Source organism: Streptococcus parasanguinis (assembly GCF_001073155.1).
Lineage (GTDB): Bacteria > Bacillota > Bacilli > Lactobacillales > Streptococcaceae > Streptococcus > Streptococcus parasanguinis_D.
In genome coordinates this window covers 1-56,006 of sequence record NZ_JVEE01000017.1, presented here as the reverse complement: position 1 = coordinate 56,006, position 56,006 = coordinate 1, and the positions used below count along the sequence as shown (strand labels likewise).

General features: G+C 40.6%; 70 protein-coding genes and 2 tRNA genes. 69 read left to right on the top strand and 3 right to left on the bottom strand.

Translation table 11 applies throughout. The features are described from left to right. Window positions 1-196: 196 nt before the first annotated feature. The 55 genes from ADH92_RS02110 (at window position 197) to ADH92_RS10340 (ending at window position 36,044) form a co-directional block, all read left to right on the top strand. Entirely contained in the window at window positions 197-409 is a 213-nt protein-coding gene (locus ADH92_RS02110) for a helix-turn-helix domain-containing protein (protein WP_049483878.1), read from the top strand. After that, window positions 410-688, top strand: coding sequence for a MerR family transcriptional regulator (locus ADH92_RS02105; protein ID WP_049483877.1), 279 nt, complete (start codon window positions 410-412; stop codon window positions 686-688). 67 nt (window positions 689-755) lie between these two features. Then, a complete protein-coding gene (locus ADH92_RS02100; RefSeq protein WP_049496649.1) occupies window positions 756-1,088 on the top strand; it encodes a hypothetical protein in 333 nt (110 codons plus the stop codon). A 2-nt stretch (window positions 1,089-1,090) separates the two neighbouring features. Beyond that, on the top strand, window positions 1,091-1,267 hold the full coding sequence (locus tag ADH92_RS11180) for a hypothetical protein (RefSeq protein ID WP_155167829.1): 177 nt from the start codon (window positions 1,091-1,093) through the stop codon (window positions 1,265-1,267). Between the two features lie 10 nt (window positions 1,268-1,277). Beyond that, window positions 1,278-2,603 (top strand): replicative DNA helicase, encoded by a 1,326-nt coding sequence (gene dnaB, locus ADH92_RS02095; RefSeq protein WP_049496646.1) that lies wholly within the window; start codon window positions 1,278-1,280, stop codon window positions 2,601-2,603. 3 nt (window positions 2,604-2,606) lie between these two features. Continuing rightward, window positions 2,607-3,374: a conserved phage C-terminal domain-containing protein gene (locus ADH92_RS10355; protein ID WP_053092309.1), complete on the top strand. Its 768-nt coding sequence runs from the start codon at window positions 2,607-2,609 to the stop codon at window positions 3,372-3,374. Continuing rightward, window positions 3,374-4,159, top strand: coding sequence for an ATP-binding protein (locus ADH92_RS02085; protein ID WP_049496642.1), 786 nt, complete (start codon window positions 3,374-3,376; stop codon window positions 4,157-4,159). The genes ADH92_RS10355 and ADH92_RS02085 overlap by 1 nt, the downstream gene beginning before the upstream one ends. A 3-nt stretch (window positions 4,160-4,162) precedes the next feature. Further along, window positions 4,163-4,657, top strand: coding sequence for a MazG-like family protein (locus tag ADH92_RS02080; protein ID WP_049496640.1), 495 nt, complete (start codon window positions 4,163-4,165; stop codon window positions 4,655-4,657). Further along, window positions 4,654-4,926: a DUF3310 domain-containing protein gene (locus ADH92_RS02075; RefSeq protein ID WP_049496636.1), complete on the top strand. Its 273-nt coding sequence runs from the start codon at window positions 4,654-4,656 to the stop codon at window positions 4,924-4,926. Before ADH92_RS02080 ends, ADH92_RS02075 begins: the two co-directional genes overlap by 4 nt. 4 nt (window positions 4,927-4,930) lie before the next feature. Continuing rightward, on the top strand, window positions 4,931-5,332 hold the full coding sequence (locus ADH92_RS02070) for a helix-turn-helix domain-containing protein (RefSeq protein ID WP_049496633.1): 402 nt from the start codon (window positions 4,931-4,933) through the stop codon (window positions 5,330-5,332). Continuing rightward, entirely contained in the window at window positions 5,316-5,606 is a 291-nt protein-coding gene (locus tag ADH92_RS02065) for a hypothetical protein (RefSeq protein WP_160312904.1), read from the top strand. Before ADH92_RS02070 ends, ADH92_RS02065 begins: the two co-directional genes overlap by 17 nt. A 2-nt stretch (window positions 5,607-5,608) precedes the next feature. Next, window positions 5,609-6,019 (top strand): single-stranded DNA-binding protein, encoded by a 411-nt coding sequence (ssb, locus tag ADH92_RS02060; RefSeq protein WP_049496625.1) that lies wholly within the window; start codon window positions 5,609-5,611, stop codon window positions 6,017-6,019. A 10-nt stretch (window positions 6,020-6,029) separates the two neighbouring features. Further along, window positions 6,030-7,112 (top strand): DNA cytosine methyltransferase, encoded by a 1,083-nt coding sequence (locus ADH92_RS02055; RefSeq protein ID WP_049496622.1) that lies wholly within the window; start codon window positions 6,030-6,032, stop codon window positions 7,110-7,112. A 39-nt stretch (window positions 7,113-7,151) separates the two neighbouring features. Continuing rightward, window positions 7,152-7,289, top strand: a complete 138-nt coding sequence (locus ADH92_RS11235) for a hypothetical protein (protein ID WP_192832645.1) — start codon at window positions 7,152-7,154, stop codon at window positions 7,287-7,289. A gap of 19 nt (window positions 7,290-7,308) precedes the next feature. After that, window positions 7,309-7,449: a hypothetical protein gene (locus tag ADH92_RS11230; RefSeq protein WP_192832644.1), complete on the top strand. Its 141-nt coding sequence runs from the start codon at window positions 7,309-7,311 to the stop codon at window positions 7,447-7,449. Between the two features lie 12 nt (window positions 7,450-7,461). Beyond that, window positions 7,462-7,869, top strand: coding sequence for a YopX family protein (locus tag ADH92_RS10455; RefSeq protein WP_080978946.1), 408 nt, complete (start codon window positions 7,462-7,464; stop codon window positions 7,867-7,869). Further along, window positions 7,866-8,204, top strand: coding sequence for a hypothetical protein (locus ADH92_RS02045; protein WP_049496619.1), 339 nt, complete (start codon window positions 7,866-7,868; stop codon window positions 8,202-8,204). The genes ADH92_RS10455 and ADH92_RS02045 overlap by 4 nt, the downstream gene beginning before the upstream one ends. A gap of 144 nt (window positions 8,205-8,348) precedes the next feature. Then, the gene (locus ADH92_RS11225) at window positions 8,349-8,486 is read left to right on the top strand and encodes a hypothetical protein (RefSeq protein ID WP_192832643.1); all 138 of its coding nucleotides are present in this window, start codon (window positions 8,349-8,351) and stop codon (window positions 8,484-8,486) included. 127 nt (window positions 8,487-8,613) lie between these two features. After that, window positions 8,614-9,036, top strand: coding sequence for a hypothetical protein (locus ADH92_RS02040; RefSeq protein ID WP_049496616.1), 423 nt, complete (start codon window positions 8,614-8,616; stop codon window positions 9,034-9,036). Beyond that, window positions 9,036-9,554 (top strand): DUF1642 domain-containing protein, encoded by a 519-nt coding sequence (locus ADH92_RS02035; RefSeq protein WP_049496615.1) that lies wholly within the window; start codon window positions 9,036-9,038, stop codon window positions 9,552-9,554. Before ADH92_RS02040 ends, ADH92_RS02035 begins: the two co-directional genes overlap by 1 nt. Beyond that, entirely contained in the window at window positions 9,547-10,089 is a 543-nt protein-coding gene (locus tag ADH92_RS10350; protein WP_160312903.1) for an HNH endonuclease signature motif containing protein, read from the top strand. Before ADH92_RS02035 ends, ADH92_RS10350 begins: the two co-directional genes overlap by 8 nt. 51 nt (window positions 10,090-10,140) lie before the next feature. Beyond that, window positions 10,141-10,587, top strand: a complete 447-nt coding sequence (locus ADH92_RS02025) for a hypothetical protein (protein ID WP_049496611.1) — start codon at window positions 10,141-10,143, stop codon at window positions 10,585-10,587. Between the two features lie 3 nt (window positions 10,588-10,590). Beyond that, window positions 10,591-10,767, top strand: coding sequence for a hypothetical protein (locus tag ADH92_RS11220; RefSeq protein ID WP_192832642.1), 177 nt, complete (start codon window positions 10,591-10,593; stop codon window positions 10,765-10,767). A gap of 16 nt (window positions 10,768-10,783) precedes the next feature. Next, window positions 10,784-11,038, top strand: coding sequence for a hypothetical protein (locus ADH92_RS02020; protein WP_049496608.1), 255 nt, complete (start codon window positions 10,784-10,786; stop codon window positions 11,036-11,038). 316 nt (window positions 11,039-11,354) lie between these two features. Next, on the top strand, window positions 11,355-11,573 hold the full coding sequence (locus tag ADH92_RS02010) for a hypothetical protein (protein ID WP_049496604.1): 219 nt from the start codon (window positions 11,355-11,357) through the stop codon (window positions 11,571-11,573). 166 nt (window positions 11,574-11,739) lie between these two features. Further along, complete coding sequence (locus ADH92_RS02005) at window positions 11,740-12,189, top strand: hypothetical protein (protein ID WP_049496602.1); 450 nt, start codon at window positions 11,740-11,742, stop codon at window positions 12,187-12,189. 94 nt (window positions 12,190-12,283) lie between these two features. Next, window positions 12,284-12,356 (top strand) — tRNA-Met (locus ADH92_RS02000). A 57-nt stretch (window positions 12,357-12,413) separates the two neighbouring features. Continuing rightward, entirely contained in the window at window positions 12,414-12,956 is a 543-nt protein-coding gene (locus tag ADH92_RS01995) for a site-specific integrase (RefSeq protein WP_009732616.1), read from the top strand. Window positions 12,957-13,169: 213 nt separating this feature from the next. Further along, window positions 13,170-13,487, top strand: a complete 318-nt coding sequence (locus ADH92_RS01990; RefSeq protein WP_049496599.1) for an HNH endonuclease — start codon at window positions 13,170-13,172, stop codon at window positions 13,485-13,487. Between the two features lie 130 nt (window positions 13,488-13,617). Next, window positions 13,618-13,962, top strand: coding sequence for a hypothetical protein (locus ADH92_RS01985; RefSeq protein WP_009732618.1), 345 nt, complete (start codon window positions 13,618-13,620; stop codon window positions 13,960-13,962). After that, window positions 13,959-15,599 carry a terminase TerL endonuclease subunit gene (locus ADH92_RS01980; RefSeq protein ID WP_049496596.1) on the top strand — a complete coding sequence of 547 codons (1,641 nt, stop codon included), beginning with the start codon at window positions 13,959-13,961 and terminating at the stop codon, window positions 15,597-15,599. Before ADH92_RS01985 ends, ADH92_RS01980 begins: the two co-directional genes overlap by 4 nt. 13 nt (window positions 15,600-15,612) lie before the next feature. Then, complete coding sequence (locus ADH92_RS01975) at window positions 15,613-15,870, top strand: hypothetical protein (RefSeq protein WP_049496593.1); 258 nt, start codon at window positions 15,613-15,615, stop codon at window positions 15,868-15,870. 51 nt (window positions 15,871-15,921) lie between these two features. After that, window positions 15,922-17,073, top strand: a complete 1,152-nt coding sequence (locus ADH92_RS01970; protein ID WP_049496591.1) for a phage portal protein — start codon at window positions 15,922-15,924, stop codon at window positions 17,071-17,073. Continuing rightward, entirely contained in the window at window positions 17,054-17,824 is a 771-nt protein-coding gene (locus tag ADH92_RS01965; protein ID WP_049496587.1) for a head maturation protease, ClpP-related, read from the top strand. The genes ADH92_RS01970 and ADH92_RS01965 overlap by 20 nt, the downstream gene beginning before the upstream one ends. 15 nt (window positions 17,825-17,839) lie before the next feature. Continuing rightward, on the top strand, window positions 17,840-18,952 hold the full coding sequence (locus ADH92_RS01960; protein ID WP_049496584.1) for a phage major capsid protein: 1,113 nt from the start codon (window positions 17,840-17,842) through the stop codon (window positions 18,950-18,952). Between the two features lie 16 nt (window positions 18,953-18,968). Further along, window positions 18,969-19,259, top strand: coding sequence for a hypothetical protein (locus ADH92_RS01955; protein WP_049496581.1), 291 nt, complete (start codon window positions 18,969-18,971; stop codon window positions 19,257-19,259). Continuing rightward, window positions 19,253-19,438 carry a hypothetical protein gene (locus ADH92_RS01950; protein ID WP_049496578.1) on the top strand — a complete coding sequence of 62 codons (186 nt, stop codon included), beginning with the start codon at window positions 19,253-19,255 and terminating at the stop codon, window positions 19,436-19,438. Before ADH92_RS01955 ends, ADH92_RS01950 begins: the two co-directional genes overlap by 7 nt. Then, window positions 19,431-19,808: a hypothetical protein gene (locus ADH92_RS01945; RefSeq protein WP_049472237.1), complete on the top strand. Its 378-nt coding sequence runs from the start codon at window positions 19,431-19,433 to the stop codon at window positions 19,806-19,808. The genes ADH92_RS01950 and ADH92_RS01945 overlap by 8 nt, the downstream gene beginning before the upstream one ends. After that, entirely contained in the window at window positions 19,801-20,205 is a 405-nt protein-coding gene (locus tag ADH92_RS01940; RefSeq protein WP_049488161.1) for a hypothetical protein, read from the top strand. The genes ADH92_RS01945 and ADH92_RS01940 overlap by 8 nt, the downstream gene beginning before the upstream one ends. Then, entirely contained in the window at window positions 20,202-20,582 is a 381-nt protein-coding gene (locus tag ADH92_RS01935; RefSeq protein ID WP_031575424.1) for a hypothetical protein, read from the top strand. Before ADH92_RS01940 ends, ADH92_RS01935 begins: the two co-directional genes overlap by 4 nt. A 14-nt stretch (window positions 20,583-20,596) precedes the next feature. Continuing rightward, window positions 20,597-21,202 (top strand): major tail protein, encoded by a 606-nt coding sequence (locus tag ADH92_RS01930; protein WP_049496571.1) that lies wholly within the window; start codon window positions 20,597-20,599, stop codon window positions 21,200-21,202. A gap of 87 nt (window positions 21,203-21,289) precedes the next feature. Continuing rightward, window positions 21,290-21,928: a DUF4352 domain-containing protein gene (locus tag ADH92_RS01925; protein WP_049496568.1), complete on the top strand. Its 639-nt coding sequence runs from the start codon at window positions 21,290-21,292 to the stop codon at window positions 21,926-21,928. Between the two features lie 44 nt (window positions 21,929-21,972). Next, complete coding sequence (gene gpG, locus ADH92_RS01920; protein WP_049496566.1) at window positions 21,973-22,266, top strand: phage tail assembly chaperone G; 294 nt, start codon at window positions 21,973-21,975, stop codon at window positions 22,264-22,266. 65 nt (window positions 22,267-22,331) lie between these two features. Then, the gene (locus tag ADH92_RS11490) at window positions 22,332-22,457 is read left to right on the top strand and encodes a hypothetical protein (RefSeq protein WP_275043242.1); all 126 of its coding nucleotides are present in this window, start codon (window positions 22,332-22,334) and stop codon (window positions 22,455-22,457) included. A gap of 39 nt (window positions 22,458-22,496) precedes the next feature. Further along, window positions 22,497-26,825, top strand: a complete 4,329-nt coding sequence (locus ADH92_RS01915; protein ID WP_049496563.1) for a phage tail tape measure protein — start codon at window positions 22,497-22,499, stop codon at window positions 26,823-26,825. Further along, on the top strand, window positions 26,825-27,520 hold the full coding sequence (locus tag ADH92_RS01910; protein WP_049496559.1) for a phage tail family protein: 696 nt from the start codon (window positions 26,825-26,827) through the stop codon (window positions 27,518-27,520). The genes ADH92_RS01915 and ADH92_RS01910 overlap by 1 nt, the downstream gene beginning before the upstream one ends. Beyond that, window positions 27,517-31,377, top strand: a complete 3,861-nt coding sequence (locus ADH92_RS10345; protein WP_053092307.1) for a phage tail spike protein — start codon at window positions 27,517-27,519, stop codon at window positions 31,375-31,377. Before ADH92_RS01910 ends, ADH92_RS10345 begins: the two co-directional genes overlap by 4 nt. Before the next feature lie 12 nt (window positions 31,378-31,389). Then, window positions 31,390-31,611: a hypothetical protein gene (locus ADH92_RS01900; protein WP_049496556.1), complete on the top strand. Its 222-nt coding sequence runs from the start codon at window positions 31,390-31,392 to the stop codon at window positions 31,609-31,611. Further along, a complete protein-coding gene (locus ADH92_RS01895; protein WP_049496554.1) occupies window positions 31,611-32,300 on the top strand; it encodes a hypothetical protein in 690 nt (229 codons plus the stop codon). The genes ADH92_RS01900 and ADH92_RS01895 overlap by 1 nt, the downstream gene beginning before the upstream one ends. Before the next feature lie 19 nt (window positions 32,301-32,319). Continuing rightward, window positions 32,320-32,604, top strand: coding sequence for a DUF7365 family protein (locus ADH92_RS01890; protein WP_049472248.1), 285 nt, complete (start codon window positions 32,320-32,322; stop codon window positions 32,602-32,604). A gap of 12 nt (window positions 32,605-32,616) precedes the next feature. After that, entirely contained in the window at window positions 32,617-32,880 is a 264-nt protein-coding gene (locus ADH92_RS01885; protein WP_049496551.1) for a phage holin, read from the top strand. 78 nt (window positions 32,881-32,958) lie between these two features. After that, on the top strand, window positions 32,959-34,299 hold the full coding sequence (locus tag ADH92_RS10370) for a GH25 family lysozyme (protein ID WP_275043241.1): 1,341 nt from the start codon (window positions 32,959-32,961) through the stop codon (window positions 34,297-34,299). A gap of 21 nt (window positions 34,300-34,320) precedes the next feature. Next, window positions 34,321-34,785 (top strand): hypothetical protein, encoded by a 465-nt coding sequence (locus tag ADH92_RS01875; RefSeq protein WP_053092306.1) that lies wholly within the window; start codon window positions 34,321-34,323, stop codon window positions 34,783-34,785. 12 nt (window positions 34,786-34,797) lie between these two features. Beyond that, a complete protein-coding gene (locus ADH92_RS01870; RefSeq protein WP_049496546.1) occupies window positions 34,798-35,148 on the top strand; it encodes a hypothetical protein in 351 nt (116 codons plus the stop codon). Between the two features lie 11 nt (window positions 35,149-35,159). Beyond that, window positions 35,160-36,044 (top strand): hypothetical protein, encoded by an 885-nt coding sequence (locus ADH92_RS10340; protein ID WP_053092305.1) that lies wholly within the window; start codon window positions 35,160-35,162, stop codon window positions 36,042-36,044. A 164-nt stretch (window positions 36,045-36,208) separates the two neighbouring features. Here the strand turns inward: ADH92_RS10340 and ADH92_RS01860 are convergent, their stop codons facing one another. After that, on the bottom strand, window positions 36,209-36,400 hold the full coding sequence (locus ADH92_RS01860; RefSeq protein ID WP_009732644.1) for a hypothetical protein: 192 nt from the start codon (window positions 36,398-36,400) through the stop codon (window positions 36,209-36,211). Between the two features lie 588 nt (window positions 36,401-36,988). Between ADH92_RS01860 and ADH92_RS01855 the strand changes: the two genes are divergently transcribed. The 8 genes from ADH92_RS01855 (at window position 36,989) to ADH92_RS01820 (ending at window position 45,893) form a co-directional block, all read left to right on the top strand. After that, window positions 36,989-37,076: transfer RNA gene (locus ADH92_RS01855), tRNA-Ser, on the top strand. Window positions 37,077-37,171: 95 nt separating this feature from the next. Further along, complete coding sequence (locus tag ADH92_RS01850; protein WP_049496753.1) at window positions 37,172-40,273, top strand: DNA polymerase III subunit alpha; 3,102 nt, start codon at window positions 37,172-37,174, stop codon at window positions 40,271-40,273. An 84-nt stretch (window positions 40,274-40,357) separates the two neighbouring features. After that, window positions 40,358-41,371, top strand: a complete 1,014-nt coding sequence (gene pfkA / locus ADH92_RS01845) for a 6-phosphofructokinase (protein ID WP_021152956.1) — start codon at window positions 40,358-40,360, stop codon at window positions 41,369-41,371. A 69-nt stretch (window positions 41,372-41,440) separates the two neighbouring features. Beyond that, complete coding sequence (gene pyk / locus ADH92_RS01840; protein WP_013903352.1) at window positions 41,441-42,946, top strand: pyruvate kinase; 1,506 nt, start codon at window positions 41,441-41,443, stop codon at window positions 42,944-42,946. A gap of 165 nt (window positions 42,947-43,111) precedes the next feature. After that, complete coding sequence (lepB, locus tag ADH92_RS01835; protein ID WP_049496542.1) at window positions 43,112-43,672, top strand: signal peptidase I; 561 nt, start codon at window positions 43,112-43,114, stop codon at window positions 43,670-43,672. 100 nt (window positions 43,673-43,772) lie between these two features. Next, entirely contained in the window at window positions 43,773-44,414 is a 642-nt protein-coding gene (locus tag ADH92_RS01830; RefSeq protein ID WP_049496539.1) for an amino acid ABC transporter permease, read from the top strand. Window positions 44,415-44,426: 12 nt separating this feature from the next. After that, a complete protein-coding gene (locus ADH92_RS01825) occupies window positions 44,427-45,056 on the top strand; it encodes an amino acid ABC transporter ATP-binding protein (RefSeq protein WP_049496535.1) in 630 nt (209 codons plus the stop codon). A gap of 9 nt (window positions 45,057-45,065) precedes the next feature. Next, entirely contained in the window at window positions 45,066-45,893 is an 828-nt protein-coding gene (locus tag ADH92_RS01820; RefSeq protein WP_049496532.1) for an amino acid ABC transporter substrate-binding protein, read from the top strand. 181 nt (window positions 45,894-46,074) lie between these two features. On the opposite strand, the gene ADH92_RS01815 is transcribed toward ADH92_RS01820, so the two are convergent. Further along, window positions 46,075-47,265 (bottom strand): cation diffusion facilitator family transporter, encoded by a 1,191-nt coding sequence (locus ADH92_RS01815; RefSeq protein WP_049496529.1) that lies wholly within the window; start codon window positions 47,263-47,265, stop codon window positions 46,075-46,077. Window positions 47,266-47,416: 151 nt separating this feature from the next. On the opposite strand from ADH92_RS01815, the gene pcrA reads away from it, so the two are divergent. The 4 genes from pcrA to ADH92_RS01795 all read left to right on the top strand — a co-directional run bounded on the left by pcrA (window position 47,417) and on the right by ADH92_RS01795 (window position 52,589). Beyond that, window positions 47,417-49,702, top strand: a complete 2,286-nt coding sequence (pcrA, locus tag ADH92_RS01810) for a DNA helicase PcrA (RefSeq protein ID WP_049496526.1) — start codon at window positions 47,417-47,419, stop codon at window positions 49,700-49,702. A 328-nt stretch (window positions 49,703-50,030) separates the two neighbouring features. After that, the gene (locus ADH92_RS01805) at window positions 50,031-51,305 is read left to right on the top strand and encodes a DUF2130 domain-containing protein (protein WP_049496525.1); all 1,275 of its coding nucleotides are present in this window, start codon (window positions 50,031-50,033) and stop codon (window positions 51,303-51,305) included. Window positions 51,306-51,314: 9 nt separating this feature from the next. Beyond that, the gene (locus tag ADH92_RS01800) at window positions 51,315-51,758 is read left to right on the top strand and encodes a GNAT family N-acetyltransferase (RefSeq protein ID WP_049496522.1); all 444 of its coding nucleotides are present in this window, start codon (window positions 51,315-51,317) and stop codon (window positions 51,756-51,758) included. A gap of 30 nt (window positions 51,759-51,788) precedes the next feature. Further along, on the top strand, window positions 51,789-52,589 hold the full coding sequence (locus ADH92_RS01795) for an alpha/beta fold hydrolase (RefSeq protein WP_049496520.1): 801 nt from the start codon (window positions 51,789-51,791) through the stop codon (window positions 52,587-52,589). Between the two features lie 37 nt (window positions 52,590-52,626). Here the strand turns inward: ADH92_RS01795 and ADH92_RS01790 are convergent, their stop codons facing one another. Then, a complete protein-coding gene (locus tag ADH92_RS01790; RefSeq protein ID WP_049496517.1) occupies window positions 52,627-53,943 on the bottom strand; it encodes an FAD-containing oxidoreductase in 1,317 nt (438 codons plus the stop codon). A 180-nt stretch (window positions 53,944-54,123) separates the two neighbouring features. On the opposite strand from ADH92_RS01790, the gene truB reads away from it, so the two are divergent. Both truB and ADH92_RS01780 read left to right on the top strand, forming a co-directional pair. Next, entirely contained in the window at window positions 54,124-55,020 is an 897-nt protein-coding gene (truB, locus tag ADH92_RS01785; RefSeq protein WP_186823067.1) for a tRNA pseudouridine(55) synthase TruB, read from the top strand. Window positions 55,021-55,024: 4 nt separating this feature from the next. After that, window positions 55,025-55,960: a bifunctional riboflavin kinase/FAD synthetase gene (locus tag ADH92_RS01780; protein WP_049496510.1), complete on the top strand. Its 936-nt coding sequence runs from the start codon at window positions 55,025-55,027 to the stop codon at window positions 55,958-55,960. Window positions 55,961-56,006: the final 46 nt, after the last annotated feature.

Here is a 56,006-nt window from a genome sequence, read left to right as displayed (position 1 = left end):
ATGAGTTAGTAAAAAACAGAGTTAAAACTTACCTAAAAATAAAATAGCTTTGGCGAGCAAGAAAATTGATAGATATAACGTTTTATCAAGGTTTTTAATTATGCTTTCATTTTAATACTATACATTAAAATTGTCAAGCGTTTTTAAAACAATTTACTAACTCTTTAACTCTATTGAAAATAAAGGAGGAAAAAACATGAGCCAACAACATCGTAAATGGATTGAGCTTGTAGAAGAAGAACTCCACAAACGTGGATGGACTCGTTCGGATCTTGCAACTGTGGTCGGGGTTAGCCCAGCGATGATCACACAGATGTTCAAGAACGGGAAAGGCAGTGATGATTTGAAATTGCGCATAAATAAGAAATTGCGAATTTCTGAATCATGGGAAAAATTCGAGGAAAGATAGATGGTATTGGAATTATTTGGTCCAGAGTTCAAAGATAAACTATTTGAAGAGCTGGTTCAATTAAATATCAAAGCATTGGATGAAGCTAAGAAAAGAACATCAAGACAGACAACATGGGTCTCTATCAAAGAACTTCAAGCATCCACTGGCTGGGGAAGAACAAAACTTGAGGAATGGAGAGACCAAGGGAAGTTTCAGTTCCAGCAATCTGGAAAAGGTGGGAAATACCTTTACAACCTTGAAGATGTTCAGCGGTTTTGTCGTTCAATGCAAAAATAAAAAGCACCCGAAAAAATCAGGCGCTTAACAAAATTACTAAAACAATTATAACACAAGGAGGGCACACATGGCAATATCTAGAGAGATGACAGCCACTGAGGCAAATGTCCTTAACTACATCAAGAACTACGCAACAAATGAAATGCCAATCACAGCAGTTCAGCTCAGAAATGAATTTCAATGCGATAAGAGAGCAATAGAAAATATCATTGAGAGCTTGCGTGTAAACTTTGGGCATCCAATAGTTGCAAAGAAGAGAAAGCCAAATGGGTATTATCTTCCTAAGAATGATGAAGAACGGAATGAGGGATTGGCACCCTACAAGCGCCAAATCTTGACAGAACAAAAGAACTTGGCAGCAATCATGGCTGTTGACTTGAATGAATACTGGAGGAATTAAAAATGTTACTAGAAATTATTATTGCTTTATTGATCATGGTGATCTTGCTTCAAATGATTATTATCAGTGCAATTAGTGAAAGATGCAAAGAGTCAAAGCGTGAACTCAAGAAAATGATCGAAGAACAACAACGCATCCAAGAAGCACGGGAAGCAATGCGCTTCGGTTATCGCAGATAGGAGTTATTAAATGGCAGAAAATATGAATGTACTGCCTCATGATCTATTAGCTGAACAAGCTGTGTTAGGTTCCATCTTCCTTGATCCTGATAAGATCCACATCGCTTCTGAATACTTGACAAAAGATAGTTTTTTCAAACTGTCGCATGGAATGGTATTCAACATCATGCAAGAGTTGTCTGATAAAGGTGACCCAATTGATCCCGTATCTGTAAAATCTGCCCTTGACTCTATTGGGCAATTTGAACAAATTGGGGGGATGCCATTCCTGGCAAGCCTTATCAATGCAGTCCCCACAAGCGCCCACATTGAACACTATTCAAAAGTAGTTGCTGAAAAATCAAGGGCCAGAAAGGTCATTGAAGATCTGAGCCATAGCATTTCAAGCGTTTATGATGGCCAGAAAGACTTGAATGAGATCCTTTCTCAAACTGAGCAGAATTTATCAACAATCTCAAATGAACAGAAAAAAGGCTTCAGGCCCATCATTGATGTGATTGATTCAACACAATCTATTCTAGATGAACGCTCTCAGAAGGTTGGTGATGTGACAGGAACTTCAACAGGATTCACTGATTTTGATCAAATCACGACAGGCCTCCATGAAGATAACTTGATCATTATTGCTGCAAGACCTGCAATGGGTAAGACAGCATTTGCTCTGAATATTGCCCAGAACGTAGCTAAGAATTCAGATAAAGCAGTAGCAATCTTTTCACTAGAAATGGGAGCAGAAAGCTTGGTTGAACGTATGCTGTCAGCAGAAGGATTGATTCCATCGTATCATGTTAGAACTGGAAATCTCACCGAAAGTGAATGGCGCAGAATGATTTCAGCACAGGAACGACTAGCAAGAGGGAAGATCTTCATTGATGATACAGCAGGAGTAAAGATTTCAGAAATTAGATCAAAGGCCAAAAGGTTAGCTCAAGAAAATGACGGTCTAGGATTGATTGTGATTGACTATCTACAACTAATAGAAGGTAGAGGAAGAGAAAACAGGCAACAGGAAGTATCTGAAATTTCAAGGCAATTGAAGATTCTGGCAAAAGAATTGAAAGTTCCGGTCATCGCCCTCAGTCAGCTTTCCCGTGGAGTTGATCAGCGAAATGACAAACGCCCAATCCTTTCAGATCTGAGAGAATCCGGATCTATTGAGCAGGACGCTGACATAGTAGCCTTCTTGTATAGAGAAGCTTATTACAAGCGAGATGAACAAGAGGAGCCGGACAATGTAACAGAACTTATTCTTGAGAAGAACAGGCATGGGAGCCTTGGGACTGTCCAATTATTCTTCCTAAAAGAGTACGCAAAATTTTCAAATAAGGAGGCCTGATGAATGGTAACTGAAAACCGTAGATATTACTGGTTGCAATTAAAAGAGGACTTCTTTAATTCCAAGGAAATGAAGCTAATGAGGAAGCTCCCTGGAGGAGAAGAAATCACAATCATCTATCTGAAGATGATGCTTGTAAGTCTAGCTGAACAAGGAAAATTGTACTTTGAGGGATTGGCTGAAGATCTAGCTGAAGAACTATCACTCATCATTGATGAAGATCCGGAAGCAATTAGATTGGCATTGATGTTTTTAACTAAAAAGAAATTATTGACAACATCAGACAATTACCAGTTCAATCTTGAACAAGTTCCAGAAATGATAGGTAGTGAAACAGCTAGCGCCCGTAGAGTTCGCAAGCATCGAGAAAACCAAAAAACGTTACAATGTAACACCGATGTAACAAAGTGTAATGGAGATATAGATATAGATATAGATAAAGATATAGAAATAGATAAGGGGCAAAAGCCCCAACCAGATGTCTATGAAGAAATTATCAAATATCTAAATGAAAAAACCGGTTCACATTTCAAATCAACTAGCAAGTCAACTCAAAGGCTGATCAATGGAAGATTAAGTGAGAACTACACAATTGAAGACTTCAAATATGTGATTGATGTTAAGACAAACGAATGGAAGGACAACACAAAGATGTCTAAATACTTAACACCAGATACACTCTTCAATGCTAGTAAATTTGAAAAATACCGCAATCAGCAAATGCCTAAACAGCCAAACGTTCAGAAACAAGATGAAAGGTTGGGATTCTAATGAATGAAGAAATTACATCTTGTAAAAAGCATGGTTGTCAAATCCAGCATGCAAAAGTGAAGATCAGTGGATCAGAACAGATCATTGAAATTTGCCCTGAGTGTGAGAGAGAAGAAATCATGAAGATGGAATCCGTATTGAGACAGGAAGCGAAAATTCAGGCTCTCTTGTCTCACACTTACAAAGTCTTTGACAGAGAAAGCATCTATTCTCAAGAGTTGAGTGATAAAACATTAGAGAATTATGTAGCAGATAATTCAACTAATGAACAAGCTCTCAACTTCATGAAACGGATGCTGAGGGATTATCTGAAATTTGAAACAGGGAATGTGATCCTAAGTGGACCGCCTGGGATTGGGAAGAGCCATCTTTCTATTGGATTAGCAAAAGCATTGAATGAGAAATCAAAAGAATGTGAGAATCCAAAAAGCGTGATCTTCATCTCAACATCAGCTCTCTTCAATAAGATTGAAGAAAGCTTCAATGGTCGAGGAGACTTCACAGAGAGCTACGCTGTTGACCTACTCAGCAAAGTTGACTTTCTCTTCTTGGACGATTTGGGGAAAGAAAGTAGCATGAGCGCCAATCTAAAAGAAGCGAATGAATGGAGACAGAGAGTGCTGTTTAAAATTTTAGACAACAGGCAAACAACATTCTTCAACACTAACTTGTCAAGTAATGACATCAAAAAAATCTACAATCAAGCACTTGCTGACCGAATCTTCAAGGGAGCAAGCAAGCACATTTATAAATTTCCTGAAAGCATGGAAAGTCGGAGGTATTAACGAATGGAAAACAACAAACTAAAGGATCTAATTTCAAAAGTTCAAAAATGGTTTTATGACCGCAACTTACACACTCAAGAACCCAATAAGCAATTCCTGAAGCTCTATGAAGAAATCGGTGAGCTGTCGAGAGGAATTGCTGAAAAAGATGAAGAAGTGACTAAAGATAGTATTGGAGACATCACTGTTGTATTGATCGGCTTGACTCTTCAACTTGGAATCAACACAAAAGAAATTTTCCCAGAACAAGAGAAATTCATTTTCTCAGAAGCTGCAAAAACAGAAGATTATTTTGTATTGATGGTTGATCAAGCACTGGCATCTTATTTTAACCGTCAAGGCTACCAACTCAAAAGCGTAGTACATGAATTGATGCGAATTTCTCAAATGCTGAACTATGATTTTGTGGAGTGCTTAAATAAAGCCTATGAAGAAATCAAGGACCGCAAAGGAAAATTGGTTGACGGTATTTGGATTAAGGAGGAAAGACTAAAATGAAAGAACGGTCATTTGAACAAATTCTAGAAGAAATGAATGATTCAGTGAATAAGCCAAATCACTATTGCGGTGAATATGGTCTGGAATCCATTGATGTCATCCGGAACTTTGCAGGAAATCTGAAAGGGGTTCAGGGATTCTATTGGGGAAATGCTATCAAGTATCTATGTAGATTCCAGAAGAAGAATGGGCTTGAAGATTTGGATAAGGCTAAGAAATATCTTGAATGGCTCATTGAGGATTTGAAAAAAAGTCATGAACAGGAGTGACAGCATGAGAGATTACACGAGAAATCAGATGGATCACTTTCGTCAACAATTGCAATTGTTGATCCTTGGTAAAGGACTAACACGCAAAGAGCTGTCAATGAAATTGAATAGAAATCCAAATACAATTCAACAATGGATCACAAACAAAAATATAAAACCAGCTCATGTCCAAGAATTATGCAAATTCTTCAACATTGACGAGAAGGCACTGATGGGAGATCCAGAAGAATTGACAGATTATAGATTCTTTGATCAAGGAAAATACATCTGTACTGCTCCAATCAAAGAACTAAGCAAGATCACTGGCAAAGATGTGTCAATTCTCAAGTATTATATACACTTGAATGAACAAGGAAGAGAAGCTGGCCAGTATAGAATAGAAAGGGTAGTTGAAGATGAAAAGTAAAATCAATTGGCTGATTATTAATTTGATCTCATTGGCAGTTATTTCACTAGTCATTGCTATCAATCTCAATTCTAGATTAGTAGATCAAGAAAACAAAATCAAAGATATGGAATGGACGATTCAGGAGCATGAGTTGAGCATTCAAAGAATGGCAGAACAAAATACTGCACAAGATGTCATTTTGAATAAATTAAATCAAGAATATCAAATGCAGGAACGCAAGAAAGCAGAAGCAGTCAAGGAAGCTGCTGAAACGAATAATGTCGGAGGATAATAATGATTAACAATGTGACTCTTATTGGTCGATTGACCAGAGATGCAGAACTACGCTACACACCTAACAACATCGCAACAGCTCAATTCAATATTGCATGCAATCGTAATTTCAAAAATGCAAATGATGAATATGATGCAGATTTCATCAACTGTGTGATGTGGCGAGAACAAGCAGAACGCTTCTGCAATTGGACGAGGAAGGGAATGCTTGTGGGGATCACTGGACGAATCCAAACAAGAAGTTACGAGAACCAGCAAGGACAACGTGTATATGTGACTGAAGTTGTCGCAGAAAGTTTCCAAGTTCTTGAAAAGCGTGACAATACCGCAAATCAAAACAGCATGACAGAACAGATGCCACCTAACTACGCAAATCCGATGGACATCGATGAAAGCGATTTGCCATTTTGAGAGGTGCTGAATGAAATTTTTGGATCTATTTGCAGGAATTGGTGGATTTCGTCTTGGGATGGAATCCGCCGGGCATGAATGTGTAGGGTTTTGCGAAATTGACAAATTTGCTCGCAAGTCTTATAAAGCCATACACGATACGAGAGGAGAGATTGAATTACATGACATCACAACGGTATCAGATGAGTCTATTCGAAGAATCGGACGTGTGGATATTATCTGTGGAGGATTTCCGTGCCAAGCTTTCTCAATTGCGGGAGCTAGAAGAGGTTTTGAAGATACAAGAGGAACTCTCTTCTTTGAAATCGCAAGGTTCGCATCTATTCTCAGACCTAAACTTCTTTTTCTTGAAAACGTCAAAGGACTCCTCAACCACGACAAAGGAAACACCTTTAAAACAATCATCGGAGCGCTTGATGAACTGGGGTATGATGTGGAATGGCAAGTGCTTAACAGCAAGAATTTTGGAGTCCCCCAAAACCGGGAACGTGTGTTCATTGTCGGACATCTTAGAGGACAATGTACCAGAAGCGTTTTTCCTCTCAGTGGAGAAAGTCAGCCAATTAGTTGTCAATCGGTAATAAAAATCGGAAATGTTAATCCGTCCGGCAATGGCATGAATGGAGAAGTCTATCAGGCTAATGGTCTAGCTCCCACACTTACAACAAATAAGGGAGAGGGGCAGAAAATAGCGGTAAAAAGCAATACTATAAAACAATTTGGAACATTGCAACCCAATTTCAATCAATGTGGAGTTGTTTACAAAACAGATGGGATTGCACCAACCATCAGAGCCTATCAAGGGGGAGGACTTGAGCCTAAAATCATCCAGCGTGGTCATGGTTATAATCAAGGTGGAGAACATGATATCGCTCCTACTTTGACAAGTAATAGCTATCACGAAAATAATCACTTATCAGATGGCTATCGAATCAGAAAACTAACCCCCAGAGAATGTTGGAGGTTGCAAGGATTTCCTGATTGGGCATTTGATAAGGCGCAAAAGGTCAATAGCAACTCTCAACTATACAAGCAAGCAGGAAATAGCGTGACCGTGAACGTGATCGAAGCGATAGCGATGGAATTGAAATGAAAGAACTTATCATACTTACTTTGTTGAGGAGGTGGAGTGATGGAAAAAATTATTATGGCTTCGTTGCCAAACAAGGAATTAAATCGTTTGATTAAAATTGAAATCGCAGTTGAAAATCTAATCGAAAACGGAATTCTTGATGAAGATGTATTTAATGAATATTTAAAGGAAGCATAGAAGTTGAGGAGGTAACACAATGATTCCAGACGATTTCTTTATCAGAGAACTTATTGAAGATGAAGATATTATTTTTAGTAAAGACAGTGAATATCACAAGCAGAAGAAAAAAGAAAAGAAGAATCCTATTTTCAAAAGAAATAAACCAAAGAAATTTTGAGGAGGTGGAAGAATGATTCTAAAGTATAGAGCGTGGTATGTGCTGGCGGAAGAAATGATCAATGAAATATTGATGATTTCATTTGTCAGAAAGGAGATCATCGGGAAGTTCAGTGATGGCTCTACATCAGTTCCATTAAAATTTGAAGATAAGAGAAACGGGGAAGATGTTATCCTCATGCAATCAACAGGCCTCAAGGATAAGAACGGTAAGGAAATTTTTGAAAAAGATATCCTTGATTATAATGGCAGAAAAGTTATTGTTAAATGGCATGGTTCTTACGCTTGTTTTATCTACGAGTTTGTAGATGAACTGAAAAGTAGAACGGCAGAATGGCAACCGCTATATCTCTCTTATTATAAATTTGAGGTTATCGGGAACTCGCTGGAGAATCCCGAATTGTTGGAGGTAACAGAATGAGTTATGATTTGGAAATATTAGCAAAAATAGAAAATGGAGATTATATTTGCATTGCCGAACCTAAATATAGTTCTCCAACCTACAATCTTGGAAGAATGTTCAGAGTTGCCATGAATTGGGATTTTAACATAAACACAACATACAATGTTGCTGACATTTTAGATAATATCTCCCGTGGTATATCTGAGTTAGAATGGTATCCAGAGAAGTATACTCAGTATGAACCTGAAAACAAATGGGGGACAGTCAGCGGAGCATTGGAAGCTTTGAAGTCGTTGAAAGAGTGTATTTTAGAACAGGATATTGATACGAAATATTTATATATGAGGTGGTAATATGACACGACCAAACAGATACCCATATACTAAAAGTCAGTGGGAAGAGACAACGACGGCAGTTTATTCGTATAACAACGGAGAATATGAACTGTTTAGATGTCTTGAAAACAAATTCACGGGAGAAATAGTAGAGGTGAAATAATGGAAGAGATTATCATGGCTTCATTGCCTAATAAAGAATTAAATCGTTTGATTAAAATTGAAATTGCTGTTGAGACTTTAATTGAGAATGGAGTTCTTGACGAAGGTGTATTTAACCAGTATTTGAAGGAAGCGTAGATTGAGGAGGTGGAAGGATGAACGAGCAGTGTCTGGGGAATGGTATTAACAAAGAATTGACAGACAAGTTTATTGACAGTGGGTTCAACATGGAAATCCTATATTCAGAAATAAAGGAAGTAGTGTAATGGAATGGAATAAGTTAACAACAAGGAATATTGCTGAAGATGAAAAGGAATTTTTTCATAATGCTATTGAGTACATTTGGGAAGGTAAAACTCCAGAAATTGATGAAGAAGTCCTTGTCTATAATCCAGAGACTCAAAATATATACACCGATACCTGGATTGATTATGGAGAAGGAATTGGTTTTGAGAACACTGATGAAGACGTAGTTTTCTGGATGAGCTACCCTCAACCACCAAGTGGCGAAATGATAAAAAATGAGAAAATGCCCAAGATAGACGATTTTGTGTTTGCATTACAAGTAGGAAAGCTTGTAGTAGATACAGCAAAAGCAATTATCGTAGATGATAATATTTTGGGGAGCAATGGAAAGTTTGTTTTAGACGGTCACACGTTCAACATAACTGTGTCGGAGGTGGAGTGATGAATAAACAAGAGTTGATTGAACAGATGAAAGGTTTAAAGAATCTTTTTGGTAACAAAGTAGAATATATTGAGATAGACACGGCAATAGAACTTGCTTCTAAACTAGACGAACCGCAGAAGCCAGCCGTTCCGCAGTTCGTAGCGGATTGGTATGAAAAACATAAAAATGATTTTGAGTTTGCAGTTTTTAATTATTTGTATCTATTTGATAGACAAGATGAGTCTGACTTCAAAAGATGGTTTAGAGACTCAAGAACAGAACCATTTCAAATCCTTGTAAATATGCACCAATTCGGCTACACAGTCGAGAAAGAGAAGCGGTATCTGGTGAAGATGAAAGGATTGAGAGAAAATACTAGCTATCTCAATTATGATTCAATTGATGCTGAATGGTATTTCGCTGATGCTGAAAATGGACCCGCTGTAGGAACACACTGCACCCGGAAAGAACTTGAAAGCGCCGGCTTCGGCTGGATTTTCTCTTGTGAAGGAATAGAGGTTGAAGAAGTTGAATGAAGAATGGAAGACAATTTTAGATGCTCTAGATTATGATGTTTCAAACAAAGGAAATATCAGAAATAAAAAAACTAAAAAGAATATAAAAACAAGGGTTGTGAAAAGATTTGGCTATGTGTTAGTAAATCTTCAAATTGGAGCAAAAGGAGAGAGAAGACAAAGAACGTTTAGAGTTCATAGATTAGTTGCTAAAGCATTTATACCAAACCCAGATAATTTACCGGAAGTCGACCATGTGAATGGTATTAAGACTGATAATAGAGCAGAGAATTTGGAATGGGTAACAGGTAAAGAAAATACAGTAAGAGCCTATAAAAAAGGATTGGCTAAAATATCTAGCGATGAACATATGAAAGCTATGACGGACAAAACAAAGAAAGCGTGCGTAATTGTAGATATTTTAAAAGATAAAAAATATTTTTTCAACACACGAAGAGAAGCTAGTATTTTCTTTGGCAAAAGCTATTCTTGGGCGACAACGTTGATAAAAACTGGCATAGGAAGTAAAGGAAGATATTATGGATATGATATTTAACGGTTGGGTGTTTGATTGTCCGGGAATAGAAGTTGAGGAGGTGTAGGAATAATGCCAAATTGGGCCAAAGGATCTCTTAAATTAAGAGGAAGAAGCGAAAATATTTCATCAGCATTGAAAGAAATGCTATTAAGCGACACTGTAACATTAGAAGAAAAATATGATGGCACTCTACTTGAATTCAACAACACAGCTCCCTATTTTTACATCAATGGTACAAGACGAGCATTTATTGACCAAAAACAAATAGAAGTTTGGCTTGAAGAAGAATTTTGTATCGTTGAACTGGATAATTTTGAGCAAGCATGGAGTGCTATTCCAGAAAATTATCAAGAAATTTCAAGTAAGTTTGATGTTGATATTAAAATTTTTACATTTGAATGTGGCATGGGATTCACACAGGAAATTGAAATTTCAAAAGGTGAAATTATCAAAAATGTTTGTTATGAATACGACAATTATGAGTGGGAAGTTCCATTTAGCAATTTAGGAGGTTGAGGGATGAAACAACCTGAACGATACCTATCTAGATATTTTATTCTTGAACTTATTGAATATGAAGATATTATCTTCAATAAAGACAGTGAATATCACAAGCAGCAGAAGAAGGAAAAAAAGAACCCTATTTTTAAAAGGAATAAGTCCAAAAAAGATGGGCGCTATAAAATATTGAAGTAGAGGAAGAGGTAGGAATATGATAAAAAAATTATTGATCACAGTTTTTGTTTGTTTGTCTTTTATAACACTATCGGGGTGTGGAAATAAAGATATTCTTGGAACAACTTTTACTTTCAAATACGCAAAAATCAGACTAGTTGACGGACGAATTGTCGAAGGTGAAGTAAAGCAATGGGCAAAATATGACGAACAAGATAGCATTCGCGTAACTTTTGAAAATGGCGAGGAATATTACACTCACTCAAGCAATGTAATACTGTATAACAAATAGATGGGAATTAACATGAACCTACAAAACTTTATCTATTTACTATTCGCACTGGTTTGGCTCTCTGGGCTGATATGGGCCAGTGTGATAGCTTTTAAAAATAGAAAGGACAAGCGATGAGGTGTGATATATGCGGTAAGAAAATCAAGAAAGGGACTGGCATTGTTTTATATGAAAACGATAGTGTAATAGCAAACTATCACAGACACTGTTACCGTGGTAGTTCATTTTGGAAAGAACCAAGTAAGCCTCTTAACGTGAATAAAGGACGAATGAACGCAAGCAAACTGACAACTAATGATTTAAGAAAGGACAAGTAATGAGTTTAGACAATGTACATATACCAATACGGGCCAACAGAACTCTATCTATTGCCCAAATAAATGGCAAACTAGAGATCGCTGTACTTGGCATGGATGATTTATTTGTTACTGATTCATATTTTGAGGATCTGTATGATGCAGTGATGCCATTTGACAATATAAGAGATTTAAAGCGTATTATTGATCATATCATCGATGTGGAGGACAATAAATGAGGGTATATGTTGTTAGGAAATACCATGGACGCTCAAGTTGGAGCGATCCTAAACATTCAGCAAAGTATACAGAGAAAGAATTCCATGCTAGATCCGAGGCACTTGCTTATCGTGAAAGTTTAGGATTGAATGGAATTATAGAAGTGTACTGTAGGGAGGATAGTAAATGAATCTAAGAAGTCGGTTTGGGTATTTAATTTTGGCTTTGCAACAGTATCCATTCGAGAAAGAAATCAAGGAACGGATTGAAGAAATTGAAGTACCTTGGAAACCAACCGATCCAAATACAGGGATCAAGAGTAATAAGATAATGACACCGAAAGCCCTGGCCGATATTATCAAAAAAGAATCGGATCCAGAACTACATCGTCTCGAATTACTTCGAGAGGCAATCAGCACTATCAAAATTCTAACACCCGAAAAACAATGGGCTGCAATCAAAGAAGTATACATTGATGGAACTCTAACTGTTGAGGGAGCATCAATCAAATACTTACATTGTAGTAAATCACTTGCTTACAAAGAAGTGATCGAGCCGTTCTTTAGCGGACTAGAAAAGAAAATCTATGAACTTTCTGTGAACACTAAGATTAATATTAATTTGGAAAAAAGTTAAAAATACAGTCGAAAGTGTGGAAAAAATTTAAAAATAAGGTGGTAAAATTATATCATCTGGTAAAACCGAACCGATGGATCCTTATGAAACGGGTTAGGAGTTAGCTCAGTTGGTAGAGCGGTCGGGTCATAACCGGCGTGTCACAGGTTCGAATCCTGTACTCCTAATATCAGCCAAGTCAGCACAAGCTGGCTTTTTATTTTACCTAGGAAGGAGGTGGCACTGTGAACATTGTGGACCCAATCAGGGATAAGGATGATATCCAAGCTATGAAGGAATATCTGCGAGAATGGAATGAGCGGAACTACTTGCTCTTTTTATTTGGCATCAATTCCGGATTACGAGTGGGCGACATTCTTCGAATACGAGTAAAGGATGTGCAAGGTTGGTATATCAAAATCAAAGAGCAGAAGACTGGAAAAAGGAAACAGCTCAAGATGACAAAGACTTTGAAAAAAGAAGTCAGAGAGTACATCAAAGATATGCCACTGCATCATTATCTGTTTCAAAGTCGCATCGGAAAAAACAAACCACTGGACAGGCGGACAGTCGATTGGATATTGAAGACCGCAGCTATCGAGTGCGGGATTGAAAACATTGGCACCCACTCGATGAGAAAAACATTTGGCTATCATTACTACAAAAAGACTAAAGACGTGGCAATGCTCATGGATCTATTTAATCATTCATCTCCTGCAATTACGCTGAGGTACATTGGGATTAGACAAGATCAACGAGATAAAGCCATGTCTAATTTTGATTTATAGTTATCAATTAGACACAACGAGTAAAACGCTAATTAGTTTTATTAGTTGCCTGCTATTCATTTATTTTACAGGCTTTTTAAAGCTGGTGCGAATCAGACAGAATATAAGATATGTCTAATTCAAGAGAGAAAAACAACATAGTTTTCAGAAATAATATAATGAATTTCAGAAACAGATAATTGAAAGTATGAAATGTTACAGAGGATTTAAGAATTGAAAGTAGATGTTTCGACAAGAGAGAGTCGCAGAGAGTTTTATCTTTCAAGATCATGGAGACAACTGAGACTCGAAGCAATGAGTCGAGATCATTTTGAATGTGTCTGGTGTCGAGATCAGGGAAAGGTAACGACAGATAACCTCGAAGTCGATCACATCAAAGAGCTAGAATATTATCCAGAGTTTGCTCTAGATATCGACAACCTTCGTACTTTGTGCAAGGAGTGTCACAATAAGCGACATCATCGCTTTCAATTCCGCAAATCATCCAAGTTGCAAAATAAAAATTTTCGTTCTGACGAATGGTGGGGATGAAAATTTAAAATTTTGAAAAACTCAAAGACCCCCCGGTCGAAAAAAATCGAAAAAAATCGGTCTCTGGGAACCGGTGGGAGGGGTCGATTGTCCAAATGCAAAGCACTATTTTTAAAGGGGGAGGGGGCTCATGGAAGAATACTCAGAAAAAAATATAAAAGAATTGGAAAACCAGTTACTTTCCAAAATCGGCAATTTTAGCACACGAAAGAAAGATGCGATTCAGTACGAAAAAGTTCACCGCTATCTCTATCTGGTCCGTCTACTGTATGAGCTGAAAGAACGTCTCAAACAAGATGGATTAGTCATCACCGTCCACAACGGCCAACAAAGATTTCAGAAAGCGAACTCGTTGATCAAAGAAATCAATACAACCAGCAATCAGCTACTAGCGATTGAGCGATCATTTGACTTTGAGGTTGAAAATTCACCAGTGGAGAAGAAGCCACCATCAGACGGAAGTGATCTATTGTGATTTCTCACCCTTTGATTGATGAATACATCGAACTTGCCGAATCAGGAAAAATCAAAGTCAACAAAGAACGCTCACTCTTATTCAAAATCATCAAGAAAAAAATCTATCCGAGGGATGATTTATATTTTGACAATGATTTGATTGAGAAATATATCCAGTTCACCGAGAAGAATTTCTTTCCACTGGCTAAGTATCAAAAGTTCATCACGCCATTTATCTTTCTTTTTCGGAAAGAAGATGGCGAACCTCAATTTGATGAAATATTGCTGACCCTTGCTCGTGGGGGAGGAAAGAATGGTTTTATGTCCAGCCGGGACGCATTCTTCATCAGTCCTCTCTATCCTGTCAGAGATTACGATGTGACTATCACAGCTAACTCTGAGAAGCAAGGCAAGGTCTCGTTTGAGGAAGTTTATGAGACTGTCCAGCGAAGAGGATTGGAAGACCATTACTATTTGACAAAGATGTCTATTACAGGCCGAGGGAATAACTCGGTCTTTTCTTATCGGACAAACAACCCAAAGACAATGGACTCGGCTCGTGATGGCTGCCTTGAATTCGATGAAATTCACCAGTTTGAAAATGACTCTGCAGTTAAAATCCAGCGATCAGGACTTGGTAAGATTGCCCATGCTCGAACCTTTTACAACGGTACAAATGGACACGTTCGTGAAGGGTTTTACGACAAAATGATTGAAAAATCTATGAAGATCTTGAATGGCGAGCTTGACGAGTTCCGCCTATTCCCTTTTATCTGCAAGTTAGATGATCCGGAAGAAGTGGACGATATGACTAATTGGCCAAAAGCGAATCCAATGCTGGATGAGACAACACCTTATGCCAAACGTCTATTAGCTAGAACGAAAGCTGACTATGATGACTTAGAATTAGAACCATCAGGCAGACAAGAATTTATGACAAAGCGGATGAATCTGCCAGAAGCCGACATCGAAAAAGATGTGACCACTCGTGAAAAGTTAATGGCTGCATTGAGAAGCCCTGGCATAGATCTCTCAGGAAGATCTTGTGTCGCTGGTTTCGACTACGCAAGCATCAGAGACTTTGCCAGCGTTGGTCTACTCTTTAAAAACGGTGATGAATTTATCTGGAAGCAACACAGTTTTGCTAGAAAGCAATTTTTGGATATGTTTAAAATCAAAGCTCCAATCCGTGAATGGCAGGAGCAAGGGCTCTTCACTATCGTAGACGGTCCAAGTATAGATCCAAGATTACTTGTTGATAAATTGATCCAGTGGCGCAAGCTGTACAATATCGAAATTGTCTGCGCAGACGGATTTCGAATGGACTTGCTAAAACCATTGCTGGAAGAAGCTGATTTTGAGTATGAATTCTTGCGAAATCCAGGGGCGATACAGTCGAAGGTAGCTCCAATCATTGAAGATGGATTTGCGAATGAAAGATTCATTTTTGAAAACGACAAATCAATGCTCTGGTATACCGATAATACCTTTGTCAAAGAAGACAAAGACGGAAACAAGAGATTTTTGAAAAAGGAACCGTTGAGACGAAAGACTGACGGTTTCCATGCCTTTATTGCTGCTCTCTACAAGAGAGAAATCATTCAAGAAAGTACTGTTGGAGACTTTCTTGATGTGATCGAAGATTGGGAATTTTAGAAAGGACAACAAAATGAACAAACGAATGAAGAAGAAACAACAACTTGAACAAAAGATTCGAGGGCTTGAATGCGAGCTTGCTGTAGTGAGCAAAGAAAACATGGAATTGTTGAGCAAGATTGGCTCAATCACTGCTGAATTGAATACTCTGAGCCAGTCCGTGAAGCGACATGAAGATATTTGCGGTCAAAATGTCTTACAAACAAATAAAGAATTTGAATCAATCAAGAAGGAATTAAAACGCTCTAAAAAATCTTTCTTCAAACGGTAAAAAATATCCGGGTGGGTGGTAGGCATAAAATTTTAGAAAGGAGGAGGTGCCTTGGGATGGCTAAATTTATTCAAGCGAGAAGTTCCGGAACCAAGTTTTGAATTTGATGAGCTGGAGCGGATCTTTGGAAATCTGCAACTAAAGAGCTTGTCGATTGACAAGGCTGCTGAATTTGTGGCCCGTATCTTTGCAAGATCTGAGTTCAAATTTGTTGAGAATGGGAAAAAGAAGTCTACTGATTGGGATTATCTGTTAAATGTAAGGCCCAATAAAAATGAATCAGCTTCTGAGTTTTGGCAAAAGGCGGTTTATCGCTTATTGACCAAAAACGAAGTACTAATTTTCTTATCGAATGATGATCAGTTATTGATCGCTGACTCGTACATTCGACAGAAATATGCTGTGTTCGATGATACATTCACATCTGTGAGCTGTCAAAACTATACTTTCCAGAAACCATTCAAGATGAATGAAGTCATTTTCTTGCAATACAACAACAATCGTCTTCAAGAATATTTCACGCAGCTCTTCAACGATTATGAAAAACTACACACTCGACTGGTTGAAGCACTTGCACGAAACAATCAGATTCGTGGAGTACTTAGCACCAGAACGAATGCAAGTTTTGACGAATCAAAGCGTGAAAAGATGCAACGGTATGCAGACGGTCTCTTTAAATCATTTACGACAAAGACAGTAGCAATTGTCCCAGCTCAAGAAGGAATGGAATACTCAGAGCTGACCAATACTACAGGTACATCGAATTTGTCTGTAGATGAGTTGAAAAAACTTCGTAGGCAATTCGATGATGAGGTGGCAGACATCTTAGGAATTCCCACTGCGCTGATGCATGGAGACATGGCTAACCTGGAAAATAGTCAGAAGATGTTTAACAGCTATTGCTACCAGTCACTTGTGAAGAAGATGAGCGATGGTCTGAACTTTGCTTTACTAAGCAAAAGCGAGTACAAAGACAACAAGCGTCTTGTCATTGTTGGCGAAGGGCAAAGAGACAAATTCTCGCTTGCTCAAAGTATTGACAAGCTGATTTCTTCTGGTTCCATGCTTATCAATGAGGTCCGTGAGGAACTTGGCCTTGAAGCTGTACCGTGGGGCGACAAGCCTCTGATCACTAAGAACTATCAACTTGGTGAGGATGTAGAGAAGGGAGGTGAGAAAGAAGATGAAAGTGATTCCGATTAAAGGAACAATCGTGTCAAACGATGATGTTCGGCTTTATGATTGGTTTGGTTGGGACTGTACCGCTCCTAAAAATGTAGTGTTACCGGAAACGGGTGAGGACATCGAAGTCCACATCAATTCAGGAGGAGGAGATGTATATGCAGGTAGCGAAATCTATACTGCATTACGGGCCTACTCAGGGAAAGTAGTTGTTAAAATCGTGGGCATTGCTGCAAGCGCAGCGAGCGTTATCGCAATGGCTGGTGATGTAGTAGAAATTAGCCCTACTGCTCAAATGATGATCCACAACGTGTCATCACGAGTCGACGGAGACCACAACACTCTACTTCATGAAGCTGGAGTACTTGAAGGTTTTAATAAATCAATCGCAAATGCTTATGTTGATAAAACTGGAAAAGCATTAGATGATTTATTGGATCTGATGAACAAGACTACCTGGTTCGATGCTGAATCAGCAGTAAATCAAGGATTTGCCGACAGAATCATGTTTGCTGGAGAAATTGCTCCTACGTTTGCTGCAAGCGAAACTCCAATGATCCCACATGATTTTATCGACAAGATGAAGTCAGCAATGACTCCGGATGTCGATAAAATCGCTGAGCTAGTAGCTAATAAGCTGGAAGCTCGACAGATTGAAAAAGAGACTTTTGAAAATAGTGAATTCGTACAGAAGAGATTCACCCTTCCAGAAAGTCCAGAAAATAACACAAACAAGGCTGTACCTAAAGGGTTCGGTCTTTTTGCATTTTAGAAAGGAAAAATAATAATGACAATGAAATTATCAAACAAATTCAACGAAATTCGTCAGAACTTTTTGAACGCAGTGGCAAATGGTGCGCCTCAAGAAGAGCAAGCGAAACTCTACAATGAAATGATCGAGTCGATGACAAACGAAATGATGGAACAAGCTCGTCATGCTGCTCATGAGGAAGTTTCAGCAATGAATCCTTATGATGCTAAATTGACTGCCGAAGCTCGTGAATTCTTCAACGACATCGACAAAACTGCTCCTGTAGGAGTAGAAAAACTCTTCCCACAAGAAACCATTGATCGTATCTTTGACGATATGGTAAAATCTCGCCCACTCTTGCAACACATTGGATTGCGCAATGCTGGCATCCGCCTTAAATTCCTCAAATCAACCCAAACTGGTGAAGCTGTTTGGGGCAAGATCAATGGGGAAATCCAAGGTCAATTGAAACAAGCTTTCAACGAAGAAGAAGCGATCCAAAACAAATTGACTGCATTTGTAGTCATTCCTAAAGACTCTGAAAAATTCGGTCCAGCTTGGTTGCAATCATTCGTATCCGCTCAAATCACAGAAGCGTTCGCTGCTGCTTTGGAAGCTGCCTTCTTGAACGGTGACGGAGACGGCAAGCCTATCGGTCTTTCTCGTACCCTCACTGGAACTGCTGCTGGCAATAAAACAACTTTTGCAGAAAAAGAGGCCCAAACTGCAAACCTTACATTTGCTGACTCTGCAACAGTTGTCAAAGAATTGACTGCGGTGTACAAACATCACTCTGTTAAGTCTAACGGTGACCCAGTGGCGGTTGAAGGAAATGTTGTTATGGTAGTCAATCCAGCGGATGCGTGGGATGTCAAGAAACAATACACTTCCTTGAACGCTCAAGGAACGTATGTGACTGCAATGCCGTACAACTTGATCTTGGTTGAATCAGTTGCTCAAACCGCTGGTAAAGTGACTACATTCGTCAAAGGTCGATACGATGCATTCGTAGGTGGTGGAATCGAGTTTGGTCGTTTCACAGAGACTTACGCTCTCGAAGACTTGAACCTCTATACTGCTAAGCAATTTGCTTACGGTAAGGCTCATGATGAAAAGACTGCTGCTGTCTGGGTATTGAAAATTAAATAATAGGTGGTGACACCGAATGGAAGAAACAAAACAACTTCATCCGCTTCTAGGAACATTCAAGGAGCGGATGAAAATCTTTCATGATGCCGAAGACGGGAATCTTTCAAGGATGTTAGTTTCATCCGAAAAAGCAATTCTCGACTTAACAGGAGCTTTTGATTTGTCAGATTCTCGCACTGAAGAGCTTGTTTTTGAACGTGCAAGATATCTGTACAATGATCAGGTCGAGTTTTTCTTTGCAAATTTTCAAGGAGAACTCCTTGAGTTATCACTTCAAAACCACCCAATAGGAGGAAAAGAGTGCTAGAAACAATCCAAGATTTCTTTGACTTAAAAGAAAATGTTGTCCGACACGTTGGAGACATTTTTGAAGTCGATGATGATCGAAAAAACGAATTGATGAAGAAATTACCTGATTTTGTTAAAGAATACGATTTAGTAGCTTCGGAAAATCTAAACGAAGATGTAGTTGTGGAAGATGAATAAGCCTGAGTTTAAATACAAGAAACCAGAAACCAATACAAGTGAATTAAGAACTCCAGTAGAGTTTTATAACTCAAAAGTACTTGAAGGATTAGATGGCCGGGATGTGAGTTTTGAGAAAGTATTTTATACATTCGCAAAAATCTACTCACCTAGTTTAAAGGATATTGAAATTTCAACAGGTAAATCAATGACTGCAAAGATGACCTTGAAAATAAGAGATCCTTTGACAAGCTATCAACCTGATAATAAGCATTTTGTACAAGTAAATGATCACCGATTAGAAAATAAAAAATGGCAGATCATTGACGTTCGTCCCGATTATGACAACCGTGATTATTTAATTGTTGTTATTGGTGGATCAAATGACTAGTGGCGCTACATTAAGAGGCTTTGATGAAGTCATCCGGAATTTAGAAGCAAAGCTTGGCGATGCGAAAGTGAGAAGGTCTGCGAATAGAGCTTTGAAAGGCGCAGCAACTGAAACGCTTGAAGACTTTCAAGTAGCTCTAGAGGTTTTCAGAAAAACCGGAGAAACAATCGAAAGCGCAACAGTCGGAAATGTAACGGGTGCTTTTGAAGGAGTGCCAATGGTTAAGCTTGGTTTTGGCGCTGGATCACGTTGGCGGTTGGAGCATTTGAACGAATTTGGATATGCCAAAAAGGCCCATCCAAGAGGATTCGGTGTTATCCGAAGATTTTCGGAAGCCAACAAAGAAAAATTTAAATATAGGTTAGCAACTAAATTGAAAGGAGAAGGGCTTGGATGATTAAAGACAAGATATCAGAAATATATGATGCTCTGATGAGCGATGAGGAACTTTCTAAGATCACTATCAAATCATTTGAGCGCCCTGAAACCTTACCGACAGATCAGACGAGTATTGTTATTATCCCACTAGGACCACCTATCCAAAGTGACCAGGGAAGTAATACAAGCTTTTCGAAAACATTTCTTTATCAAATTAACGTTGAATCGACCAACCGAATTGAATGCAAAAAATTGCAAGGGTTAGTCGAAAAGGTGATGGAATCGCAAGGATTCTACCAAATTGCTGGGGGTCTAGATGAATGGATCCCTGAAATCAAACGCTATGCAGATGCCAGAACTTACAAAGGGAAGAGCAAGCTGTATGACGATTATTAGAAAGGAAATTTAATATGACACAACAAAAACAAGGAACTGCTACAGTTGGTTTTAAAAGCCTTACAGTTCGAATTTTGGATGGGAATCAAACCCCAACAGAGGGAGAAAACCTCTTTATCATCCAAGGTAAAAAAGGAGAAGGTGCGACTCAAACCGCAAAAATCTCTGGTCTTGCCGTTGACCCTACAAAAACATTTGGAAGCAATATCGCCTACCATGTGAATAACCGTGGAGTCGGAGATGTCAAGGTAGACCTTGGTCTCTTGGACATTCCAGTAGCGCTTTACGTTAAAGCTCTCGGCTATGAAAACGATGATGACATCCTTGACTTTGGAGCTGACACAGTTTCAAAAGATGTTGCGATCTTGCTCGAATCAAACACTGCAGATGGTGGTGGAGCTTACTACGGATTCTACAAAGGAAATCTGTCAATGGATGCAATCGATCTTAACACGATCAAAGATAAAGCTGATGAGCTTGCTACTACAGATGTATCATTTGCAGCAGGCGCAAGCACTGATGAGCAAACTAAGAACAAGTACGGTACAATGTACTTTGGTAGCGATGAAACAAAAATCAAGAAATTGAAAGCAAAACTTGGTATGGCAGTCGCAGGATAATAATTGGGGCATTTAGCCCCTTTATTTATCTTTATATCGTTGTAAACCTTTACAATTATTGATATAATAAGTTGTGGAGGTTTTGTTATGAAAAATAAGAAAAATACAGTTTTAATAACATTAACAATTATGATCACTCTAGTTTCCATTGTACTTGCTATTATGCTCGTAAATTCCAACAATCAACTTTCTAAGACACACAAGGAATTAGAGAGCGTAAAGGAAGAGAAGGACAGAGCTGTCATGGTAAAAGATAAGCTCTCTACATACGTATCAAACGTAGATCACGATTTATTTCTGGAAGCAAATGATTTCGTTCTTGGAATGAATTCATTGACTAGCTACAAATTTGGGGACGGAGTTCTATTTGACAAAACTCAAATCACAGTCAACGAACCCAAAAAACAAACCTCTGGAATGCTGGCAATGGAGCATGACTCTAATAGTTTTATACCAGTTACAGTAACTTTGGTTATTACCAATAACGATTCTTCAAACATTGAAATCAATCCAGGGAAAATGCTTGTAAGTGATGATAAAGGAAATTATCTCGCATACGACTCAGTTATCACTAATGACGACACTGTTGCAGTCCAATCTAAAAAAAGTGTTGTGATTAGAGCTGGAGGAAAGGCAACTATCGCAATAGTCTATGCAATGAATAAAGATAATTCGAATAATGATGTTAATAAAATTGAATTTTTAAATAAAATTTGGACAAAATAAAATAAGCACCATTCGGTGCTTTTTTAATTATAGAAAGGCAAACAATGTCAAAAATTACATTTACCATGAAGAACGAAGCTGGAGAAGATGTACTTTACTCTAGTAAAGAAATTACTACTCGCGATTATCGTGATTACCTTGTATTGAACGACTCACTCACATCAGATAAGACAGAAGTTGAAAAATTGGATCAACAATTAGGCTTCATTGAGTCACTATTTGAAAATGTGACAGTAGAGCAATTGCTAGAACATACTGATTTTGCAAGAATCATCGAAGTGTTCACAGAAATTTATGCTCATCTTGTGGGTGATGTGGACCCAAAGGGGAAAAAATAGATCCTAGAAATGTATTAAAACGTTTCTACAAATTCGTTAAGGAAGTTGCTGATGGACCATATAATATGAATGTCCATGATGTGATGGAATTAAGCTGGGAAGATCTGATCGGAATTATTGATCTTGATAAAGATCAAACCGAAAATGCGTCTTTAGATCTAGCTGACATTTTTGGAGAAATAGAAGCATAAAGCCTCTTTGGGCTTTTTTTGTTTGTAAAAGGAGGAAAAATGGCAGGTGGAACGCCACTAGGACAAATGTATATTGAGCTAGGGCTGGACGTGTCAAAGTTCAGCCCTAGCTTAACAAGTGCAAAGAACGCTGTGAAGTATTTCCAAAATAATGTCAAAGCGCTCGACAGCACATTGAAAAACAATGGTAAGAGTACAGAACTCCTCAAAGCAAAATACAAGTCTTTAGGACAAGCCATTGAAGCACAGAAAAAAGTACTCGATCAAATGAAGCAGAACTTCGACAAGCTCGATCCTGGATCTGCTAAATTTGACAAAGCTGCTGCTGATATTGAGCGAGAAAATGCTAAGTTATCAGCAATGGAAGGGCAACTGTACAAAGTTGAACAAGCATTGAAGGCTGTAGGCCGTGAAAATAGCTTTTCAGGTAAAATGGAAGCCCTTGGGAAGAATTTGGTTAAAAGTGGAGATCACATTCAAACATTCGGTAAGAAAGTTTCTGATTTTGGTGGGACATTGACAAAAGGTGTCAGTGCTCCATTGATTGCAAGTGCTGGATTTGCCTTAAAAGCTGCAATCGACTATGAAACGGCATTTGCAGGAGTCAAAAAGACTGTAGATGGAACACCGCAACAGTTTGATAAGCTGTCTGCTAGTATTCGTGAGATGGCAAAAGAAATGCCTTCAAGTGCAGTTGAAATTGCCAATGTTGCGGAAGCAGCTGGACAATTAGGGGTGCCAATTGGAGCAATCAAGGACTTTTCAAAGACCATGATCAATCTTGGTGTTTCTACCAACTTGAGTTCTGAAGAAGCAGCATCATCAATTGCTAAAATCGGAAATATCATGCAAGTTTCTGGAAAAGATCTGGGTACATGGTCTGCGCACTTTGGATCAGCGGTAGTAGATCTTGGTAACCATTTTGCAACAACAGAACGTGATATTGTCGAAATGACCAATCGTTTGGCAGCAGGCGGTAAACTAGCTGGTCTGACCACACCAGAAATTTTAGGTCTTGCCACTGCAATGAGTAGCGTAGGTATAGAAGCTGAAGCAGGTGGAACTGCGATGAACCAGACACTTACTGGTATCGGGAAAGCTGTTGCTGGAGTTGGCAAAGGAGCAAAAGAAAAACTTCAACTTATTGCAAGCACAGCAGGAATGACAGCAGAACAATTTTCTACTGCATGGAAGAAAAAACCAGCTGAAGCTTTGCAAGCATTTATTAAAGGACTCCAGAAAGCTCATGAAGAAGGCAAAAACATGGATGGCATCCTTGCTGAACTCGACATGTCTGGAATTCGTCAAGGGAACATGCTCAAATCACTAGCTTCTGCGTCTGACAAGATGGGAGAAGCTGTACGTAGGTCAAATAGTGCGTGGAAAGAAAATACAGCTCTTACTACCGAAGCTCAAAAACGCTATGAAACGACAGAATCTCAATTAAAAATTTTTAAAAACCAGATCACTGATTTGGCAATTGAATTTGGTGGACCGCTTCTGAAAGCAATGAATTCCGGTTTGCAGGCTGCAAAACCTTGGGTTCAAAAATTGGCTGATATGGCTAAAGCATTTAGCGAAATGAGCGAGTCTCAGCAGCAGAATATCATCAAATGGGGACTTCTTGCAGCAGGCGCAGGACCAGCCTTATCTATTCTTGGTAAAGGTATCGGAGTTATCGGAGGTATCACTAAAGGTATCGGATTCCTTACTCAAGGAATTGGTAAAGTCGGAGGTGGGCTTTCTGTATTAGGCAAGACATTCCAACTATTTAAACAAGGTAGTAGTCTTTCTTCTGCATTCAAAACTGCAACCAGTGGCATCACTGCGACAAGTACTGCTGCAGAAGGTGCAGTAGCTTCCACTGGCTTATTAGCAAAAGGGATCGCACTGCTTGGGAACCCTGTCACTTGGGGAGTCCTAATAGGCGGTGTTGCTGTTGGTGTGATTGCTGCAGTGGCCAAAGAAATGGCAGACGCAGACGAGAGGACTCGGACCTGGGGAACTTCGGTAAACAAGGTCCAAGCAGAGGAACTATCGAAATTAAAAGCTAAAATCGATGATGCCCATCAAGCAATGATTGGTTTTGGAAACGGTGGATCTCAAGCCGTTGAAAATGTCCGTAAGAGTGTGCAAGGACTTTCGAGCGATCTGCAAAAGGCAATTGATAAGGATCTCCAACGCACTCAAAAAAACCTTGAGAAAATTGGAGCTTCTGAAGAAGTCCAAAAACGTGCTGTAGCACAAGCAGAACAGCAGAAGAAAAACGTACAGACAATGACTGATGAGATCATCCAGATCTACCAAAATGCGTCTGACAAAAAACGTAAGATCACTCGTGAAGAACAAGCTCTCATTTACGACTACGAGAACCAATTTATCAACAAACAACTGGAAATACAGAAATTTTCTGCAGATGAGCGCACAGCCATCATCAAAGCGATGAATGGTCAAATAAACGACTTGAACGAAACCCAGCTAAGGAAAGGATCCGGAGTCGTTGCTAAATGGTTGAAAGATGAGATCAAACTCTACGAAGACCAGACAAAAGCTTTAAAAGAAGAGTATGACAAAGGAACTCTCAATAAAGCTGAATATAACCAAAAAATGGAAGAGTTAAGTGCTCAACATAAGTCCAAAATGGAAGCATTCGGCCGTGAGTATGCTGCTCTTCAAAAGAAACTGAGCGAAAAAGTCCCTCTCAATTTTGGTGATGATCGACAACGTGACTTGTATTTTAGAGAGTTACGAAAGAGCTGGGCCGAACTTGGGCTTGATTACGATAAGATGATGGCTAAGGCAGATCAATTTGCTGACATCGTAGGTCGTTCATCCGGTCTTGTGGCTAAAAGTGTCCAGAATATGTCACAAGAGACAAGAGATGCAAATCTCTTGTGGAACGGAATGGTATTTGATCCTAAAACTGGACAAGTCAAGACCAATGCTCAGGAAGAAGTCACAAAAGCATTGCAGGCTGAGAACGGTTGGGAGAATATGCAATTTATTCTCAAGCATGCCAATCTTGAAACAAATGCCAAGATGACAATCGGTGAAGCATTGGTTGAAGTCGGTAAATGGGACAGCCTAACTCCAGCAGAAAAAGAGTTAGTAGTTGGCAACAATCAAGGTATGCAAGCCATCCTTGATAATAAAACATTGTTAGAACAATACAATGCTATGCCAGCGGAAGTTAAAGAACTCTTAATGAAGAATACTGACTTCCTATCATCGGGTGAACGTGCTACTGCGATCATTGAGCGTTGGAATACACTCACACCAGAGCAGAAAGAACTGATCTTAAAAGATGCTGCGAGCGATAAGGCCGAACGTGTAAAACTGGCAGTTGATTCGTTAACTGGTATGGCTCACGTAGTTAACTTGGATGCAGAAGACAAGACCAAGAGCGCTATCGCTAGTGCAATGTCTAGTATCTTAACACTACCTACCGACCATAAGACGGACTTGATTGCAACTCCAGACGGTGTAACGCTTGGAACTAACCAAGCAATGGGCGCTTTAGGATTATATAACGGATTTAACGTACCAACAAAACAAATTACCGCTGATCCAAGCAATGCGAATAATGCTGCACAGCAAGCGATTAACAAACAGCAAGAATGGAATAACACTCCAAGCCCTGTTAAACCACAATTAGGTGATCCAACGGGTGCTATCACTGCTGCACGACAAGCGATTGATAATCAAAACGCTTGGAACGCTACACCAAGCCCAACTAAGTCCATAACAGGCGATAGCACTAGTGCGGTTAATGCTGCGAACAGTGCCACCAACGCTATCAACGGCATCCCAACAAGTCACCACACGGCTATCACAGCTACAGAAGTAGTAAATAAAGTAGTTAACTCATTCTCCCGTGTTTTTGGATCAAGACACGAAAAAGGTACGAACTTCCACGAAGGTGGACTCGCAATGGTCAATGACCAGCGAAATGCGGTCTATAAAGAAATGGTAACATTACCAGACGGAAGCTCATTTATACCAGATGGACGGGATGTTGTCCTCAATCTGCCTCGTGGATCAAAAGTATTGCGAGCTGATAGAACTAAGCGACTGATGAAAAATCTTGGTTTCCCAAGATACGCAACTGGTGTTGGTATCCCGGAAGATGCCAAATTCTTGCAAGAAATGAAAAATGCCAGCCAGCAATTTTTATTTAAAGAAACATCCAACGGAAATAGCTACAGTGGTGAAAATATCGTTGCTGAGATCGCAATTCTGAGAGCAAGTTTAGAAAAGATCCTTACTGCTATCCTTGAAAAACCATCAGAAACCTATCTGGACGGTGATGTTTTAGCGCAAAACAGCTATCAAAGATATTCTAAAATCATGGCAAGGGAGGGAATCTAATGTTTAACATGATTATAAATGGATTTGACACTGGATCAATCCCAAACTGCTATGTGACGGATTTCGGAGAAGACCAGACGGCCACACCAAGGGTCGAATCAAATACAATTTACGGAGCTAACGGAGATTACAATCTTTATGATGGAGCTTATGACGGGTACGATAAGACAGTAAGTCTATACGTTGTCAAAACAAGCGAAATCGAAACGATTGTCAATCAATTCAAACCAGAGGAAAATAAAATAGAGTTTAGTCACCGACCAGGCTCTATTTTTTATGCCGATTTTCAAAGCGCATCATTTAAGCAAAATGGTTTGCATGCGTGGACTTTAGAAATCAAGTTAAAGATGCATCCATTCCGCTACTTAAATAATGATGCCGTAGTCACTTTGACAGGTAACGGCACAGTAAACAATCCAGGAACGGTATATTCTGAACCAGTTATCACAATTGAAGGCAATGGAGATGTATCTCTCACTATCGGGAAGCAAACCATGCAACTCACGATTGATACAAAAGCAACAATTGACTGCCGTCATAAAAAACAAAATGTCTATGACAAAAATGGAAATCTGAAAAATACATTGAGAAAAAGAGGTGGATTCTTCGAAATTGCTCCAGGTACGTCTGGTATTGCAGTTTCAGGAACTGTTTCAAAAATCACAATAAAAGGAAATTGGAGGTATAAAGTATGATCTATCTGCAAGAGGGTAACTTCCCTCTTAATGAAGCATTTAGCTCTGAAATTATCCAGGAAGCTAACAGCACCTATCAACTTACCTTTAAATTTCCAACCTCAGACCCCAAATGGGCATTGTTAACCCCAGAAACAGAACTAGTTGCTGATGACTTGCACGGAGAACAGTACTTTACAATCTTTGAAGTCGAAAAGCAACATGGATATGTCACTGTATACGCTAATCAAGTAGCTACATTGTTAAATGGTTATTCTATCAACAAGATCAATGTCGATCGAGTGAATGGGGCAACTGTAATGAATGCGCTTGTTGCCGGATTTAAACGAGAAACACCATTTACATTTTTCTCTGATGTGATGTCAAAACACACCCTCAATCTTAAAGACGTCTCAGCGATGGAAGCCTTGGCCAAAGACAAGCACTCCATCGTTGGGCAGTGGGGTGGAGATCTTGTCCGGGATAAGTACAGTGTCCGATTGCTAGAAAATGGTGGAATCGAAAACGAATCATTGTTTTCCTACAAGAAAAACATGAAGTCGTTTCAAGGGTCGAAATCCACTAAAGAGTTGAGAACACGGATCCATTTTAAAAAGGTTATCGAAGCGCACGAGGAAGGAAAGAAAGATCAGATCCTAACCGTGACCATTGATAGCCCACTGATCAATAAATACAAGCATATCTACGAAGCAGATATGGAAGTACAAGATCAGGATGTAGTGGATCAAAAAACACTTGAGGAATACGGCAAGCGCTATTTCCGTGAAACTCTGTGTGACATGATCGAAGAAAGTCTTGAGATTGATGTTGTAGGCCAGGCAGATCAACCAGTACACATGTTCGATATCGTGAGCATCTTCCACGAGAACTACGATGTCGATTTGCGAAAAAAGATCACGAAATACAAGTTTAATCCAATGAGCATCAAACTTGTTAGCATCGGATTTGGTGAAGTTACTAGAAGTTTAGCAGACTCTATCTCAGGAATGGTCAACGATTCTGTAGATAAGAAAATGAAGTCTTATGATGCAGAATACGAAGCGAAAGTGCAGAAGCTTGTAAATAATGCCAATGCTGAGTATGACAAGCAAGCAAAAGAGCTGGAACATAAAATCACAGATGGGATCGAACAAGCCAAAGCGCAAGCTGAAGTAGTCAAGCAAGAAATTTCAGCACAAGTCACTCAGAAGATCGCAGCAGCAAACCAAGCAAACAAGAATGAAATTGTAGAAGAGTTTAAAGCTCAGTACAATGGCATCGAAGTTAATATGCAAGGTTTGAAAACTACTACTGATCAATTAAAGACTAGCGATGCTGATATCCAGAAGTTGATCAATGATTTCAAGGCTCAAACGCAAAGCCAATTTGTTGGGATCCAAGGCGCACAATCCAGATTTGAGCAGACGACTGAAAAAGCTATCTTCGACCTAACCAATGTGACGACTGGTAAAGCAGATCGTTCCTATGTTGAACAAACAGTTAATGGTATCAAAGAAGAGTTCACCACAATTGGAGTTAGTGGCGGCCCTAACATGCTCAGGAACTCAAGGGCAGATGAGGGACTGAAATATTGGACTGAAACAAATGGAAAGATGAGTTTTACAGCTCACACCTTTTATTTTAACGGCCAAAAGAGAATGTTTTCTTTAAGACCAGGAGCAATTGTTCAAAGTCCACATTTTATCGTTAAACGTAACGCTGACTATATGCTCAACATGCTCGGTTTTGACGCTAATTCAAAGAGTTTTAAAGTTTATTTTTGCAAACGTAAAAAGGGAAGTACAGCGGATTTTGAAGGAAAACAATTAATTTTCGAAAAAAACGGAAGCCCGATTTTTGATAGCTCTATGGCTGTTAAAAAATCATTTAAGTTTAATGTAGGTGATTTTGACGATGGCTACTTGCAATTTGAATACGTTGGAAATGACAACGGCAGATGGGCCGGCCTATTTATGACAGAGCTTGACTTCTATGAGGGTACAAATGACCGCAAATGGCAACCTGCTCCAGAAGATCAAAATTATCTAGTTGAGCAAGCACAGGCCACTTTTGAGAAGACAGTTGAAGGCCTATCCACTCAATTAACTAAATTAGAGACAAAGACCGGTCCAAGTGGTGAACTTGAACAGCGCATGTTGACATACTCTGAAAAGGCTGCTGTAGATGCCCTGAAAGCAACAAGGCAGATTCTAGAGCAAGGCTACATAGCAAAAGCTAAATATGAGGAAGATGTAGCTGGAATCAATCGAAGATTTGAAAGTGTTGCAACAGATACAACACCAGACAATCTTATCAGATTTGCGGACACATTAGCTGAATACAGTGTGTCTAATAATAATAATAATAATAATAGGCTTTCAAGGCCGGAAGACGGAATCTTCAAAATGAAAATTGATGGGTCTCCGTCCACAACATGGCTAGGACCTTGTTTCCCAATCTATATTGATCGCATTTTGCAAGGTGATGTATACTCTATCGCATTTGATTACATGATCAAGTCTGGTGTAGAGGTAGACAAAGGCCTAGAGTTTTCATTAAAAAACCATTCAAACAATACTGCCATATTTGTTCAAGGTTTTGCTGACAAAAATACACAGAAAGATAGGTGGATTCGAGCAGAATTCCATTTCACTGCCGATCGTGATTTTGAGTTTAACAAAACAGGAAATTTCCCATTCTACATCTATGCTATAAATAACGGAGAGTTTTGGGTACGAAATCCAATTTTAGTCCGTGGATCTAAGATTCCAGCATTTAGGCCCAGTCCACTGGATAAAGCTGGCACTTCAGAGACTAAAATTGAGTCTAAGATTGCCGAATACAAACAGACCGTAGATGGGCAATTCACAACAATTACCAGCCAAATTGGTGATATGGTGAGAAAAACGGATATCCAAATCACACCAAGTCAAATTTCCTTCGGTACTGGTAAGAGTATTAACGGAAGAACGATCAGCTCCTTAATGGTACAAGAGCCAGAGTCTATTGCTTTAATTGCAAAATTGATTAAAGTAAAAGGGGACATGGTAGTCGATGGATCTATTTTGGGTCGTCACATTGCAAGCGAGAGCGTGGAAACTGGGCACATGAAGGCTGGATCAGTCACCACACCGATTTTAGCCTCAAACTCAGTAACGGCTGATAAAATGCTAGTAGATTCTGCCATGATCAACAAGTTGGTAACTAATCAGGCATTCATCAGGGAATTAATGGCCCAAAAAGCCTTTATCGCACAACTAGCTTCGATTGATATTTCTGCAAATCGCTTTACTGGAGATCGCATACAGTCATCAGATGGATCCCTTCTGTTTGATTTAGTTAAAAATCAATTAACTATGTCAAGTAATACAGCGGCTATCGTGAGGGAAGATGCAGGATATCCAACACACTTTATAAGATACGAGTCTAGCATTGAACAGAATCAGAAACATTCGAGGACGATTATTGGCAGTAATCGGAACGGTTCGAAAAATTGGAATTCTGTCTCTTTTGCAGGAGTTGTGATCGACAATAATTCAAACAATGGGGTTGATAAAGTTTTTCAGTACGGGGACTACAACCACATGCGTCACGCTTCGGGTGATGATGGCTGGAATTTTAGTGTGGTAACTCAAACGTTAACGCCGGGCATTTGGAATAAAAATTCTGAAATTTGGTGTAGGCATTTTGTCATTCCGAAAAAAACAAAGTCGGATACAGACATCCCGACCGAGTTTATCCGTCTGGACGAAAGTGTTGCTGCTTTATGGAAATTGTGGGCCCATGCCCTCGGCCAAATAAACATGACCGACGCAATGAAATCGAAAGTGAAAAGCATGCTAAACACCTTCTCTTACAATCGAGATCACATTATATAATGGAGTAAATAGATGGAAGAAAATATATACGTAGCAATCATCACTGATTTAGCCAACCAATTGGCAAATAAGACAGTCAACGAAGCCGAATTTAAGGCACGATTGACACAGTCACAGCAACTTGTAGCGCAACTTGCTCAGGAAGTTGAGAGCTATCGCTCTGTCCTAGAGTCAGATAAGGACTTGAAGGATCTTTTTGAAGAAATCAAGAACAAAAACGAGGTAACTAAATAATGGATTACAAAGTACAATTTAAATCATACGATGCAGTAGCTAACACTACAAAGGTAGCAATCAAGCAAGGCTTCCCGTACCGGGTCTTTGAGGAAATTTTGCCAACAAACCGCATGACCGAAGATGATGCTGCATTGGTCGAAGCAGTATTGAACATCGTCCGAATGGAACTTGACACATCTGGCGCAGTCGTAGCAATCAAGAAAGAATTAGACAAATCTGTCGAAGCTAACAATGATGCTATTGCCAAAATCCAAGCTCTCACCAAGGATAACGAAGAAAAAGCGAACCAAATCCAGAAGATCAAGGACGTTGCTGATTGGAATCTTTTAGCTCGTGTAACAGATGTTGACAATCCAATGGATCCTACAATATTTAAGCGTGGACTTGAGTTAGTAGATCTTGGACAAGTTGGGAAAACATATCAACCACAAGAAATCTTTACTGTTGAAGATCCAAATCATACAGAAGCATTTGGTGAAGGCAAGCGTGTCATGATCCAAGTGACCGAAACATTTACTTATCAAGGCGAAACTTTGGATCAATTAAACAGCCTTTATCAAAATGGTAAAATCGGCATCTGGAAATGGACGAAACCAAAAGAAGAGAAGGAAGAAAAGCCAGGACAACCTTCTGGCGACCTTGAAACTCAACCTGTGGCGACAGCTACACCACAACCAACAATTTAATTAGAGAGGGGCGTGATCTATGATCCACTTTACACCAGAAGATATCTCGATGATGGTCGGATTTGTCGGGATCTTACTTGGAATATACGGCAATTTTAAAGGAAGTGTTGTGGCGCAAGAAAAACGCATGGTCGTGATCGAGAAAGACATCGAAAACATGCGTGATTTTCGTCTGACGGCTGTTAGACGATTAGATAACCACGATGAACAGAATAAGTCTCTATTGATCCTCGCAGAGCAGGTCAAAGCCTTAAGCGAGGATATGAAGGAACTTAAAGCATTAATTCAAAATAAAAATAATTAAGAGGTAACTACTATGAACAAAATTAACTGGTCAGTACGCTTGAAGAATAAAAACTTTTGGCTTGCACTCGTTCCAGCTCTTGCATTGCTATTTCAAGCCTTTGCAGATATCTTTGGCATTAAGTTAGAATTTGGGCAAACCGTTGATAAAATCTTAGTATTTGTCAATGTATTGTTTGCATTCCTTGTTTTGGTCGGTGTCGTCAATGACCCAACAACCGCTGGATTGAGCGATTCAAGCCGTGCTTTGGGATATGAAGAACCTAACCAAGATTAACATAAAGGAGGCGGTCTTTTGACTACTCAAAAACAATTATTAGATACGTTAGATAGCGTAGTCAATCAACGTGTTACCGTGCCAACCAACCCGTATGGCGGGCAATGTGTGGCATTAATTGACAACATTCTGCAATATCAAGGATTGTATAATCTCAATTTTAGCTACTTAAACGCTATCAACGGTCTGGACAGAGCTTCTGCATTGGGGCTTAAAGTAACCCGTTTTAACGGTTCTAACAATCCACCAGTAGGGGCTGTATTTGTTTCTGATTGCTCTCCAAATCATGCATTTGGGCATATCGGCTTTGTAGTAGCAGAACACGCAGACGGAACAGTTACAACCATCGAGCAAAATATAGACGGCAATGCAGACGCTCTTTATAATGGCGGATGGGTTCGGAGAGTACGCAGAAACCTAGATAGTGCAGGAAATTTCAGCTATGTTGATTGGAACGCACCAAGCCAACGCATGGTTGGATGGTTTGAATTGCCATTTGATGATTCTGAAACTGAATCAGGCGGGCTTAACAAAGGCGATTACTTCCTTGATGTATCAGCTTACCAGTCAGCAGACTTGACTGGTATCTGTCAAGCTTCGGGCACTAGTAACACTATTATCAAGGTAACTGAGGGTGTCGGTTGGATTAGTCCAGTAGCAACACAGCAGACAAATACAAGTAACTGCATTGGTTACTATCACTTTTCCCGTTTTGGTGGCAATGTAGCGACAGCACAAGCTGAAGCTAACTATTTCATCGCTAACCTGCCATCACGTCCACGCTACCTAGTGTGTGACTATGAAGATGGGGCAAGCGGTGATAAACAAGCCAATACCAACGCTGTATTGGCATTTATGGATATTTGCAAGTCGAACGGGTTTGAGCCTATCTATTACAGTTATAAGCCGTACACATTGGCTAATATCTATGTAGAGCAGATTACCGCTAAATATCCTAATAGTCTTTGGATTGCAGCCTATCCAGATTATGAGGTTCGACCAGAACCTTATTGGGGTGTCTATCCTAGCATGGATCATACAAGATGGTGGCAATTCACTAGTACAGGCTTGTCTGGTGGGTTAGATAAGAATGTAGTGATTATTGGAAGTGAAGGAAGCAACAAGAAAGAAGAGGAAGAAGATATGAATTTTGTAGTACGTAGCACAAGCGGAAAGCAAGGATATGTCGGAATTGTAAATGGTCGTGTATTTGGTATTGGTAGCATGGGAACGGTTGATGAATTAAAATCAAACGGGGCTAAACATTTGAAGCTTGACGATGGAGATTTTACACGTTTCCTTGACAGCCAATCACGAGATAGCGCAGAAGTATCTAAAGCGATTGAAGAAGCCAGTGCATCAGTCGTTGAAGCAATTGAACAACGTGGACAAGCTACGCAAGGTCAAAACGGAAACTAAAATTAAAATGGAGGTAGACAATTGAGATTAAACTCTACCAATCTTAAACAATTTGAAGGAGGGGCTGTCGTCAAACAAGGCGACTCTGCCTCTCTATTTGGTTATGAGCTACTGGATGAAAACATGCGTCCAATTAGTGATCTAAATGGCAAAAATGCCACAATCAGGATCTTTAACCAAAAAGGAAAGGCTACATTTGAGAGTACAGTAGATAAATCAAAAGTTACTTTTAAAATAAGCAAGCCCCTTCCGATCGGATCCTATCTGGTTGAAGTCGTTTGCGGTGGCTATATCTTCCCAAGTGATCGCTCAACACGTTTAGACGTCACCCGTTCAGCAGACGAATTTACAAGCGAGGAAGTATTATCGCTTGTAAAAAATGATGTTAAAACTGAAATTGACAAGTATATCGCTGAACATCCAAACGGATCACAAACGGAAGAGTTGCCAGACCTAACAGTACTATACAATCTTGCAAAAATTTAGAGAGGAAAAATTATGACTTTAAATACTGAAAAATTAACATCATTTGCTCAAGCTGTCGGTAGCGACATCAAGGAAATTAAAACCACACTTGCAAGCAAAGCCGACAAGTCAGAACTTGGACAAGCTGGAATCACACAACAACAACTAGACACGGCTATCGCTGGTGTCAAGACTGCCATTTTAGGCGATGGAGTACCAGAAGAATTAGATACTCTCAAAGAGATCGCTGACCGTATCGCAAATGGTGCAGGATCAGCAGACCAAGCTATTGTGTCTAAAATGACAGAGCTTGGCCAAAAATTCACTGACCTTGAAAATACTGACTTCGTACAAATCTATACAACGGCTAAAAATACCCTCTAAGGAGGTGCTGAATGGATAAATTAAAGAAAGCTATAGAATCCATTGGTCGTGATATTGGGACGCTTCAAGCCAACCAAGGCGGAGCGTTACAGACTACCAAAGCTTACGAGTTATTTCCGACTTATGCGACATTACAAGCACAGATGACCACCAACATCAAAGAGAAGCACGTAGACCTTGGACTTGATGCACTGATTGACACCAAACTAGCAAACGGCGGTGACCCGTTTGTCACACGCTCAAAACTTCCAACGATTGACACAAGCCAACTTGCGTCAAAAAACGATTTGGAAGAGTTGAAGCGTTCAGTCGGTTCTGGAAGTGGTACAGGCACGGAATTGAAAGGCCAAGGCTTCCCGTACAATCTTAACGCTGACATCGGTACAATTTATACCGATACCACGGCTAAGAACGGAGCAGTGAAGTGGATCAAGAAAACTGCCGGAACTGGCTCTAACGCTTGGTCGGTATTGTTTGGTGATGTCAAATTTAAACCAAGAAACATCAACTCAAATCAAACTAATGCATACGTGGAGTTCAGACGTGTAAATTCCACGGTAGAGGTCGGCTTCGGTGGTCTATCGTGGGGTTGGTTTGGGATCGTGAGACGAGGTGCGCCCAACTACGTTCCGCAAGGTTCAGACAGAGAGCGAAACGTGGTTATCTTAAACGTTCAAGGAATCCCAGTCGGTTTTCGTGCCACTAGCTCAAAACTTGGTATTATGACAAATGACAAGGGGAAACGTTTGGGAACATTTTATTTAGGCGGGCCGGGTGACGGCAACCAGCTACGCTTACAATTCGATGATCCCGTACCTACTGATAGAGATATCGGAGATTTACGATTTACTAATATGTCGTATACCACAGATGACCCGTGGCCAGAGACTATATAATAAGACACACACCCTCCCAATTCGGGAGGGCTTTTTTTTATTTTCTGTTTTAATAGACATTTTAAAAATTGTCCGTTGTAACCTCAATCGAATGACTATGTTTTTTTGATTCTGTGCTATAAGCAATGGGTCTTTACATCAAAAAAGTGATGATTAAATAACCATCACTTTTTGTTTTTTAACTGATTGGCGTATTCTGTCATTTTAATTGCGTGTTTCAAACGCATATTCATAATATCAGAAATACCATTCTTATATTTGTCTACTGCTTGGGTGGATAATCCACAATTTTTACTAATAGAATAGGCTGTGGCATTTTCTAGCAGCCATTTAATAGCATTGATATCAACTAACATATTTACCTCACAAAAAACCAAATGATCACTACGATCAACAGAAGCCCTAAAATAAACTCAAGTTTTTCTCTAGCTGTGGTTTTTTTAACATTAAATTTTACTTTCATCATGATACCTGTTATAATTAAAGCAAGCCCCACCAAGGGGCGGATAGTGATTGCTCACTATCCGAATTCGATGTGCCACTCAATGCTTATGATGAACAAGTTGATTTTGACTACTAGCTTATTCGTCTTAGCTTTGATTGGCTTTTTTCTTCGCCTTAACATTTATTTTTCCTTTCTTTAGTTTCCTTGTCTAAGGTTTCCTCCTTAACCTTATGTATATATTATACAACTAAAGTTGTATTAAATCAAGAGATTTTACTAACTTTTTTAAAAAAAATAAAAGATTTTTTCCTATTAAATAGCTTCATTCTATATCTCTTTTATAATTAAGCTTGAACTTTCTTGGAACCTATGCTAAACTAGTAATACAAATGATGAGCCGTGAAAGTTTTAGAAGTCAGTACCTAAAACAGACCCTAAAACCTAAAAACAGCTATATAATTGAGTTTTAGAAACTCCCACCGGCTCCATATATAATTTTGGAAGATTACTCAAGAGGCTTAAGAGGCCGTGTTGGAAACGCGGTAGGCGTGTAATAGCGTGCGTGGGTTCGAATCCCATGTCTTCCGTTGTTGAGACATCATTGTGTAGCAGTGGTGTTTTTTTGTACAAAAAGGAGTTACCAAAGGAGGCACCAAAATAGACAATGCAGAAAGGAGAAAAAGTGATTACACAGCTAGATACCAAATCAGTCTATACCTTTATGGAAAGCCTAGTGACCATAAAAGACTATGTCCAAGTGGCTAAAAGCATGGGGTATGGCGCATTGGGAATCATGGATGTAGATAATTTGTATGGTGCTTATGAATTTATCGAAGCCTGTCAGGCCCACAACCTCAGCCCCTTGGTCGGTTTAGAAATTGGACTAAAAGTAGACAATGAAACAATTCCGTTTCGGATGATGGCCCTGTCAACGAAAGGCTACCAGAATCTGATGAAGATGTCGACCGTCAAAATGATGGGGAAAAACAATTGGGAAGATGTGAAGCACCTCACAGAAGGAGTAGCGGTCATTGTCCCAGCGCCTTTTGCTAGTGAAGACATACCGCTTGGTCTAGATTACTTCATCGGAGTTTTTGCTGATACGCCGGACCAAGAATTTAGCCACCCTGTGCTCCCTCTTCATACTGTGCGTTTTTTTGAGGCCGAAGATATGGAAGCCATGCAGATGCTCGCGGCCATCAAGGACAATCAAAGCTTGACAGAAACAGGACCGATTGACCCTACAACAGTCCTAAAAACTCCTCAGGAGTTACAGAATGATTTTGCTGAGCGATTTCCTCAAGCCATCACAAATCTTGAAAAACTTGTCCAAGGGATTCAATACGACATTGATACTCAGTTGAAATTGCCTCGCTTCAATCCTCAGAAACCAGCTGTTGAGGAATTGAGAGAATTAGCCCAAGCCGGTCTTCTTCGAAAGAACTTGACTAGTCCGGTCTATCAAGAACGTTTGGAGCATGAATTAGACATTATTCACCAAATGGGCTTTGATGATTATTTCTTGATTGTCTGGGATCTTCTTCGTTTCGGACGAAGTCAGGGATATTATATGGGAATGGGGCGTGGGTCTGCTGTCGGCTCACTGGTAGCTTATGCCCTGGAGATTACAGGGATTGATCCAGTGGAGAAGAACCTCCTGTTTGAGCGCTTTTTAAATGTGGAGCGCTATACCATGCCGGATATTGATATTGATATTCCTGATATCTATCGTCCAGAATTTATCCGTTATGTGAGAGACCGTTATGGGAGTTACCATGCGGCTCAGATCGTGACCTTTTCAACCTTTGGGGCCAAACAAGCCATTCGAGATGTTTTTAAACGTTTTGGGGTACCAGAGTACGAATTAACCTCCATTACCAAGCGGATTGGCTTTAGGGATACACTGACGACAGCGTATGAACAGAATCTAGCTTTTCGACAAGTGATTCATAGTCGAACAGAATTTGAACGTGGCTTTGAAATTGCCAAAAGAATTGAGGGCCAACCTAGACAGACCTCGATCCATGCGGCGGGTGTTGTGATGAGTGACCAGGATTTAACGGATCACATTCCTCTCAAGTATGGAGAAGACATGTTTGTTACCCAGTACGATGCTCATGCGGTTGAAGCCAATGGTCTATTGAAGATGGATTTTTTGGGTCTGCGAAACTTAACCTTTGTTCAAAAAATGAAGGAAGCCGTCTATGAAAAGTACCAAGAAGAGATCGTGATTGAAGCCATTGATTTAGAAGATCAAGAAACCTTGGCCTTATTTGCTGCTGGGGATACCAAGGGGATTTTCCAATTTGAACAAGCAGGAGCTATCCGCCTTTTGAGACGTGTGAGACCCAATCATTTCGAAGAAGTGGTAGCGACCACCTCTCTCAATCGTCCAGGCGCTAGTGATTACATTGATAATTTTGTCAAAAGAAAGCACGGCCAGGAAAAAGTTGATATTCTGGATCCAGCTATTGAAGAAATCTTACGGCCCACATATGGGATCATGCTCTACCAAGAGCAGGTTATGCAGGTTGCCCAGCGTTTTGCAGGCTTTAGCCTAGGGAAAGCCGATATCTTACGTCGGGCCATGGGCAAAAAAAATGCGACTGAAATGCACAAGATGGAAGACGATTTTGTCACGGGTGCTCTTAAACTTGGTCATACGGAAGAAAAAGCCAAAGAGGTCTTTGCGATTATGGAAAAATTCGCAGGCTATGGGTTTAACCGTTCCCATGCCTATGCCTATTCTGCCTTGGCTTTTCAGATGGCCTATTTCAAGGTCCATTATCCAGATGTTTTCTTTGATGTCATGCTCAATTATTCGAGCAGCGATTATCTGGCAGATGCTCTTCAGTTTGATTTTAAAGTCGCGCCATTATCCATCAACACCATCCCTTACAGAGATAAGTTCCAGGATCGAAAAATCTACTTGGGAATGAAAAATATCAAGGGACTCCCGAGAGATTTAGCGTATTGGATCATTGACAATCGTCCCTTTGAAAGTGTCGAAGATTTCATTTTACGACTCCCCAATCAGTATCATAAATTACCTCTGTTAACACCTTTAGTGGAGCTTGGATTGTTTGATATTTTTGAAAAAAATAGGCGCAAGGTGCTTCACAATTTGCCGAATTTGTTTGTATTTGCTGATGAGCTAGGTAGTTTATTTGCAGATTCTAACTATTCCTGGACAGAAGCGGAGGACTTTAGCCAGGCTGAAAAATATGAGAAGGAAGAGGCCATTATTGGCGTCGGGCTCAGTACTCACCCATTGGTTGCGATTGGGCAAACGAGTCCCTACGAGATCCAACCAATTTCTCAACTCATACAAGGAGAGCAGGCACGCATTCTCATTGAGGTACAAAACATCAGAACCATTCGAACCAAGTCGGGTGATCTCATGGCTTTCTTACAAGTCAGTGATACCAAGAAAAAATTGGATGTGACCCTTTTCCCTGAAACCTACAATCGATTTTCCTCCTTGATAAAAGAAGGTGGCTTTTATTACTTGACAGGGAAGATACAAGAGCGTGATGGGCGCTTGCAGATGATTCTAGCAGAGGCACAACTAGCGACCAATGAAAAGTTCTGGATCCAGTTGCTCGATCATCGTCAGGATAAAACGATTCTTTCTATCTTGAAAAAATATCCGGGCCCATATCCTGTGATATTACGCTATGAAGACGAGAAAAAAACTCTTCAATTGAAGGGCTATACAGTCCAGAAAAACAAAGAATTGGAAGATGAACTAAAGAATCTCGTTATGAAAACGATTTATCGGTAAAAACTGCGAAAAATACGAGAATTTTAGTCTTCTTTGTGTTATAATTACGTAGAATGTAAAAGAAAAAAAGGAGCAAACAACGAAATGAAACGTATTGCTGTTTTAACTAGTGGTGGAGATGCCCCTGGTATGAACGCTGCCATCCGTGCAGTTGTTCGTCAAGCAATTTCAGAAGGAATGGAAGTTTTCGGTATCTATGATGGATATGCGGGAATGGTTGCTGGTAAAATTCAGCCCCTTGACGCCTCATCTGTTGGAGATATTATTTCCCGTGGTGGTACCTTCCTTCATTCAGCTCGTTACCCTGAATTCGCACAACGCGAAGGTCAATTAAAAGGGATCGAGCAATTGAAGAAACACGGGATCGAAGGTGTTGTCGTTATTGGTGGAGATGGTTCTTACCATGGTGCGATGCGCTTGACTGAGCTTGGATTCCCAGCTGTGGGTCTTCCTGGTACGATCGACAACGATATCGTCGGAACTGACTTTACAATTGGTTTTGATACGGCAGTCACAACTGCAATGGACGCGATCGATAAGATCCGTGATACTTCTTCTAGTCACCACCGTACTTTCGTTATCGAAGTGATGGGACGTAACGCTGGAGATATCGCTCTTTGGGCAGGGATTGCATCTGGTGCAGATGAAATCATCATCCCTGAAGAAGGATTCAAGATCGAAGATGTTGTTGAGAGCATCAAAGAAGGTTACGCAAAAGGTCGTACCCACAACATCATCATCTTGGCTGAAGGCGTGATGTCTGCAGATGAATTTGGTAAAGCGTTGAAAGAAGCTGGTGATGAAAGTGACCTTCGTGTGACTGAGCTTGGCCACATCCAACGTGGTGGTTCACCGACTGCGCGTGACCGTGTTCTTGCTTCACGTATGGGAGCACACGCAGTTAAATTGTTGAAACAAGGAATCGGTGGTGTAGCCGTTGGTATCCGCAATGAAAAAATGGTGGAAAACCCAATCCTTGGTAAAGCAGAAGAAGGAGCCCTCTTTAGCTTGACAGAAGATGGTAAGATTGTGGTAAACAATCCACATAAAGCTGATCTTGGTCTTGCCGAGTTGAACCGTAGCTTGTCTTCAATCTAATTTTATTTCATAAATTTGTTAACCTTGTCTTAAAAAGACAGATATATTTAAAAAGGAGTCATATATATCATGAACAAACGTGTAAAAATCGTTGCAACTTTAGGTCCTGCGGTAGAAATCCGTGGTGGTAAAAAATTCGGTGAAGATGGATACTGGGCTGAAAAACTTGACGTTGAAGCTTCAGCACAAAACATTGCTAAATTGATCGAAGCTGGCGCTAACACTTTCCGTTTCAACTTCTCACACGGTGACCACCAAGAACAAGGTGAACGTATGGCGACTGTTAAACGTGCAGAAGAAATCGCTGGTAAAAAAGTTGGTTACCTTCTTGATACAAAAGGTCCTGAAATCCGTACTGAATTGTTCGAAGGCGAAGCTAAAGAATATTCATACAAGACTGGTGAACGTATCCGCGTTGCTACAAAACAAGGCATCAAATCAACTCGTGAAGTGATTGCTTTGAACGTTGCTGGTGCGCTTGACATCTTTGATGACGTTGAAGTTGGACACCAAGTATTGGTTGATGATGGTAAATTGGGTCTTCGCGTTGTAGAAAAAGACGCTGCAAAACGTGAATTTGTTGTTGAAGTTGAAAACGATGGTATCATCGCTAAACAAAAAGGTGTAAACATCCCTAACACTAAGATTCCTTTCCCAGCACTTGCTGAACGCGATAACGACGATATCCGCTTTGGTTTGGAACAAGGTATCAACTTCATCGCGATCTCATTCGTACGTACTGCAAAAGACGTTCAAGAAGTTCGTGCTATCTGTGAAGAAACTGGTAACAGCCACGTTCAATTGTTTGCGAAAATCGAAAACCAACAAGGTATTGAAAACTTGGATGAAATCATCGAAGTTACTGATGGTATCATGATCGCTCGTGGTGACATGGGTATCGAAGTACCATTCGAAATGGTTCCAGTTTACCAAAAAATGATTACTTCTAAAGTAAATGCTGCTGGTAAAGTTGTTATCACTGCAACAAACATGCTTGAAACAATGACTGAAAAACCACGTGCAACTCGTTCTGAAGTATCTGACGTCTTCAACGCTGTTATCGATGGTACTGATGCTACAATGCTTTCAGGTGAATCTGCAAACGGTAAATACCCACTTGAATCTGTAGCTACAATGGCGAAAATCGACATGAACGCTCAAACACTTTTGAAAGAATATGGTCGTTTGAACCCAGCTTCATTCGAACGTAATTCTAAGACAGAAGTTATGGCTTCAGCTGTTAAAGATGCTACAAACTCAATGGATATCAAATTGGTTGTAACATTGACTAAGACAGGTCACACTGCACGTTTGATCTCTAAATACCGTCCAGATGCTGATATCTTGGCATTGACATTTGACGAATTGACTGAACGTGGATTGATGTTGAACTGGGGTGTTATCCCAATGTTGACAGATGCTCCTTCTTCAACTGATGATATGTTCGAAATTGCTGAACGTAAAGCAGTTGAAGCTGGCCTTGTTAAATCTGGTGATGATATCGTTATCGTTGCTGGTGTACCAGTTGGAGAAGCTGTTCGTACAAACACAATGCGTATCCGTACAGTACGTTAATAGACAATTATATCTGAAAACCTTGCTGGTTGGTCCGAAAGGACTGACCGCGAGGTTTTTCTTTTTCTTCTGGTGTGTGTTGATAAGAATTCTCACTAATGCTTACTTTCTCTTTTTTAAAGATCAAAAACATGGTATAATAAATGAAAAGGAAGGGAGACATACATGCCAAGGAGAGATTTAATTAGAAATGTCATCATTGTCGGTGTACTGGTTTTGGCACTGATTTTGCTTCGAATCTTTGTATTTCATCCATTTAGTATCAATGATAAGATGGCCAATGCTTCTGTGAAAACTGGAGATCTTGTGGTAGCGACTAGAAATGCTCAGGTAGATCGCAGTGATTTGGTCTTATACAAGGTCGGTGGAAAAGAATACCTTGGACGTGTCATTGCCAAAGAAAACGATGAAGTCAGCTACGTAGATGACGTCCTCTATTTGAATGGACAGGCAACACCAGAACCTTACCTAAATAAAATGCTGAACAAACATCTAGCTGCTCCAACGAGTAATGGATATTATACGGACGATTTCTTCTTATCAGAGTTAAAAGGGACTAAGGCTGGTCGTGTACCATCCGATACTTATCTAGTCTTAAATGATAACCGTGGAGATACAGAAGATAGTCGTGAGTTTGGTTATATCCATAAAAATCAGATCGAAGGAGTCGTGAATCTGCGTCTCTATCCTCTCAAAAAATTTGGATTTATAAAAGTAGAAGAATAGCCGAAAGGCTATTTTTTTTTATAAATATCATGATGAACTAGTTTTTTTCCCATTTTTGTGGTAAGATGTTCATTAAATAATTTTTTAGGAGGAGAATGCTATGCAGTATGCTTTGGAAATTTTACCAAGTTTGTTAAAGGGAGCAAGCCTCACTTTGCAAGTGTTTGCTTTCGTATTGATTTTATCGATTCCACTTGGAATCGTCGTTGCCTTTTTGCTTCAATTGCGCTCAAAGATCCTGCATGGACTCCTAACGATTTATATCTGGATCATGCGAGGGACCCCTCTATTGCTCCAGTTGATCTTTATTTATTACGTCCTTCCAAGTATTGGGATTCGGATTGATCGGTTGCCTGCAGCTATTACAGCCTTCACCCTTAATTATGCAGCCTATTTTGCGGAAATCTTCCGTGGAGGAATTGTCTCCATTCCGACAGGTCAGTATGAGGCGGCCAAGGTCTTAAAATTGAGTTCATGGCAAACAATTCGCTATATCATTTTGCCTCAGGTGGTGAAGATCGTTCTTCCGAGTGTCTTCAATGAAGTCATGTCCTTGATTAAAGACACCTCCTTGGTCTATGCTCTGGGAATTAGTGATTTGATCCTGGCTAGTCGGACGGCGGCCAATCGTGATGCCAGTCTAGCACCCATGTTTTTAGCGGGAGCTATTTATTTAATCCTCATTGGGATTGTGACCATCATTGCCAAGCGAGTTGAAAAGAAGTTTTCATATTATAAATAGGAGGAGAAGCATATGTTAGAATTAAAACAAATTTCGAAACGGTTTGGGGATAAGCAGATTTTATCAGATTTCAATCTTCTCGTTCCTGAAAAACAAATTGTCGCCATTGTTGGTCCTTCTGGGGGAGGAAAGACCACCTTGCTTCGCATGTTAGCTGGTCTTGAAACCATTGATTCTGGTCAGATCGTCTATAATGGTGAAAATTTGCCTCTAGATGCCTTAGAAAAACGAAATCTTCTCGGTTTTGTCTTCCAGGACTTTCAATTATTTCCACATTTATCGGTCATGGAAAACCTTATCTTGTCCCCTATAAAGACCATGAATGTGACCAAGGAAGAAGCGAGTAAAAAAGCCATGAGCTTACTGGAGCGTTTGGGACTCGAACAACATGCGGATGCTTATCCCTTCTCTCTATCTGGTGGTCAGAAGCAACGGGTGGCACTGGCTCGTGCTATGATGATCGATCCAGAAATTATTGGCTATGATGAGCCGACTTCGGCCTTAGATCCAGAATTGCGATTAGAAGTTGAGAAGTTAATCTTGCAAAACCGTGAACTGGGGATGACTCAGATCGTTGTTACCCATGATATCCCATTTGCAGAAGGAATTGCGGATGTTCTTCTCAAGGTTGAGCCTAAATAGGAGGAGACTATGAAACGAGTAATACCATGGCTGCTAGGTGTCCTTAGTCTCGCTCTTCTGACTGCCTGTGGACAGACAGTGAGTGATCCTAAAGTGGACAACTGGCAAAAATACCAAAAAGAGCAGTCCATCACGATTGGTTTTGATAATACTTTCGTTCCCATGGGCTTTGAGCAAAAAGATGGGAGCTACGCTGGTTTTGATATTGATTTGGCTAATCAAGTCTTTGAATCTTATGGGATTCATGTCAACTGGCAACCCATTGATTGGGATATGAAAGAGACGGAACTGAAAAATGGTACCATTGATGCCATCTGGAATGGCTATTCGGCAACAGATGAACGCCGGGAAAGTGTTGCTTTTACCAAGCCCTATATGAAAAATGAACAAGTCTTGGTCACTAAGAAAGCCTCTGGGATCCAATCAGTCGATGGGATGAAAGAGAAACGATTAGGTGCCCAGACCGGATCGTCTGGCTATATGGATTTTGAAGCTAATCCTAAAATCTTAAAAAATAAGGTTAAAAATCAAAAGGCTACCCAATACCAGAGTTTCAACGAGGCGCTGATCGATCTTCAGAATGATCGGATCGATGGGCTCCTAATCGACCGTGTCTATGCCAACTATTATTTGCAAACGGAAGGAATTTTAAAAGATTACAATGTCTTTCCTGTAGGTTTTGATACTGAATCCTTTGCGGTAGGGGTGCGCAAGGCGGATAAAACCTTGAAGAAAAAAATTGATGAAGCCTTCGTAAAACTCTATCAAAAGGGCCAGTTCCAAAAGATCTCTAAGAAGTGGTTCGGAACGGATGTAGCAACAGACGATATCAAGTAAAAAAGAGAGTGGGACAGAAATCGGTAATTCGTTAGAATTCGATTTCGTCGTCCCACCTCCGCACAGTTGAGTAGGGATGTAAAAGCTGATGAAATCAGCGTAGTAGAGCCCACTCAACCACTGCGTCTTGCTCGACAATCCAAAAATAATTGAGAGGCTAGGACTTTTGTCCCAGCCTCTTTTAGTCGGTTTTATTAGTAATTTGATGGAAAATCTTTTGCCAAGTTTCGTGGCGACGCCAGAGACTGGTATGGATTTGACCGTCTAGTTCATAACGTATGAGTTTGGTTTTTTGACTGATGGACTCCAGTTCAAAGTTTTGGAATTGAACTTGGTCGTTTGCAAGAGCCTCTATTAATTCTGCCTTGTTGTGTTCGTGACCGGTATCGTCAATCAAGGTATAATTATCTGCTAGTAATGTATCAAACTCTTGCTTAGCATAGAGGCGTTTTTCGTAGGTTAAGAGTTTCTTTTCAACGTTTTCGATCAACTCATCCTCTGGAATTGAGCTAGGTTCCACATGGACGTCAATGTCAAAGACACCAAATTCTTCTTTCAGGAGATCCTCGACTTCTTCTGTGATCGCATGGCTTTCATAGACTGAAAGATCGGGATTCATCTCCAAGACGACGTCTAAGTAAATATTACTTCCATAGGTCCGTCCGCGTTGGTATTTCACACGCGCAATCTTAGGGAGTTTTAAAATAGCTTTTTCGTAATCTTCGAGGAGACTATCATCAAAGCCGTCTGAAAGACTAAAGGAAGATTCCATAAAAATATCGTAGGCTGTTTTGAGGATAAAGAAGGTGATGATGATGGCTGCGATCTTATCAACAATTGGATAGTTAAAAGCACTAGCAGCGATCGCGATCGACGTTCCAAGAGATGTGACGACGTCTGAAAGATTGTCTTTTGCGGCTGCTTTTAAGGCTTTGGATTTGGCTCGTTTGGCTAAGCGAAGATTGTAGAAATAAACGCCTAGCATAACAAGGGCTGAAATCACTCCGACACCAGCACCGAGTGGATCAATGCTAACTGTTTCATTGCTGAAGATCTTTTGGAGGGTATCGCGTAAGACATCAAAACCAACATAAAACATAATGATGGAGGTAACTAGACTAGCTAGATCCTCAATTTTCCAGTGACCAAACTTGTGATCGCGGTCAGCAGGTTGGCGAGCGAGACGAATCCCGATGAGCAGGGCAGCATTGCTGATAATATCTGATAAGTTGTTAAATCCATCGGCTACCAAACTAGAGGAGTGAAGCAGATGGCCAGTAGCTAATTTTGCTGAAGAAAGTAGTAAATAGGCTAAAATACTGATGATGGCACCACGTTCGGCCAGTTTTAAGTTACTGTATGGTTTTTCCAAAATTTCCTCCTACAACCTCGGATATGAACCTGTTTTCTTTAAGCTACTATTATATCGTTTTTGGAAGGGAAATTCAAATGAGTCCTTTTTTAAAAGAAGCTAGGCAGGTTTTGTGGTATAATAGAACGATTGAATGAATGAGGAGTATGAGATGAATCCTTTATTGAATGGTATGAATGATCGCCAAGCAGAGGCGGTCCAAACGACAGAAGGTCCCCTCTTGATCATGGCGGGGGCTGGTTCGGGTAAGACACGTGTCTTAACCCACCGCATCGCTTACTTGATCGATGAAAAAATGGTCAATCCTTGGAATATTTTGGCCATTACCTTTACCAATAAAGCCGCTCGGGAGATGAAGGAGCGGGCTTATCAATTGAATCCAGCCACCCAAGACTGCTTGATTGCCACCTTCCACTCCATGTGTGTGCGTATTCTCCGTCGAGATGCGGATCACATTGGCTACAATCGTAACTTTACCATTGTCGATCCAGGAGAACAACGGACCTTGATGAAACGGATCTTGAAGTCCTTGAATTTGGATCCTAAGAAATGGAATGAACGGACCATTTTGGGGACTATTTCCAATGCCAAAAATGACCTGATCGATGAAGTGGCCTATGCTGCCCAGGCGGGAGATATGTATACTCAGATCGTCGCCAAGTGTTATGAGGCTTACCAAAAAGAACTCCGTCAGTCGGAAGCAGTGGACTTTGATGATTTGATTATGCTGACCTTGCGTCTTTTTGATCAGCATCCAGATGTGCTGACCTATTACCAGCAGAAGTTCCAATACATCCACGTAGACGAGTATCAAGATACCAACCATGCACAATACCAGTTGGTCAAACTCTTGGCTTCACGCTTTAAAAATATCTGTGTCGTTGGGGATGCGGACCAGTCTATTTATGGCTGGCGGGGAGCAGATATGCAGAATATCCTGGACTTTGAGAAGGATTATCCTGATGCCAAGGTCGTTTTGTTGGAGGAAAATTATCGTTCCACTAAAACCATCCTGCAAGCAGCCAACGACGTCATCAAAAACAATCGCCACCGCCGTCCGAAGAATCTCTGGACACAAAATGAAGACGGGGAAGAGATTGTCTATTATCGGGCCAATGACGAGCAGGATGAAGCGGTCTTTGTTGCTAAAACCATTGAAGAGCTTAGTCGTGAAGCTGGCTACAAACACCGTGATTTTGCCGTTCTCTACCGGACCAATGCTCAGTCACGGACCATTGAAGAAGCGCTACTCAAGTCCAACATTCCCTACACCATGGTAGGGGGCACCAAGTTCTACAGCCGGAAGGAAATTCGGGATGTCATTGCTTATCTGAACTTGATTGCCAACCCCAGTGACAATATCAGTTTTGAGCGTATTATCAATGAACCCAAGCGGGGAATCGGGCCAGGTACAGTGGATAAAATTCGCGATTTTGCTCAAATGCAAGAGTCTTCACTCCTGGATGCTTCAGCCAATATCATGCTCTCTGGCATCAAAGGAAAGGCAGCTCAATCCATCTGGGACTTTGCCAATCTCATTCTTGATTTGAGAGAAAGATTGGACCAGCTGACCATTACAGAGTTGGTCGAAGAAGTCCTTGACAAGACAGGTTATATGACAGCCCTAACCAATCAGGGAAATTTGGAAAGTCAGGCCCGCATCGAGAATATCCAAGAGTTCCTATCTGTTACCAAGAATTTTGATGAAAATGGAGAGACAGTCGAATACGAATCAGGTGTGGAAACCTTGAGTCGCTTCTTGAATGATTTGGCTTTGATTGCCGATACAGATGATGGGGCCCAAGAAACTTCAGAAGTCACCTTGATGACCCTTCACGCGGCTAAGGGATTGGAGTTTCCAGTCGTCTTCTTGATTGGGATGGAAGAAAATGTCTTTCCTCTTAGTCGTGCGGCTGAGGATCCAGATGAGTTGGAAGAAGAGCGTCGCTTGGCTTATGTGGGGATCACGCGGGCAGAGAAGGTTCTCTTCTTGACCAATGCTAACTCTCGTTTGCTCTTTGGACGGACCAGCTACAATCGTCCGACGCGTTTTATCAATGAAATCAGCTCGGATTTATTGACCTATCAAGGATTAGCGCGTCCAGTTAATACCAGCTTTAAGGCTTCTTATAGCAATGGAGGCGGAACGACCTTTGGAAAAGGCATGAGCCTGTCACAAGCCCTTCAAGAGCGCAAGAGACAAGCAGCCCCAAGTGCTCTCACGTCATCAAGCCTCCCCTTTGGCAATAGTAACCGAGATGCTGCTAAAGAGAGCGTCGCTTGGTCCATTGGCGACATTGCCATTCACAAGAAGTGGGGTGAAGGAACCGTGCTTGAAGTATCTGGTAGTGGTAGTACCCAAGAACTCAAGATCAACTTCCCAGAAGTGGGGCTAAAGAAACTCTTAGCCAGTGTCGCGCCAATTGAGAAGAAATAAACTGAAACCAGTAAGCTTAGCTTGCTGGTTTTGTCCTTTTATCAACTTCACTTAGGTGAGGACGGACGGTAGCGACTCCCTTTGGGATTCCATACCTTAGATTTGAGCCTTCCGTCTCAAATCTACCGAGCAGGAGAAACAAATCTGTTTCTCCTTCTTTTCTCACGGCGGGAAGTTTTGATGATCATCGTTCGGCTTTCTCAAATTCTCTCATTTACTCTATTCACTGTCAAAAATTAGGGAAATAGTAGGAGCAAGCCTCGTTTGCTGGTTTTGATTTTACAGGTAGCATGATATAATATAGTAAGAATAGAGAAAGAGGCATGCTATGAACGAAATCAAGTGCCCCAACTGTGGGGAAGTTTTTACGGTCAATGAAAGTCAATACAGCGAACTCTTGTCACAGGTACGGACAGCAGAGTTTGACAAGGAAATTCATGAGCGGATTCGACAAGAGTTGGCATTAGCAGAGCAAAAGGCCCTTAATGAGCAACAAGAGAAGTTAGCCAAGAAGGATCAAGAAATTGCCCAGTTACAAAACCAGATTCAACAGTTTGATACTGAAAAAGAATTGGCCAAAAAAGAGGTGGAGCAAACCGCTAGCCAAAGTCTGCTAGAGAAAGAAAAAGAAGTGCAGGCGCTGGAAAATCAGTTGGCCACCTTGCGCTTGGAGCATGAAAATCAGCTGCAAAAAACACTGTCTGATCTAGAGAAAGAAAGAGATCAGGTCAAAAATCAGCTCCTATTACAAGAAAAAGAAAACGAGCTTTCTCTGACTTCTGTTAAGCAAAACTATGAAGCCCAACTTAAGGCAGCCAATGAACAGGTCGAGTTCTACAAGAATTTTAAGGCCCAGCAGTCGACTAAGGCTATCGGGGAAAGTCTGGAACAGTATGCGGAAAGTGAATTCAACAAGGTTCGCAGTTTTGCCTTCCCAAATGCCTATTTTGAAAAGGACAACAAGGTCTCTGCGCGTGGGTCTAAAGGCGACTTTATTTTCCGCGAGTGCGATGAAAATGGGGTGGAGATTATCTCCATTATGTTCGAGATGAAAAATGAAGCTGACGGGACAGAGAAGAAGCATAAGAATGCGGATTTCTACAAGGAGTTGGACAAGGATCGTCGAGAAAAGAACTGTGAATATGCCGTTTTGGTGACCATGCTTGAAGCAGATAACGACTACTTCAACACAGGGATTGTCGATGTCAGCCACGAGTATGAGAAGATGTATGTGGTCCGTCCTCAGTTCTTTATCCAGATTATTGGGCTCCTGCGCAATGCGGCCCTCAATTCCCTTAAATACAAGCAGGAATTGGCGCTTGTTCGTGAACAAAATATCGACATCACCCACTTTGAAGAAGACCTGGATGCTTTCAAAGTTGCTTTTGCAAAGAACTATAACTCCGCTTCAACCAACTTTGGTAAAGCAATCGATGAAATCGATAAAGCCATTAAGCGTATGGAAGAGGTTAAGAAATTCCTAACCACATCCGAAAACCAACTCCGCCTCGCTAATAACAAATTGGATGATGTTTCCGTTAAAAAATTGACTCGGAAGAATCCAACCATGAAGGCTAAGTTTGATGCCTTGAAGGAAGACTAGGAGGCTCCTATGCAGATACGAAAAGCAACCATAAAAGATACTGAAGCACTACTGTCTCTATACGAAGACTTGGGCTATCCAACGACCGCTTCTAAGCTGGCTCGACGTTTAGAAATGATTCTTTCTCAGCCACATTATGGCTGTCTTCTAGCTGAAAGAAACGGAGAAATTTTAGGTTTCTTAGGTTATGCAAAACTCTTCTTTTTTGAAACAGATGGATCTTACTATCGTATTTTGGCTTTGTCAGTTGCAAAAGAAACAAGACGACAAGGAATTGCTAGTAGGCTAATTGATGAATTGAAAAAACAAGCGGTAAAAGAAGGAGTTAAGGCACTGGCTCTAAATAGTGGATTAACCGCTGAACGAAATGCTGCACATCAGTTTTATCAGGCGGTTGGATTTGAAAAAGTGACTGCCGGCTTTGCCCTGCATTTAAAAACTCAACATGAATAAACATGATAAAATAGGAGAGAAAACGAAGTAATGTCTTCAACAGAAGGGAAAACCTTATATTTTAACGAAAAGAGCATGGACTATGTGACATTTGGAAAAGGTAAACAGCCATTAGTGATCATGCCAGGATTGGGGGATGGGTTACAGACCGTTAAAGGAAAGGCACAGCTCTTTTCTCTCTCGTATCGTCTACTTGCTAAGCGATATAAGATCTATGTTTTTTCTCGAATCAATGAGTTGAGACAGGGCTATACGACGCGGAATATGGCAGCAGATGTAGCAGAAGCAATGGAGACACTAAACCTAGGTACAGCCTATGTCATGGGGATTTCACAAGGTGGAATGATTGCCCAATGGTTGGTGGCGGATTTCCCTGAAAAGGTTCAAAAGCTCATCTTAGCTGTGACCACTGCAAAACCTAGTCAACTTGCTAGAGAACGAATTGAGCATTGGCAAAAACTTAGTCAATCTGGAAATTTTAAGCATCTCATGCTGGATATCGCAAAGCATTCCTACACGCAAAAGAGCTATCAAAAGTGGCGGTTGCTTTATAATATCATGGGTCGCTTGGGGCGAATCAAAGATGAAAATAGAATAGCCATTCAGTCTCAGTCTTGTCTTACTCACGATAGCCTTGAGGTCTTAAAGGAAATTCATTGTCCGACCCTGATCCTTGGTGCCCTTGAAGATGATGTGATTGGTGTGGACGGATCTAAGGAACTAGCAAAAGCGATTTCAGGTTGTCAACTCCTCATTCTTAAGCACTCTGGTCATGCTCTTTATGAAGAAAATAAAGCATTTCAAGAGGCTGTCTGTGAATTCTTAAACTAAAAAACGCTGGAAAAATTTTCCAGCGTTTTTATTCTATTTAAATCGCAAAGAGATCGTTTAGGTTTTCTGCCATGGTTGGGTGGGTAAAGATTTGTTTTGCAATGTAAGTATAAGGGATCTTGTTGTCCATGGCCATGGTGATCTGGTTGATGATTTCGCCTGCAGCTTCTCCAAAGAGTGTCACTCCAAGAATTTCTTTAGTTTCTGGGTTGACCACGGCTTTGAAGGCACCTCGAAGGTCTGCATTGACATGTCCACGAGGCATGGCAGCAACTGGCAATTCTTTAACAGCAACTGGAAGTCCTTTGTCACGTGCTTCTTGCTCGGTCAAGCCGACTTGGGCAAGTGGAGGAGCAATAAAGAGTGTTGTCGCATAATTTCTACGAGTTTCAAGATTGTAGCTACCATCGCCTGTAAGGTAGTTGAAGACAATGCGGAAGTCATCGAGTGACATGTAGGTGAATTGTGGACCACCATTGACATCCCCAACTGCAAAGACACCAGGGACGCTGGTTTCCAAATGACGGTTGACTTGGATCGCTCCACGATCAGTGACTTGGATATCTGTGTTTTCAAGACCAAGTCCAGCTGTGTTTGGCTTCCGTCCTGTTGCGTAGAGAAGGATATCAAACTCGAAGTCTCCCTTATCTGTGACAACCGTTAAGCTGTTTTGGCCATCTTTGATTTCTTGGGTATGAACGCCTTGCAAGAATTGAATACCGTCTTCTTCAAGGTAGCTTTTTGCAAGAGCTGCAATACTTGGCTCGATCCGTGGCAAAAATGTTTCAGAAGCATCCAGCACCGTTACTTGGCTGCCCAAGGTATTGTAGAGATGAGCAAATTCCAATCCGATTGGTCCACCACCAAGGACACCGAGGCGTTTAGGTAGGTTTTCCAAACGTTGAATGCCGGTTGAATCCACGGCAAATTTACTTTCAGCCAAACCTGGGATCGGAAGGACATTTGGCACAGCACCAGTATTAATAATAATGGTTTCAGCTGTCAATTCTTCCTTCTCATCTCCAGCTTGAATTTCGATGACCTTGTTAGAAACGAAACGAGCTGTCGCATCGATGATGTCTACACCGGTTCCAGCAATGGTTGCATAGTTCTTTCCGTTGAGACGAGTGGTGACAGCATTTTTCTCATTCATAGCTTGCTCAAAATCCAAGCCTTTTTCTGCTGCAACAATCAAGGTCTTGGTGGGAATACAAGCAATATTGATGCAAGTACCACCGTACATAGACTTGCTCTTTTCAATCAGAGCGACTTTTTTTCCTTGGCTTGATAATTTCGCTGCGAGTGTTTTACCAGCTTTACCAAATCCAATCACAATAACATCATACATTAACATATGTTACACCTTCTTTCGATTTCTATTGTATCAAACCCATTTTAAAAAGTCTGAAATCTGCTACGGGATTTTTTTGAAGCTCATGAGAAGGGGGAAAGAGGGACAAGAAGTCTCGTTTCATGGTATAATAAAGGGTCGGTGACCCGGATGGTCACACAAGAGTTAGAAAGAGCAAATCAGATGGACGGAATTATCAATATAAAAAAAGAAGCAGGCATGACCTCACATGATGTGGTCTTTAAACTGAGAAAAATCTTAGGAACTAAGAAGATCGGACATGGGGGAACGCTGGATCCAGATGTGGTGGGAGTGCTTCCGATTGCAGTTGGCAAGGCGACCCGGATGGTCGAATTTATGCAAGATGAAGGCAAGGTCTATGAAGGAGAAATCACTTTGGGATTTTCTACCACGACGGAGGATGCCAGTGGGGAAGTCGTAGAGCGGACCCCAGTGGAAGCCCCTTTAGATGCAGTAGAGGTTGATCGCATGATTGCCCAAATGGTGGGAGAAATCGAGCAAGTACCACCTATGTATTCAGCGGTCAAGGTCAATGGACGTAAGCTCTATGAATATGCGCGGGCAGGAGAAGAAGTGGAACGCCCTGTCCGACAGGTAACCATTTATGAATTCACGCGCACCAGTGAGATTAGCTACAAGGAAGGATTAGCCCGTTTTCGCTTCCGGGTTAAATGCAGCAAGGGCACCTATATCCGGACCTTGTCTGTGGATTTGGGTCAAAAACTGGGTTATGCAGCCCATATGTCTCATCTGATCCGAACCAGTGCTGCCGGTTTGTCACTGGATGATGCCCTGACCTTAGAAGAAGTGGCTGAAAAAGTAGCGCAAGGAGATTTGAGCTTCCTTCACCCACTTGAAATTGGCACCGGGGATCTGGAAAAAGTAGAGCTGACAGTAGAAGAGGTCGGTGAAGTCCAAGTGGGACGCTTTATTCCAGTTGAGAGTGACTCCAAAGAGTTAGCTGCTTTTTACCAAGGGAAATTGATAGCCATTCTAGAAAAAAGAGAAGAACTTTACAAACCTCGAAAAGTTTTTCTAACAGAAAGTGTGTTACAATAAATTCATGAATATTCGTACGATTACTACTGCTAACCAGATCCATTTGGAGAATGAGACAGTTTTGGTTCTGGGCTACTTTGATGGCCTGCATCTGGGGCATCAAGAACTCTTTAAAAAGGCGTGTCAGATCGCGGATGAAAAAGGCTTGAAGGTCGCTTTGTTAACCTTCCCTGAATCTCCTAAGTTAGCCTTTGTTCGCTACCAACCAGAATTACTACTCCATTTGCAAAGTCCTGAGGATCGGTTCCAAAAATTAAACGAACTAGGAGTGGATGAGCTCTTCCTCATTGATTTTACGACCGATTTTGCTTCTAAAACAGCGAAAGATTTTGTCGATCAATTTGTCAAAGCCTTGAGAGCCCGAGTTTTAATTGCTGGATTTGATTATAGTTTTGGCTCTGATAAGAAAACTGCCTCTGACTTAGTTGCTTATTTTGATGGTCAAGTGGAAGTCATTTCTCCTGTATTGGATCAGGGGGAAAAGATCAGTTCAACCCGCATTCGTCAAGCTGTCCTAGAAGGACGCGTCCAAGAAGCTGCCCGTCTACTTGGTCACCCTTTATCCAGTCGAGGAATCGTGGTGCACGGGGATGCGCGGGGAAGGACCATTGGTTACCCCACTGCTAATCTAGCACCGATTGATCGGACCTATCTACCATCCGATGGAGTCTATGTGGTTGATGTCGATTTTAAAGGGCAGACCTATCGTGGCATGGCTTCTGTCGGGAAAAATATCACCTTTGATGGGAAAGAGCTTCGTTTCGAAGTCAATCTCTTTGATTTTACTGGAGATATCTACGGTCATACCCTGACCATTCACTGGTTAGATAAGATTCGAGAAATGGTCAAATTCGATGGGATCGATCAACTAGTGGCTCAATTGAAAGAAGATGAAGCAGTTTCACGAAACTGGACCAAGAGAGTGGGACAAAAGTCCTAGCCTCTCAATTATTTTTAGATTGTCGAGCAAGACGCAGTGGTTGAGT

Excerpts from the sequence above, each read along its gene's own strand:
- ADH92_RS01825 (WP_049496535.1), top strand. The coding sequence starts at position 44,427 with ATGTTAGAATTAAAACAAATTTCGAAACGGTTTGGGGATAAGCAGATT.
- ADH92_RS02040 (WP_049496616.1), top strand. The coding sequence starts at position 8,614 with ATGGAATGGAATAAGTTAACAACAAGGAATATTGCTGAAGATGAAAAG.
- ADH92_RS02070 (WP_049496633.1), top strand. The coding sequence starts at position 4,931 with ATGAGAGATTACACGAGAAATCAGATGGATCACTTTCGTCAACAATTG.
- ADH92_RS01780 (WP_049496510.1), top strand. The coding sequence starts at position 55,025 with ATGAATATTCGTACGATTACTACTGCTAACCAGATCCATTTGGAGAAT.
- ADH92_RS02100 (WP_049496649.1), top strand. The coding sequence starts at position 756 with ATGGCAATATCTAGAGAGATGACAGCCACTGAGGCAAATGTCCTTAAC.
- dnaB (WP_049496646.1), top strand. The coding sequence starts at position 1,278 with ATGGCAGAAAATATGAATGTACTGCCTCATGATCTATTAGCTGAACAA.
- ADH92_RS01915 (WP_049496563.1), top strand. The coding sequence starts at position 22,497 with ATGGCAGGTGGAACGCCACTAGGACAAATGTATATTGAGCTAGGGCTG.
- ADH92_RS01790 (WP_049496517.1), bottom strand. The coding sequence starts at position 53,943 with ATGTTAATGTATGATGTTATTGTGATTGGATTTGGTAAAGCTGGTAAA.
- ADH92_RS02055 (WP_049496622.1), top strand. The coding sequence starts at position 6,030 with ATGAAATTTTTGGATCTATTTGCAGGAATTGGTGGATTTCGTCTTGGG.
- ADH92_RS01925 (WP_049496568.1), top strand. The coding sequence starts at position 21,290 with ATGAAAAATAAGAAAAATACAGTTTTAATAACATTAACAATTATGATC.
- ADH92_RS01860 (WP_009732644.1), bottom strand. The coding sequence starts at position 36,400 with ATGTTAGTTGATATCAATGCTATTAAATGGCTGCTAGAAAATGCCACA.
- ADH92_RS01830 (WP_049496539.1), top strand. The coding sequence starts at position 43,773 with ATGCAGTATGCTTTGGAAATTTTACCAAGTTTGTTAAAGGGAGCAAGC.
- pyk (WP_013903352.1), top strand. The coding sequence starts at position 41,441 with ATGAACAAACGTGTAAAAATCGTTGCAACTTTAGGTCCTGCGGTAGAA.
- ADH92_RS01910 (WP_049496559.1), top strand. The coding sequence starts at position 26,825 with ATGTTTAACATGATTATAAATGGATTTGACACTGGATCAATCCCAAAC.
- lepB (WP_049496542.1), top strand. The coding sequence starts at position 43,112 with ATGCCAAGGAGAGATTTAATTAGAAATGTCATCATTGTCGGTGTACTG.
- ADH92_RS11225 (WP_192832643.1), top strand. The coding sequence starts at position 8,349 with ATGGAAGAGATTATCATGGCTTCATTGCCTAATAAAGAATTAAATCGT.
- ADH92_RS01900 (WP_049496556.1), top strand. The coding sequence starts at position 31,390 with ATGGAAGAAAATATATACGTAGCAATCATCACTGATTTAGCCAACCAA.
- ADH92_RS02025 (WP_049496611.1), top strand. The coding sequence starts at position 10,141 with ATGCCAAATTGGGCCAAAGGATCTCTTAAATTAAGAGGAAGAAGCGAA.
- ADH92_RS02005 (WP_049496602.1), top strand. The coding sequence starts at position 11,740 with ATGAATCTAAGAAGTCGGTTTGGGTATTTAATTTTGGCTTTGCAACAG.
- ADH92_RS11490 (WP_275043242.1), top strand. The coding sequence starts at position 22,332 with ATGAATGTCCATGATGTGATGGAATTAAGCTGGGAAGATCTGATCGGA.
- ADH92_RS01890 (WP_049472248.1), top strand. The coding sequence starts at position 32,320 with ATGATCCACTTTACACCAGAAGATATCTCGATGATGGTCGGATTTGTC.
- ADH92_RS11230 (WP_192832644.1), top strand. The coding sequence starts at position 7,309 with ATGATTCCAGACGATTTCTTTATCAGAGAACTTATTGAAGATGAAGAT.
- ADH92_RS01795 (WP_049496520.1), top strand. The coding sequence starts at position 51,789 with ATGTCTTCAACAGAAGGGAAAACCTTATATTTTAACGAAAAGAGCATG.
- ADH92_RS01940 (WP_049488161.1), top strand. The coding sequence starts at position 19,801 with ATGACTAGTGGCGCTACATTAAGAGGCTTTGATGAAGTCATCCGGAAT.
- ADH92_RS11180 (WP_155167829.1), top strand. The coding sequence starts at position 1,091 with ATGTTACTAGAAATTATTATTGCTTTATTGATCATGGTGATCTTGCTT.
- ADH92_RS01895 (WP_049496554.1), top strand. The coding sequence starts at position 31,611 with ATGGATTACAAAGTACAATTTAAATCATACGATGCAGTAGCTAACACT.
- ADH92_RS10455 (WP_080978946.1), top strand. The coding sequence starts at position 7,462 with ATGATTCTAAAGTATAGAGCGTGGTATGTGCTGGCGGAAGAAATGATC.
- ADH92_RS01820 (WP_049496532.1), top strand. The coding sequence starts at position 45,066 with ATGAAACGAGTAATACCATGGCTGCTAGGTGTCCTTAGTCTCGCTCTT.
- ADH92_RS02080 (WP_049496640.1), top strand. The coding sequence starts at position 4,163 with ATGGAAAACAACAAACTAAAGGATCTAATTTCAAAAGTTCAAAAATGG.
- ADH92_RS01960 (WP_049496584.1), top strand. The coding sequence starts at position 17,840 with ATGACAATGAAATTATCAAACAAATTCAACGAAATTCGTCAGAACTTT.
- gpG (WP_049496566.1), top strand. The coding sequence starts at position 21,973 with ATGTCAAAAATTACATTTACCATGAAGAACGAAGCTGGAGAAGATGTA.
- ADH92_RS01955 (WP_049496581.1), top strand. The coding sequence starts at position 18,969 with ATGGAAGAAACAAAACAACTTCATCCGCTTCTAGGAACATTCAAGGAG.
- ADH92_RS02045 (WP_049496619.1), top strand. The coding sequence starts at position 7,866 with ATGAGTTATGATTTGGAAATATTAGCAAAAATAGAAAATGGAGATTAT.
- ADH92_RS02020 (WP_049496608.1), top strand. The coding sequence starts at position 10,784 with ATGATAAAAAAATTATTGATCACAGTTTTTGTTTGTTTGTCTTTTATA.
- ADH92_RS10355 (WP_053092309.1), top strand. The coding sequence starts at position 2,607 with ATGGTAACTGAAAACCGTAGATATTACTGGTTGCAATTAAAAGAGGAC.
- truB (WP_186823067.1), top strand. The coding sequence starts at position 54,124 with ATGGACGGAATTATCAATATAAAAAAAGAAGCAGGCATGACCTCACAT.
- ADH92_RS02010 (WP_049496604.1), top strand. The coding sequence starts at position 11,355 with ATGAGTTTAGACAATGTACATATACCAATACGGGCCAACAGAACTCTA.
- ssb (WP_049496625.1), top strand. The coding sequence starts at position 5,609 with ATGATTAACAATGTGACTCTTATTGGTCGATTGACCAGAGATGCAGAA.
- ADH92_RS10345 (WP_053092307.1), top strand. The coding sequence starts at position 27,517 with ATGATCTATCTGCAAGAGGGTAACTTCCCTCTTAATGAAGCATTTAGC.
- ADH92_RS01930 (WP_049496571.1), top strand. The coding sequence starts at position 20,597 with ATGACACAACAAAAACAAGGAACTGCTACAGTTGGTTTTAAAAGCCTT.
- ADH92_RS02035 (WP_049496615.1), top strand. The coding sequence starts at position 9,036 with ATGAATAAACAAGAGTTGATTGAACAGATGAAAGGTTTAAAGAATCTT.
- ADH92_RS02085 (WP_049496642.1), top strand. The coding sequence starts at position 3,374 with ATGAATGAAGAAATTACATCTTGTAAAAAGCATGGTTGTCAAATCCAG.
- ADH92_RS01965 (WP_049496587.1), top strand. The coding sequence starts at position 17,054 with ATGAAAGTGATTCCGATTAAAGGAACAATCGTGTCAAACGATGATGTT.
- ADH92_RS01805 (WP_049496525.1), top strand. The coding sequence starts at position 50,031 with ATGAACGAAATCAAGTGCCCCAACTGTGGGGAAGTTTTTACGGTCAAT.
- ADH92_RS11220 (WP_192832642.1), top strand. The coding sequence starts at position 10,591 with ATGAAACAACCTGAACGATACCTATCTAGATATTTTATTCTTGAACTT.
- ADH92_RS01885 (WP_049496551.1), top strand. The coding sequence starts at position 32,617 with ATGAACAAAATTAACTGGTCAGTACGCTTGAAGAATAAAAACTTTTGG.
- ADH92_RS10340 (WP_053092305.1), top strand. The coding sequence starts at position 35,160 with ATGGATAAATTAAAGAAAGCTATAGAATCCATTGGTCGTGATATTGGG.
- ADH92_RS01935 (WP_031575424.1), top strand. The coding sequence starts at position 20,202 with ATGATTAAAGACAAGATATCAGAAATATATGATGCTCTGATGAGCGAT.
- pfkA (WP_021152956.1), top strand. The coding sequence starts at position 40,358 with ATGAAACGTATTGCTGTTTTAACTAGTGGTGGAGATGCCCCTGGTATG.
- ADH92_RS01870 (WP_049496546.1), top strand. The coding sequence starts at position 34,798 with ATGACTTTAAATACTGAAAAATTAACATCATTTGCTCAAGCTGTCGGT.
- ADH92_RS02105 (WP_049483877.1), top strand. The coding sequence starts at position 410 with ATGGTATTGGAATTATTTGGTCCAGAGTTCAAAGATAAACTATTTGAA.
- pcrA (WP_049496526.1), top strand. The coding sequence starts at position 47,417 with ATGAATCCTTTATTGAATGGTATGAATGATCGCCAAGCAGAGGCGGTC.
- ADH92_RS02110 (WP_049483878.1), top strand. The coding sequence starts at position 197 with ATGAGCCAACAACATCGTAAATGGATTGAGCTTGTAGAAGAAGAACTC.
- ADH92_RS01985 (WP_009732618.1), top strand. The coding sequence starts at position 13,618 with ATGGAAGAATACTCAGAAAAAAATATAAAAGAATTGGAAAACCAGTTA.
- ADH92_RS11235 (WP_192832645.1), top strand. The coding sequence starts at position 7,152 with ATGGAAAAAATTATTATGGCTTCGTTGCCAAACAAGGAATTAAATCGT.
- ADH92_RS01800 (WP_049496522.1), top strand. The coding sequence starts at position 51,315 with ATGCAGATACGAAAAGCAACCATAAAAGATACTGAAGCACTACTGTCT.
- ADH92_RS02075 (WP_049496636.1), top strand. The coding sequence starts at position 4,654 with ATGAAAGAACGGTCATTTGAACAAATTCTAGAAGAAATGAATGATTCA.
- ADH92_RS01945 (WP_049472237.1), top strand. The coding sequence starts at position 19,431 with ATGAATAAGCCTGAGTTTAAATACAAGAAACCAGAAACCAATACAAGT.
- ADH92_RS01975 (WP_049496593.1), top strand. The coding sequence starts at position 15,613 with ATGAACAAACGAATGAAGAAGAAACAACAACTTGAACAAAAGATTCGA.